Here is a 55,678-nt window from a genome sequence, read left to right on the forward strand (position 1 = left end):
CAATTGAGCTGGACAACGTATTGGTGAATACTCGGCAGCACTTCTTCATGCATTATCTAGTTTTGAAGGAATGAATTTTCTTCAAACCAAATAGTCTGGTGGCGATCGCGAAAAGGTCACACCCGTTCCCATACCGAACACGGAAGTTAAGCTTCTCAGCGCCGATGGTAGTTAGGGGCTGTCCCCTTGTGAGAGTAGGACGCTGCCGGGCATATGAAAGAGCACCTGAATGGGTGTTCTTTTTGTTATAGTTTGTTTTAAGTAATTTCATCTTATTAAAAAGATGGTTGTGATGAATTAAATAAGGCTATGTATGTACCTATCTTACCTTTTATGGCTGACTTTTTTGAAATATGCACTACTTTTAACATATATGAACCGATTTTTTTCATATTAGGAAACTTAAAACAGCAGCTTATATGCCTCAACCCCGAAGTAAATACCAAAACCAATCAATGAAAAGCCTGACAGGATAGAAATAAAAGCTAGAATCTTTCCTGTTAAAAACCTTCTAAAGCTACTGGCAACTCCGGCCATTGTTAAATCCCAAAGCAGCAGGCCGATAAATATGGCCCCGCTGTATAAGATGACATGGGCTTTATCGTATTCTGCAGCTGTTTTTGCAAGCACAGAACCATAAATCCCTAGCCAGAATAAAATAGTCAATGGGTTGGATAAGGATATGAGAAACCCTGACATAAAAGACTTTATCGAGGATTCACCTTTTCCCCTATAGCTTGAAATAACCTTTCCAGCACTTAGAAGGCTTTTAATACCCGTATATATAAGTACAAAAAAACCAAAGCACCACAAAAAAGCTTTCATAAATGGAATTTCCAGAAAGTTAACTACTCCAAGGTAAACGGCAAGCATGTAAACTGCATCAGCCGTCATGGCGCCAAGGCCGACGAGCCAAGCATGAAAGAAACCATTTTTAATCCCTTTATCGAGCTGTGCTGCATTGATTGGGCCAATTGGTGCTGCCAAAGAAATGCCTAAGAATATATACCCTAGAAAAATGCTCATTTTTACAACTCCTAATTTCAAGCATTGTTTGTACAAATTCTATTCATCTATCAAGGAGTATAGGACAACTTTTAACCTATTTATTAAACCTTGCTGTTTTATTGTTCAGGAGTTTCGGGAATAACAAGAGAGATAAAATTAGATTCAATGTGATTCCGGAGGGAAGTATATGGCGATAAATATATCTGAAAATCAGTTAACACTTGAAATAATTAAATCATTAAAAGATACAAAGAAAGTTAACTTTCAGAAAATTATTACTGAGCTTCAGCCTTATGATATCGCACGAATCTTTGAAGGAATGCCCGTAAAGCACCATCCACGCTTCCTCCTGTTCATGAAACCTGATCAGATAGCGGAATTAATTCAGGAACTTGAGAAGGAAAACCAGGCAAGAGTGCTGTCACTTTTAGGAATTGAAAAGTCCGGTGCAATTCTTGACTTGATGGATAATGCCGATATTGCCGCTTTATTGGAAGGGATGTCGCCTGAAAGGATGGAAGAGCTCCTGTCAGGAATGAAGCTGGAAGAATCCCGAGTTGTCAAGTACATTATGAAATATCCACCTGAAACAGCAGGACGGCTGATGACAAACCGATTTGTCTGGATTCCGCAGCATTATACGGTCAGGGATACTGTAGAAAAAATGAAGTCTTTTGCCGAGTATTCGGAAACCATCAATTACTTATATGTAATTGATGACGACAAAAAATTGGTTGGTGTTGTTTCTTATCGGGATTTAATTCTTGCAAATGAAAATGAAAAAATTCAGGACATCATGTATAGCAGAGTAATTGCTGTATCAGCGGATACTGATCAGGAAGAGGTTGCAAGGCTGATCGAGAGGTACGATTTCCTGGCTATTCCCGTTGTAGAAGAAGATCAGCTGGTGGGGATCGTAACATTCGATGATATTATTGATGTTGTTATTAGTGAAGCAAACGAAGATATTGAGAAACTATCCGCTTCAGGAAGAGCGATTGACTTTGATACAAAGCCCCTCGTTGCTGCTTATAGGAGGCTTCCTTGGCTCATCCTGCTGTTATTCATCGGAATCGTATCCGGCACTATTATAAGTGGTTTTGAAGAAACATTGTCTCAAGCAGTAGCGCTGGCTTTTTTTATGCCCATGATTGCTGGGATGACGGGCAATACAGGAACCCAGTCTTTGGCGGTTGTTGTGCGTGGGCTTATAAACAGAGATTTGGATAAAAAGCTGGTTACTAAATTGGTTTTTCGAGAGTTTAGTGTCGGCATCATCATAGGCCTTACATGCGGAATTCTTATTGCAGTAATTGCGTATGTATGGCAGGGCAGCTTAGCTCTTGGGATGGTTGTAGGAACCTCGTTAATTCTCACACTCATTATAGGGACCCTGGCAGGAACGGTCATTCCATTAATTTTATACAGATTTAACATTGACCCTGCTGTTGCATCCGGACCATTGATAACGACACTGAATGATATTTTATCATTGTTCATTTATTTCGGGCTGGCAACCATTTTTATAACAAAATTGACTTAATTTGTGTTTTAAATAGCATACATAAAAATATTTCCCATGCAAAAAATAAAATGAAAAAATGCAGGGGAGTGTTTAATATGGATGCTAAACGTGTGAACCAAATCCTTTCATCTTCAGCTGATATCGAAGTAAAATATAATGGAGCTTCGGTTTGGATCGATAAGTTAAATGAAGATGGAAGAACAGCTACTGTTCATCTGCGCGGTCCGCTCGAGGAGAGATCTGAAGTGGAAATTGCAGAGCTAAAAGAACTGTAACATTAGAAAGGCCGCCTAAATGGCGGCTTTGTTTAGTATCTCTCCTTTCTGGATTCTTTTTCAGATCGTTCATTTATATATTGATTTTCAGCTGCAGCAAAGTTTACCGATTGCAGGCTGACTTCTTTATCAATGCCATATAGGTCCTTGCTGGGGTCCTCCCTAAAAGTTTGTTCCCTTTCCATATAAATTCGCCTCCTTTGAAAGTTATGTTTCCCGTTAGTATGAACATGGATTGGAAAATCATAATAGGGAAAAATGAGCAAATGCCATTTAGATTATAAGCATATGACTTTACATAGGATACCGGGGTATATTAAGATATTCTTAAAGGAGGCTGATCAAATGGCTTTTGAAAATAATGATGAATTACTGGGTGAGGGCTGCTGTTCGATTGACTCCGATCGTAAAAGTCACCATTCTGAAAAAGTTAAAAAGAATTTAACCACTCGCTTAAATCGAATTGAAGGGCAGATTCGCGGAATCAAAGGTCTAATCGCGAAAGATACTTACTGCGATGATGTCATTACACAGATTTCAGCAACTCAATCTGCCTTAAACAGTGTTGCAAAGCTTTTGCTTGAAGGCCATTTAAAAAGCTGTGTAGTAGAAAGAATCCATGAAGGCGATGATGAAGTGCTGGATGAATTTCTGGTCACTATTCAAAAACTAATGAAAAAATAAGGAGTTGTTCAATATGCAAAATGTTACATTAAAAGTCAGCGGCATGTCTTGCGGTCATTGTGTAAAGGCAGTAGAGGGCAGCGTTGGAAACTTAAACGGTGTAGAAAATGTATCAGTTGATCTAGATAACGGCCAAGTACAAGTGAAATATGATTCTTCAGCGGTTACACTTGAGCAAATCAAGGAAACAATTGATGATCAGGGGTACGATGTCGAATAAATTTACAAGCAGGAACGTGTGATTAAATACACGTTCTCTTTTTTTAAAAAAAATGTAGAATTATATTCAGTTGACATATAGGGTAGATGGGTATAGTATATGAGTAGAAATAATTTACTTCACTTAAAGTAAGGAGTGGTATATATGAGCGATGCAGCATTAAAAGAAGTACAGCTGCCTATCTCAGGCATGACATGTGCAGCTTGTTCTACACGCATTGAGAAAGGGCTCAATAAGCTCAAAGGTGTCCAGGAAGCAAATGTCAATCTTGCACTGGAAAAAGCATCAGTCAAATATAATCCCAATGTAATTACAGTTGAGGCATTTGAAAAGAAAATAGAGGATCTCGGTTATGCCGTTGTTACTGAGAAAGCTGAACTTGATCTTATCGGCATGACATGTGCTGTATGCTCAGGCCGTATTGAAAAAGGGCTGAATAAGCTTCCGGGAATCAAAAATGCTGTAGTAAATCTTGCTCTTGAAACAGCCTCTGTTGAATACAATCCAGAACAAACATCTATCCAGGATATGATTAAGAAAGTGGAGGACTTGGGATATCAGGCGAAAGTTAAACAGGATGAAAATCATGATCGTGCTGATTATCGGGTAAAGGAAATTGAAAAGCAGAAGGGAAAATTTATTTTTTCTTTAATCCTTTCGATTCCATTGTTCTGGTCGATGGTGGGCCATTTTGAATTTACACAGTTTATTTATGTTCCTGAAATGTTTATGAATCCTTGGGTACAGCTTGCACTTGCAACACCTGTTCAATTTTTCATCGGAAGCCAATTTTACGTTGGTGCGTACAAAGCAATTAAAAATAAAAGTGCTAATATGGATGTTTTAGTGGCCCTGGGCACTTCAGCTGCTTATTTTTACAGTTTATATCAGTCGATTTTGTCCATTGGTACAAATGCACATATGGTAGAACTTTATTATGAGACGAGTGCCATCCTAATCACCTTGATCATTTTGGGTAAATTATTTGAAGCTCGTGCGAAAGGCCGCTCTTCAGAGGCAATTAAAAAGCTGATGGGACTCCAGGCTAAAACAGCTACTGTGCTGAGAAACGGGGAAGAGATTGAAGTTCCTCTTGAAGATGTTCAGGCAGGGGATAACATTTATGTTAAGCCGGGCGAAAAGGTTCCTGTAGATGGTGAAATACTGGAAGGGCAATCCGCACTGGATGAGTCCATGCTCACAGGTGAAAGCGTGCCAGTTGATAAAACAGCAGGTGACCTCGTCATTGGATCAACTATAAATAAAAATGGCTTCCTAAAGATTAAAGCAACAAAAGTCGGGAAAGATACAGCATTATCCCAAATCATTAAAGTGGTTGAAGAAGCTCAAGGTTCAAAAGCGCCTATCCAGCGGCTTGCAGACAGAATATCAGGAATTTTTGTGCCTATAGTGGTCTCAATTGCCGTAATTACATTCTTTGTTTGGTATTTATGGGTAAGCCCGGGAGAGTTTGCGGAGGCGCTAGAAAAGCTAATTGCTGTCCTTGTCATTGCATGTCCATGTGCGCTTGGTTTGGCAACGCCAACGTCTATTATGGCAGGGTCAGGACGTGCTGCAGAATATGGCGTTCTTTTCAAAGGCGGAGAGCATTTGGAATTAACACATGAAATCACTACGGTTGTTCTTGATAAAACTGGAACGGTCACACATGGGAAACCGGTTTTAACAGATGTAGTAGTGGAAGGAAACATGGATGAAAATACTTTCCTTCAGCTTGTGGGCTCAGCTGAAAGACAGTCAGAGCATCCTCTGGCAGAAGCCATTGTAAAGGGAATAAAGGAAAAAGGAATCGGCCTATTGAATGCTGAAGATTTCAAAGCAATTCCTGGTTATGGGATTTCGGCAAAAGCAGAGGGAAAAGAGCTGCTAATCGGTACCAGAAGATTAATGCAAAAGTATGACATAAACATTGAGCCAGCAGAAACTAAAATGGTGTCGCTTGAGGATAATGGTAAGACAGCAATGCTTGTCGCGGTTGATGGACAATACATGGGTATCGTAGCTGTAGCTGATACGGTAAAGGAAACATCCAAACAAGCGATCAAGCGTCTAAAGGATTTGGGACTTGAAGTGGTTATGTTTACAGGTGATAACAAAAGGACAGCTCAGGCAATTGCCGGTGAAGTCGCCATAGATGTTGCTATTGCTGAAGTTCTTCCAGAAGGAAAAGCGGACGAAGTTAAGAAGCTGCAAGAACAAGGCAAGAAAGTCGCAATGGTCGGTGATGGCATTAATGATGCTCCTGCACTGGCTGTTGCGGATATTGGTATGGCTATTGGCACAGGTACAGATGTCGCAATGGAAGCAGCAGATATAACCTTAATGAGAGGCGATTTGAATAGTATTGCAGATGCTATTCTAATGAGTAAAAAGACGATTAGGAATATAAGGCAAAACCTATTCTGGGCCTTCGCATACAATACCCTTGGAATTCCTGTGGCAGCTTTAGGATTGCTTGCTCCTTGGCTTGCTGGGGCTGCAATGGCATTCAGCTCAGTATCAGTCGTATTGAATGCTTTGCGCCTGCAAAGAGTAAAATTGAGTGAAAAGAACGGATAAACAAAAACAATAAGGAAGGAGCTGGCTATCAAGAAAAAATGGGCAGGAGCTGCAATAGCATACCTGGTTTTGGTGATGGCGGGGTATACGGTGTATGACACTGTTCTGGCTGAGCCGGAACAAGAACGGTATAATATGGAAATGGAGAACCATGAGAGTAAGAAGGAAACAGAATAACAACAATAAAACTGGTATTCGAAAGGAATGCTGTTCGAATGAAATTAAACCTCAAGCTTTATATGAGGCCAACCTGACAGGATTGCCAGGCAGCGAAGGATTTCCTTTCGCAGAACAATGTAACTTTTACTGAAATCGACCTCACAAAAGACCCCCAAAGGGAACAGGAATTAATGAATGCTACAGGCAGCCGTATTGTTCCTGCCTTTCTGTTTGAAAAGAAGAAATGGTACGGTGGGACTAAGAAAAAGCATCTGATATGGTTTGAAATGAATCAGGATGAAATAAAAAGGAGTATTGCTGATGATCTATTTTAATAAAGCAGAAGGAGGTTAAGCCTCCTTCTGCCTTTTTAGTAGGTCATGTTATCCATTTGATTAAAGTCGCTCGGTTTTGCCCCGTTTGTTCCATGGCAGTTTTCATACATAGCTTTTAGTTCCTGTCCGGAAAGGTTGGGGTGCATTTCCTGCATATGCGGCTTCAGCTTCCCGAAGTTAAAAAGTCCCTCAGGTGATTCGTCCCCAGCTGCTAGTATGGCAGTGCCTGAACCAAGAATAAGGGAAACAGAGAATATTCCGGCAATGAATTTTTCCATTTTGAATCACTCCTTTATGTTCTGGACCCTTATGTTACATCGTAATTGTCGAGAAAATATCGAGGAAGATTGAACTAAATGTGAAATGTTTCCTCCAAAATAATTGTAATCTGATTTTCTGTATGATAGAATTACCTACAATATATTGTGTTATTTAAGTGATTGAAAACTACATATGGATCGTGATTGGCGTCCTTAAAGGACTTAATAGGGAATCCGGTGAAAATCCGGAGCTGTCCCCGCAACTGTAAGAGCAGACGAACAAAGCATGCCACTGTACAAGACGCTTTAAGGCGCTTGTATGGGAAGGGCTTTTAGTAGATTGAAGCACAAGCCAGGAGACCTGCCAAGGCGATCGATAGTTTCTAATCTCCGGGGACTGAGGTGATGAAACGATGGCGTAATGGTGTTTTCTATAGGACTAAGTTATGAAAAACTCATGATTGATTTTGGCACATCGTACTTTATCTGGTGGAGTAAAAATCAACAGTAGAGCTCAGGTAAAATAACTTTTGTTCCTGCTATTATTCTTTCGTTTGATCCGCTCATTTTCCGGGCGGATTTTTATTTTGCCAAGGAGGAAGCAAAATGGTACAAACCATACAAATGAATGCAATATTAGAGGAACTGCGAACGGATTTTCCGAACCTTGACTTCGAATTGCTGCTGGAGAGGATCGAAGAGATGAATCATCTCCAGGAAAACTCAATATATGATCAGCTAATTTTGGAATGTTTATCCTGGATCAGCATGGATGAGCCTGATTGGACCTTTGCGGCCGCACGTTTGCTATTAAAAAAGCTATATAAGGAAGCTGGCAAAAACAGAGAGTGCTGGCCTGAGGATTGCTATGGAAACTTTTATCATTTAATTAAGCGGCTGACGTCTTTGGGAATTTATGAGACCGACTTATTGGAAACTTATTCGAAGGATGAAATCGCAGATTTGGAAAAGGCCATTAGGAAAGAAAACGATTATTTATTTACATATTTGGGGCTAAAAATGCTGACAGACCGCTATCTTGCCAGAGACAGGAAGAAAAATTTGTTTGAGCTGCCGCAAGAACGTTTTATGGTCATTAGCATGGTCTTAATGAAAAAGGAGAGCCAGGAAAAGCGGCTTGAGCTTGTGAAAGAAGCTTATTGGGCGATGAGCGGTTTATACATGACAGTTGCCACGCCTACTTTAGCCAACGCGGGTAAAAATTGGGGGCAGCTTTCAAGCTGTTTTGTCGAAACGGTTGATGATAGTCTTGAGGGCATTTATGACAGCAATACGGATATCGCCTCTCTGTCCAAGAATGGCGGAGGAATTGGTGTCTACCTAGGGAAAATCCGCAGCAGAGGTAGTGAAATTAAAGGTTTTAAAGGCGCATCATCCGGGGTGATCCCATGGATGAAGCAGCTGAATAATACAGCCGTCAGCGTGGACCAGCTTGGCCAAAGGCAGGGAGCAATCAGCGTTTTTCTGGATGTCTGGCATAAAGACATTTTCTCTTTCCTGGATGCGAAGCTAAACAATGGAGATGAAAGGCAGCGCACGCATGATTTATTTACAGGTGTCTGCATTCCGGATCTGTTTATGGAAAAGGTCGAAAGCAGGGGCTATTGGTATCTGTTTGATCCACATGAAGTCCGTTCAGTTATGGGGTTTTCGCTGGAGGATTTTTATGATGAAGGGAATGCAGAAGGTTCATTCCGTCAACAGTATAAAGAATGCATTGACAGTCCGATTCTGTCAAGAGAAAAGGTACCTGCAATCGAGATCATGAAATCCATTATGAGAAGCCAGCTTGAGACAGGTACACCCTTTATGTTTTATCGGGATGAAGTCAATCGGAAAAATGCAAATTCACATTCCGGAATGATTTATTGTACGAACCTTTGTACAGAAATCGTTCAAAACCAAGGTGTGACTAAGAGGGCTGAAGAATATACGAAAGATGGAAGAATTATAATTGAAAAAATCCCCGGGGATTTTGTAGTTTGCAACCTATCATCTATTAATCTGGCGAAAGCTTGTCATCATAATGTGCTTGATAGGCTTATACCAATCCAGGTACGGATGTTGGATAATGTAATTGATATTAATAATATTCCTGTGCATCAGGGACAGATCACCAGCAAAAAATATCGGGCCATTGGGCTGGGAACCTTTGGCTGGCATCATCTGCTCGCGTTAAAAAAGATTCCATGGGAGAGCGAGGAAGCAGTAGACTTTGCAGATAGTCTATATGAAAGCATCGCTTATTTAACGATAACAAGTTCTATGAAACTTTCAAAAGAAAAGGGGAAATATTCAGCGTTTAAAGGCTCTGATTGGGAGAGTGGTGCTTACTTTGAAAAACGGGGCTATTTGGATGCAGAGTCACGCTTCGATTGGACGGCATTGAAAGAAGAAGTTAGGGAATTTGGTATTCGAAATGGCTATCTGCTGGCAGTAGCTCCTAATGCATCTACTGCATTGATTGCAGGAAGCACGCCAAGTATTGATCCGATTTTTAACAAACAGTATTCCGAGGAAAAAAAAGACTATCGGATCCCTGTAACAGCTCCGGATTTAAACAGTGAAACGACTTGGTATTATAAATCAGCCTACCATATTGGACAGGAATGGAGCATTCAGCAGAATGTAAAACGGCAAAAGCATATTGATCAATCCATTTCGTTTAATTTTTATATTCCTAACAATATTAAAGCAATCGATTTATTGAATTTGCACCTTTTGGCCTGGAAGAAGAAATTAAAAACAACTTATTATATTCGCTCAACTTCGTCCGAAATTGAAGACTGCGAATCTTGCTCTAGTTAAGGAGGAACTTATGGTTACGATAAAAAAACGCTTATTAATCAATCAATCAGCTCCGAATAAAGCAACTTCCATTATAAACGGTGAATGCTCCAATATCCTTAACTGGGATGATGTGCGTTATGCATGGGCATATCCGAAATATAAAAAAATGCTAGCGAATTTCTGGACTCCTTTTGAAATCAATATGTCCCAGGATATAAAGCAATTTCCTGAACTTAAAGCTGACGAACAAGAAACGTTTCTGAAAATCATCGGTTTGCTTGCACTTCTGGACAGCATCCAGACAGATTATGCCGGTAAGGTGGCGGATTACTTAACGGATTCAAGCCTCTCAGCACTTATGATTATGCTGGCGCAGCAGGAGGTGATTCATAATCACTCCTATTCCTATGTACTTTCGAGTCTTGTACCAAAACAAAAACAGGATGAAGTGTTTGGATTCTGGCGTACTGAGCCTAATTTAGCAGAAAGAAATGACTTCGTTGTAAATGGATATAGAGATTTTGCAGAGGATCCTAGCCCTGAGAATTTATTGAAATCTACAGTCTTTGATGTCGTTCTCGAAGGTTTATTTTTCTATTCAGGTTTTGCATTTTTTTATCATTTGGCCAGGAATCAAAAAATGGTAGCCACCTCTACAATGATCAATTATATAAATAGGGATGAACAAATTCATGTTGATTTGTTTGTAAAAATATTTAAAGAAATACTTCAGGAATATCCAGGATTGAAGACGAAAGAGCTAGAGGAATTTGTCCTGGATACTTTTAAACGGGCTGCAGAATTGGAAATCGAGTGGGCACGCTATGTGATAGGAGAAAAAACAAAAGGCATCCTGCTGTCTGATGTGGAAGCTTATATCAAGTTTTATGCCAATGTGCGCTGCAATCAGCTGGGCTATGAACGTCCATTTGATGGCTATCGCAAAAATCCGCTCCGCTGGATCGTTGCTTATGAAGAAGTAGACCATGGCAAATCGGATTTCTTCGAACAAAAATCAAGGCAATATACAAAGGTGCAAGTTGATAATGGATTTGATGAATTGTAAGTGTTTACAGAAATAAACATAGTAAAAATAGATCCTGCTTTTTATAGCAGGATCTATTTTTATTTAAGGATAAACAGGTGCTTCAGAAACAAAATCGATTTCAAAGCCGAGATCTTTCAGCATTTGATGGTCAGCAGTGCTTTCCTGGCCGGCAGTGGTCAAGTAATCGCCGACAAAAATGGAATTGGCCGGATACAGACCAAGCGGCTGCAGGCTGCGGAGATTCACTTCCCGTCCGCCGGATATTCTTATTTCCTTTGTTGGATTGATAAAACGCATCAGACAGAGAACCTTTAGGCAATAACGCGGATTCAGCTCATCTGTTCCTTCAAGAGGGGTACCGTCAATCGCATGCAAAAAGTTAACCGGAATTGAATCTGCGTCAAGTGCTTTTAGGCTTTTGGCCATTGCAATGACATCCCCTTTGGTTTCTTTCATGCCGATAATGACACCGGAGCAGGGTGAAATTCCGGCTTTCTTGATTAATTGGACAGTATTTATTCTATCGTGATATGTGTGGGAAGTCGTGATGCTTTCATGATGATTTTCTGAAGTATTGATATTATGATTGTATCGATCCACTCCAGCTTCCTTCAGTTTTTCAGCCTGTTCAGGTTTTAGAAGTCCAAGGCAGGCACAAACCTTCATATTATAGTTTTCCTTTATTTCTTTTACAGCTGAAACAACTTCATCTAGTTCCTTTTTGCTTGGACCTCTACCGCTTGCAACAATGCAATAGGTACCGACATTTAAATGATGTGCTTGTGACGCTCCTTTTATGATAGATTTTCTGTCCATCATTCGATATTTTTCAATAGGTGCGTTCGAAATGCTCGATTGGGAGCAATAACCGCAGTTTTCAGGGCAAAGGCCTGATTTGGTATTAATTATCATATTTAATTTAACTTGATTGCCATAATAATAATGTCGAATTTTAAAGGCACTATGCAATAAATCCAGCAGTTCTTCATCTGGACAATTCAAGATTCCCATTGCCTCCGAATCTGTCAGTTCAGAACCTTCCAGCACGCTTTTTGCTAAATCTCGATAATTCATGTAATCACTCCTAAATTTCTGTTATTATGCTGCCCGATTTATCTTTCTGAATTGGCTTCGTGCAATAACTCTATGTTCAAGCCGGTGGGCCATTAATCCAGCAAAAACGGCTAGAAGAATATCTTTTGGAAGAGGGACGGCCATCCACAGCCATGCCATTTGATAAGTAAATCCTTCAGGTGCTGTAAACCAAAGTTTGTAGGCCAGATACATCCAATTTGTACCGAAAACATAGTTGATTACCATTCCTAGTATAGCTGCAGCAATATAGACAGGAATTGATCTTTTCTTTTCAACAATTTTTCCTGTTACATAGGCTGTAATAATAAAAGATAGGATGAATCCAAAAGTGGGATTTAATAATGAAGCAAAGCCTCCGCCAAATTTAGCGAAAATGGGAGCACCAGCTAGTCCGGCAAAAGCATAAACGCACAATGTAATGGCGCCTAATCGGCTTCCCAGGACTGCGCCTGCCAAAATAGCAAAAAAGGTTTGCAGTGTGATCGGTACACCGCCAATAATCATAAATGGAACAAAGGAAGTGATGTTTGCTCCAACTGCCATAAGGGCAACAAACATGCTTGCCAAAGTTAAATCAATCGTTCTCAAGCCTCTTTTCATATGATTCCTCCTGGTAGAATAATATTTATACAATTTAGAATAATAGGAGTAAACCATAATTGTCAACCTGTTTTTTTTATAGTTAACAAATGTTCAGTTTTGCTTATTTATAATGGAAATTTATTACTTAAATAAAAATAGACGTCCAAACCGAACGGGCCTTATCCCCGGCATTCCTGGTTTTCTTTCATTCTAAAAGGGTAAAGTGATATTGCTCATCACTTGATGGCCTAAGGCAAACTAGAAGCAGGAGGTATAATCATGGGAAAAAATAAAGATAACATCCATAGTGAAGAACAGGAACAGTATTTTAAAGACCGTGCTGATACAGACGAAGCAAGATTCCATGTAGTACCGCATGATGAAGAAGGGTGGGCAGTCAAAAAAGAAGGGCAGGATAATCCTGAATATACTTCTGAATCCAAATCAGATGCTGTAGTTGAAGCCAAGCGTATGGCGGGAGAAGCGAGAACAATGGCTATCCTCCATGCTGAAGATGGGAAAATAGAGGACCTGGTAAATTATGAAGAATATTGATAGATAACTTGCGCTTAGAGCATTGCTATTTGATTAGTAGTGCTCTTTTTTTGTTTAGAAATTGCTACTTATACAATGTATTGCTGAAAATAAGAAAAGCGCACGGCGCCTTGTCCACGAGGGAATGGCTTATAACCCCAAGTCCCTAGGAGCCGCAACTAGACAAGCTTGTGATCTCGAGGGGAGTAGGCTGCTTGCGCTAGACAGTTCTCTAAATTCAAAGGGATATAAATTCTGATATCACAAAAAAATTCCGCTTTCAAAAGAAAGCGGACAAAAAAGAGACCTTGGAACGAGTAAAATCAATAATAAAAAACAATATATAGTGTTGTAGTTGGAATAATAAAACTATATATTGTTATTTATGATTTTAGCATAATAATACTTATAGAGCAAACTGTTATTTTGATCTATTTAAAATATTCTTTTTTTTTAAAGTGAAAAAGAAAAATTTTCAAAAAACTTTCAAAAACATTCACTATATGATTGTTTTTGAATTTTTTTGAAAGAAAATGATTGATTTCTGCAATCGTTTTCAGTATGATGATATCAAGGCAGGAAACAGAAATAAGGGGGTGATGTTTTGTTGACACCAGAGCGCCATAAATTGATTCTGCAGCTTTTAAAAGCGAAAGGTGTAGTGAAAATTCAGGATCTCGTTGACATTACAGAGACATCAGAATCAACGATCAGAAGGGACCTGACTCAGTTAGAGGAAGGAAAACATCTAAAAAGGATTCACGGAGGGGCAGCTAGGCTTCAAGGAAAGCTGGAGGAACCAAGCATGTCTGAAAAATCCTCCAAAAACCTTCAGCAAAAACGCCAAATCGCCCAATATGCCGCAAGCCTTGTTGAAGAAGGAGACTCCATCTATCTGGATGCAGGTTCGACTGTGACAGAAATGATCCCGTATTTGCCTGCAAAAGAAATTGTTGTTGTGACGAATGGCTTAATGCATATCAACGCATTGCTTGAACGAAATATAAAAACATATGTGATTGGCGGGTTTGCAAAGGAGCAGACAAAAGCCATCATCGGCAGAGGAGCGCTGGCAAGCCTAGAGCACTATCGCTTTGACAAGTGTTTTATGGGCGTTAACGGAATCCATCCTCAATTCGGATATACAACACCGGACCAGGATGAGGCAATGATAAAACAAATGGCCATATCGCTATCAAGGGAGGCTTTTGTGCTTTCTGACGATACTAAGTTTTCAGAAATAGCCTTTGCCAAAATAGCCGATTTGCACACAGCAGCAATTATTACTAATGAGCTGGATGAGGAGCAGCAGGAGCCTTATATCAGCAAAACGACAATAAAGGTTGTGACATCATGATACACACATTGACGTTAAATCCATCCGTGGATTACATTGTAGAACTGGATGAAATTATAATTGGCGGCCTTAACCGCATGCAAAGTGATACAAAATTCCCTGGCGGAAAAGGTATAAATGTTTCAAGAGTGCTGAACAGAATGGAAGTTAAAAGCAAAGCGCTTGGGTTTGTCGGCGGTTTTACAGGAAACTATATTGCTGATTATTTAAAAAATGAAAATATAGAGACTGACTTTGTCCCCGTGACGGAGGATACCAGAATAAATGTAAAAGTAAAAGCCGGGAAAGAAACAGAAATCAATGCCAAAGGGCCTGCTATTTCTGAAGAAAATCTCGAAGATCTTAAAAAGAAGGTCTCAAATCTTTCAAATAAGGATTTACTCGTATTAGCAGGCAGTATTCCTGCTACATTGCCAGAAACAACCTATGAGGACCTTGTAAAAGTCTGTTCAGAAAATGGGGCGGCCTTTGTGGTTGATGCCGAGGGAGAGCTGCTGAAAAAGGTGCTTCCTTATAAGCCGTTTTTAATTAAGCCAAATCATCATGAATTAGGAGAAATCTTTAATGCTGAATTTGCTTCAGCTGAAGAAGTTATTCCATACGGCAAAAAACTTGCAGACATGGGCGCACAAAATGTCATTGTTTCATTAGCAGGAAAAGGGGCTGTTTTGATTACTGATGAATCCGCCTATATCGCGAGTGTTCCTAAAGGACAAGTGAGAAGTTCAGTAGGCGCTGGTGACTCGATGGTAGCTGGTTTTCTGGCAGCTTATGAGAAATATAGAGATATAGAAAAAGCTTTTCAATACAGTGTTGCTTCCGGAAGTGCCACCGCATTTTCAATAGGGCTTTGCACGAAGGAAAAAGCAGAGGAATTACTTTCTCAGGTTTCGATTACAAAGGTCAACCTAAAAGGGGAGAATTAGGATGAAAATAACTCAATTGCTGACAAAGGATACAATCCTGCTCTCTATGAGCGGAACTGGAAAAATGGATGCTATAGATGGATTGGTCGACCAGCTTGACAGAGCAGGAAAACTAAATGACCGCTCAAGCTTTAAAGAAGCGATTCTAAAAAGGGAAGAGCAAAGCACAACAGGCATTGGTGATGGAATTGCCATCCCGCATGCAAAAACAGGTGCAGTAAAAGAACCTGCCATTGCGTTTGGAAAATCTGCTGCAGGGGTGGATTATGATTCACTTGATGGGCAGCCAGCACATTTATTCTTTATGATTGCAGCCCCAGAAGGTGCCAATAATACACATTTAGAAGCTTTATCAAGGCTTTCCTCCATTTTGATGAACGAGGAAGCGCGCAAAAAGCTGCAAAATGCTGCGTCAGCAGATGAAGTGGTTGAAATTATTGACAGCTATGATGAAGCAGGAGAAGAGGAAGACCAAAATATGGAGGGCAGCAAACGATTTATTGTTGCTGTAACAGCATGCCCTACAGGTATTGCCCATACTTATATGGCAGCTGATTCGCTAAAAGCAAAAGCAGCTGAGATGGGTGTTGATATTAAAGTTGAAACCAATGGTTCAAGCGGCGCAAAAAATGTTTTGACACCTGAAGAAATTGCAAATGCAACCGCTGTCATTGTTGCTGCTGATACGAAGGTTGAAATGAATCGGTTCAGCGGAAAGCATGTCCTGGAAACGGCTGTGGCAGAGGGCATACGCAAGCCAAAAGAGTTAATAGAAAAAGCACTAAAACAGGATGTTCCAGTATACCAAGGCGGAAGCAAAACGGATTCCTCTGAAGGCAAAAAGGAACAAAAGGCCGGAATCTATAAGCACCTGATGAACGGTGTTTCAAATATGCTTCCATTTGTTGTAGGAGGCGGTATTTTAATAGCAATTTCCTTTATGTTCGGATATAAAGCTGCAGACCCGAACGATCCTTCTTATCATCCTATTGCCGAAGCGCTCATGACAATTGGCGGCGGTAATGCATTTGGGTTAATCGTACCGATTTTGGCAGCATTTATTGCAATGAGCATTGCTGACCGCCCTGGTTTTGCTGCTGGTGCAGTTGGAGGCATGCTGGCAGCTTCCGGCGGTGCAGGCTTTCTTGGCGGCATTATTGCCGGTTTCCTTGCTGGATATGTCGTAGTTGGCTTGAAAAAGGTCTTCGCAGGGTTGCCTGCTTCCCTTGAAGGAATTAAAACCATTTTGCTTTATCCGCTATTTGGAATTGCGATCACTGGATTATTGATGCTTTATGTAGTTAACCAGCCTGTGGGAGCTTTAAATACAGCCATTACGGAGTGGCTCTCAGATCTGGGAACTGGAAATGCTGTGCTTCTTGGAGCCGTCCTTGGATTAATGATGGCGTTTGATATGGGCGGCCCGGTGAATAAGTCGGCCTACGTATTTGGGACTGGATTGCTGGCAAACGGCGTTTACGAACCAATGGCTGCCATAATGGCTGCTGGTATGGTTCCTCCTCTTGCCATAGCACTTGCAACAACATTGTTTAAAAATAAATTCACAAAACAGGAACAAGATGCAGGAAAAGCAAATTACATTATGGGATTCTCATTTATCACTGAGGGGGCAATTCCATTTGCTGCTTCAGACCCATTGCGTGTTATTCCATCGATCATGGCAGGCTCTGCTATAGCGGGTGTCATTTCCATGATAGCTGAAATTGGATTAAGAGCGCCTCATGGCGGAGTATTTGTTGTGCCGCTTGTTGACGGCCCTTGGGCTGTCTATCTTGCTGGGATTATCGCAGGGGCTTTTGTTTCAGCTATCCTGATTGGTTTCCTGAAAAAACCGATAAGTAAATAAAATTATTTCGCCGGTACATTTAGTACCGGTTTTTTCTTATTGCGAAGAAATCAGATAAAAGGATTTTTTGATGGCTTTCCTGAGGGAATAATGATTTTTAAAAGAAGTAAAAACTTTTATTTTTTTCACAGTGTTGATTGGGAAGGTTGTCCTCAAATGATTGAAAAAGGTCAGCTGGAGGAAATGGAGTATTTACTAAATAAAGAAATGAGGCTACTAGATGGTTATGTGAGACGGAAATCCTCAGCAGAATCTAACAGCAGGAATGTAAATAATTGAAAAAAATAGGAAGGAAGACTCAATTTCCGTATAACAGAACACTTGTTCGTCTAAAAAGATAAGGATGTGTTATACTAGAGAGGCAATGGGAGTTTCTCAAGGGTGGTCGGCTAGCCCCATGTGAAAGGGGGTGATGCCTTTGACAGTTTTCGAATCGATCATGATGATGATTTCTTTTTCTAGTCTGATCATTGCTGTCATGACTTTTAACCATAAAAAATAGACCTCCCTTGATCTGATAATTGAGGGAGAGGTCTATGTCTTTGACAGGCCGATCCCCTAAGGGAACGACTATTGCGAATGACCGTGGGTGCGGCAACACCTGCGGTCGTTTTTTCATAATCTTAATTAAAGGATACCATATAAGGCTCAGGAAGTCACGGAGCATTACTCTTATTGTTAATAGTATATGCCTGAATGCCTTTTAAAATTCACTAATGATAAAAAGCACCTCGTGCCATACTATGTTTGCAAGCTCTAAAAAAGGAGGAACTGCCATGACAAAGCGCAATATAAAAACCAAATCAGGATTGCAAAGCACAAAGAAAAGCATAAATGATATGGAATTTTCGAAGGATCTAAATCCTGAAAGCAAGAAGGCTGAGAAGTCACGGCCAAACTGATGTTGGCATAAAAGTATTTGACCAAATGGGGCAGACTAAAACTGTCCCATTTTTTTGTGTGAATGGGACCTGCTAGAAGAAAGTGAAATGGAAAGGACGATTGATGTGCCTGCATTTCTTCATGGGGACACCAAAATTTTTTATGACATTAAAGGGGACGGAGTGCCGATTATCTTTATTCACCCTCCTGCTATGGGAAGGAAAGTATTTTACTATCAAAAAGAATTGTCTAAACATTTTCATGTAATATTCCCTGACTTAAGCGGGAACGGTGATACCAGCGGACCTGAAAAAGAGGTATCTATTCGGGGATATGCCAACGAAATTAAGGCCTTGATGGATCATTTACAAATAGAAAAGGCAGTCGTTTTGGGATATTCCTCAGGAGGAATCGTTGCCCAGGAGTTTGCACTTTCTTATCCTGAAAGGACTTTAAGTGTTATACTTTCTGGTGGTTTTCCAGAAGTATTATCTGAAACGTTTAGGTATGAACATATACTGGGCATGTATTTTGTGAAACACTTTCCAGGCTTTCTCCGCTATGTAATTGCGACAAGCCATACAAACGATAAACAGGTAAGAAACCTAATACTGAGCCATATGAAAAAAGCGAACCATACGATGTGGTTTCAATTTTACGAGAGATCCCTTCATTATTCTTGTACTGACCGCCTAGGGGGCTTAGACATGCCTCTTCTCCTCATATATGGCTCAAGGGATTTTGTTAATCAGCATATCCGGAGCTACAGCCGATATGTCAATTTCCAGTCTGCCATAATCAAAGGGGTTTCGCATCAGGTGCCTACAAAGAAGTGGCAGCTGTTTAATCAGGTTATAACCGGTTTTGTTCAGCAGCAATGTAATTAGCAAAAAAGTCCGTATCGTCAAATATACGATACGGATTTTTTTATGCTTCGTTTTCAGGCTTAATTGCTATAAAAGTTGCTAAGGCTGCAAGAATGGTTAAGCCGCATAAAATATAGAAGAGCGCCTTATCAGAATGCTTCATAAGAATTGCAATGGCAGGAGGTCCGCAAGCAACCCCAATGAATCTCATAGAGCTGTATATTGAAGTAATGGTTCCTCTTTCCTGTTTTTCAATACCTTCTGTAATAAGAGCATCCAATGATGGGAGTGCGACTCCTATCCCAATTCCAGCAAGCAGAAACATGCTGATTAAGAACCACATATTGTTTGAGAAACTTAGGATTGCTGTTGAGGAAGCAACCAGTACTGACCCTAGAAAGATTATCCATTTCATCAGTATTTTGTTTTCCTTGATTTTTTTTCCGGTAACATATGATGAAATGCAAAGCGCTCCGAGAGGTACTGCAAGGAGCAGCCCTTTTTTAACATCCTTAATACCATAGGTTTTTTCCAGGACATCAGATAAATAAAAAAGGATGCCAAAAAGGACAAACATGAGAATCGCACCGATAAAAAAGATTGCATATAGCCATTTCCCATTGCTATTAAAGGTCTCCTTAATATTACTCCTAAACTTTTTCAGTGGCAGCGGTTCCTCACGCTTGTTTGGTGTTTTTACAAGGAAGAAGACCAGCAATATGGAAATGGTGCAAAATACCGGAAATGAAAAAAATGGAAAAAACCAAATAAATCCAGCCAAAAATGCTCCAAGTATTGGGGATAGAACTTTTCCGAAAGTATTGGAAGTTTCTATTAGTCCAAGGGAGCTGCTTACATCATCATCATTTTTAAACATATCTCCGACCAAAGGGATAACAATAGGCGCAGCACCGGCAGCACCGACTCCCTGTAATGCGCGTCCTGCTAATATAATCCAGTATGCGTCCTCCATCTTCCAAGCCGCCCATCCAGAAATCAGGCCCCCAATTCCTGCAATAAGCAGGCTGGGTATGATAACTTTTTTACGACCGATATGGTCCGACAAAAAACCCGCGATTGGAATTAGTATGATGGCTACAATACTGTATACAGTAATAATCATACTTGATTGAAATGCTGAAATATTCAGCTTATTTTCCATTTCCGGCAAAACCGGAATTAACATGGAATTCCCAAGGGTCATAACTAGAGGAATTGAAGAAAGAGAAAGAATGGCCCATTTTTGGTTATGAACATCATCACCGGACTTCTTTTTTGCTTTAGAATTTACAGATTGTAAATTTTCAACATGCTCCATATTTCTTACCATCCTTTTCGTTAATCAAACTAATCTTAATATGGGCTTATTAATGAAAAACTAATAATATAAAGCGCTGACTTTTTATGGGAAAATCAAATCCTGGAAATAAATGTTTCGATTTGCTATTAAGAAAAAGTTAAAATATAAGAAAAGTGAACTGGTGAGGGGAATTAAATGGAGTTAGTCAGGAAATTCATATCGTTAAGTGTAGGAAAGCCAAAAGAACACAAATGGAAAAATAAGCTGGAATTATCAGGAATCAGCAAAGAGAAAATAGAAAATGCATTTTTAACGAAGGAAGGCTTCATAGGGGACGGTGTAGCAAATACGGAATTTCATGGAGGTCCCGACAGGGCTGTCTGCCTATATCCTTATGAGCATTATCAAATGTGGGGGAAAGAATTCAACAAGAGTTTCACTCCGCCATCTTTTGGCGAGAATATTTGTGTAAGCAATATGCTTGAAAAAGAAGTTTTTATTGGTGATATTTTTTCGCTGGGGGAGTCTCTTGTACAAATAACACAGGGAAGAATTCCATGTTCAACAATATCAAAGCATAATGGGGAAGATACTCTATTAGGGAGAATCGTTGTAACAGGATATACCGGTTATTTTTTCAGGGTACTTGAAGAAGGAAGAGTGGCATTTGATTCCGAATTGAAGCTTGTGGAAAGGAAACAGAAAAGGGTTTCGGTTCTCCAGGCGAATTACATACTGTTCCATGGCCGCAAAAATCGGAAAGCTGTGGAGGAATTGCTGGAGGTACAGGAGCTTGCAGGTATTTGGAAAAAAAAGCTTAAAAAAATTTTATAAAAATTTGCAAGAATCCTTGACATTTTTTATTTATCGGAATATTATAATAAGCAATATATCGATCGGCAATGACAAAGAGTAGTAACTGCTGTTGAAGCTAAAGAGAGCTGATGGTTGGTGCAAATCAGTGCGGATGCAGAAGTGAATGGACTTTCGAGCCTCCAAACCGAACCTTTTTTAAAGCTGTAGGCTTTGGCGAACAGTCTCATCGTTACAAGGGACAGATATTTAAGCGGTTATCCGTTTTGATATCTGTTAAAGTGAGCTGAATTTCAGCTAATGAAGGTGGCACCACGGGTTTCTCGTCCTTTTTAAGACGGGAAGCCCTTTTTGTTTTAAAAAACTTTATCACTTTAAATCGTTAAACAAGAGGAGTAGATTGATTTTTATCCGTTCCAGAGAGCCGGGGCAGGTGGAAACCCGGTACGGAAAATCAATCGAATGGACTTGCGAGAGGCTTCTTGAATCCAGTAGGGAAGCACGGATTTCCGCCGTTAAAAGGATAGGGTATCGACTTTATTCTGTACCCGAAAGAGGGAGCAGCTTTATGCTCTAAAAAGAGGTGGCACCACGGTCATGAGATACGTCCTCTATACACACAATTTCTGTGTTGTATAGGGGACTTTTTTATTTTCCACATAAGAACTGGAGGAATTAGAACGTGAAAACGAAAACGAATGAGCCATATATAATCGAACAGCTTGAGGGTGATACTCTAACGCCTATTTTGATTTATCAGAGAATGATCGGGAAAAAGAAGTTCCTTTTCGAAAGCTCGTTAAAGCATGAAAAATCAGGAAGATATTCATTCATTGGCGCAGATCCAGTGATGGAGCTTAAAGGCGAGGGCAGCCTTACAACAGTCATAACAAATGAAAGTAAAAAAGTTTACACAGAAAAACCTCTTGATGTCCTAAAAAAGCTTATGCCGGAAGATAAAAGATCCGGGCTTGAGCGATTTCCATTTTGCGGAGGGGCTGTTGGCTATGCAGGCTATGATGTTATTCGAGAGTACGAAGATATCGGAAATATTCCCAAAGATGAATTAAATGTTCCGGATGTCCACCTGATGTTTTTTGAAGAGGTAGCTGTATTTGATCATCTGGAGCAAAAAGTTTACCTTGTCGCAATGCCTCTTACAGAAAAAACGGATTTATTCCATCTCCGTGAAAAAGTAGCGAAAAGGAAAACAGAAATCCAAAGCGGAAAACGCCAATTGAAATCAACTCAGGCACACCTAACCGCTTTTAAAGCCTCTATTTCAAAAGAAGGCTTTGTTGAAAAAGTTAAAAAAGCGAAAGCATATATCGAAGAAGGCGACATTTTTCAAGTAGTGCTGTCACAGAGGCTGAAAGCTGAAATGACAGGTGATCCTTTCTCCTTCTATCGGAAATTAAGAGTGCAAAACCCTTCACCATATATGTACTATCTTGATTTTGAAGATTATGCTGTAGCGGGGGCTTCACCTGAAAGCCTGATAAAATCAACAGGAGATAAGGTGATTACGAATCCAATTGCAGGTACAAGGCCAAGAGGGAAAACAGAAGAGGAAGATCGCAAACTTGAAAAAAGCCTGACTGAAGATGAAAAGGAGTTGGCTGAACACCGCATGCTTTTGGATCTTGGACGAAATGACCTCGGACGTGTATGCGAGTTCGGTTCAGTCAAAATTGAAAAAAACATGGCAATCGAAAGATATAAGCATGTCATGCACCTCGTTTCAGAAGTTGGAGGCAAGCTTAAACAGCCAAACTCAGCGGTTGATGCATTAATCGCCTGCTTACCTGCCGGAACGGTTTCCGGAGCACCGAAAATCAGGGCGATGGAAATCATCAATGAACTCGAAACAGTGAAAAGAGGGATCTATTCAGGAGCAGTCGGCTATTTTTCCGGCAATGGCAATATGGATTTTGCCCTTGCCATCAGAACCATGATGATAAAAGATGGCAATGCCTACATTCAGGCTGGTGCAGGCATTGTTCATGACTCAGTGCCTGAAAAAGAATATGAAGAAACAATTCATAAACTAAAAGCATTTTTGGAGGTTAAACATGATTCTGCTGATTGATAATTATGATTCCTTTACTTATAACCTGTATCAATATTTAGGAGAGCTTGGAGAAGACATTGAAGTTGTACGCAATGACCGGATTACTGTGGGACAAATAGAAAAATTGAACCCAGAAGCCATTGTCCTCTCCCCTGGTCCAGGCAGGCCGGAGCAAGCAGGTGTCATTGTAGAAGTTATTCGTCATTTCTATCAAAAGCTGCCAATCCTCGGAATTTGCCTTGGCCATCAGGCAATTGGCTATGCTTTTGGAGCCAAAATTGAAAAAGCAAGAAAAATTATGCATGGGAAGATTTCAAAGCTGAAGCATAATGGCTCGGAATTGTTTCAATATATGCCTCAGCCGATCAGCACCATGCGATATCATTCTTTAATCATTCAATCCGGTACCTTGCCGGGCAGTTTTAAAGTTTTAGCCAGGTCAATGGATGACAATGAAATCATGGCCATCAAGCATGAAAAATTTCCGCTATATGGCCTGCAATTCCACCCGGAGTCTGTAGGCACAGATCTCGGCAAGGAAATATTGGAAAATTTTTTACAAACAATCGGGAGGGAATCGAAACATGAAAACAATACTTCAGCGGTTATCTGATAGAGAATCATTAACAGAGGCGGAAATGAAGGAAGCTATGGACAATTTATTCAGAAGTGATGTAACGGACAGTGAAATTGCCGCTTTTATGGTCAGTTTGAAAACGAAAGGGGAAACAGTCGAGGAGATTGCAGGAATTGTTAGGGCGATGCGAGATAAATCCCTTACGTTTAGCAAGAAGATTCCTAATGTTTTGGATAATTGCGGTACTGGTGGAGATGGCTCAAGCAGTTTTAATATTAGCTCCACCTCCGCATTTGTGATTGCGGGAGCGGGAATTCCGGTTGCAAAGCACGGCAATAGAAGTATCTCCAGCAAAACAGGAAGTGCTGATGTCCTAGAGCATTTGGGCATTAATCTAAATCATCCGCCTGAACGTACAGAAGAAATTCTCGGGGAAATCGGAATAGCTTTCCTGTTTGCCCCCCACGTTCACCCGAATATCAAGAGAATCCTGAAGGTACGCAAGGATTTACGGATTCCTACAACATTTAATTTAATTGGACCATTAACCAATCCAGTAGAGCTTGAAAATCAGCTGTTGGGTATATACCGCAGAGACTACACGATGATGTTTGCAGAAGTATTGAAAACTTTGGGCAGAAAAAGGGCCGTCGTGTTGAATGGAGCTGGATATATGGATGAAGCTTCCCTGCAGGGAGAAAATCACCTTGCTATTCTGAATAATGGGGAGATCATTGAAAAAATTCTTCACCCCGAAGAGGTCGGTCTCCCGGTATACAGCAATGATGCGATCAGAGGCGGAGATTCCGGGGAAAATGCAGAAATACTTTTGAATGTTCTTAAAGGAGAAAAAGGGGCAAAGAGAGATACGGTACTGCTCAATGCGGGAATTGGAATCTTTGCTGGCGGCAAAGCTGACACCATCCAAATTGGAATTGACCTGGCTAGGGAAAGCATTGACTCGGGAGCTGCTTTAGATAAGCTCCAGCAATTAATTAAAACAAGCAAAAGCTTACAAAAAGAGGTGATTTAAATGGGGACCATTTTAGATAAGATTTTAGCTGAAAAAAGGAACGATATAAGGAATTTGAAGAAGGAAAATGAAGCTTGGAATTTACATGCAAAATATGAAAAACGATCATTTATCGCTAGGCTTGAGTCTGGACATGAACTTGCTGTCATTGCTGAATTCAAACGGGCTTCACCCTCAAAAGGTGATATAAATATTTTACGGAAACCTGAGGAACAGGCACTGTATTATAAAACCTTTGGTGCTGATGCGATTTCAGTTTTAACTGACAACGCTTTTTTCAAGGGGAGCTTTTCAGACTTAACCATGGTCAGAAATACTGTCGATTTGCCTATTCTTTGCAAGGATTTTATTCTTGATGAAATCCAAATTATGAAAGCAAAGGCAGCAGGTGCGAATCTTATTTTGCTGATTGTTGCTGCTATGGATGCAGGAAGACTGAAAGAACTTTATCACTTTGCTCTGCAACAGGGTCTCGAAGTGCTAATGGAGATCCATGATGAACAAGAATTGGAAATTGCACTGGAAGTCGGAGCAAAAATCATCGGAGTAAATAATCGAAATCTAAAAACCTTTGAAGTGAATTTAGAGGTAACGGAAAAATTAGCGCCGGCCATTAAAAAGGCGGGCAGGTACCTGATCAGCGAAAGCGGAATCAAGACAGGGGAAGATGTACAGCGCGTTATTGCGTCAGGGGCTAACGGTATACTTGTCGGAGAAGCATTTATGACATCAGATAATTTAGAAGGTCTGCTAACGGCCATGAAGCTTCCCTTGGAAGGGGCTGTGAAACAATGAAAGTGAAAATATGCGGAATTAAGGACATCACAACAGCTTTGTCGGCAATTGAAAGCGGAGCCGATGCTTTAGGTTTTGTTTTCGCAGAAAGTAAACGAAAAATAGATCCTGAAACAGCTGGAGAAATTATCAGACAGCTTCCCGCAGATATCTTAAAAGTTGGTGTATTTGTAAATGAAACAAAAGAGAAAATAGAGAAAATTGCTGAAGTTTCAGGAATAAATACGATCCAGCTGCATGGGGATGAACCAACTGAATTTTGCAGCAGCTTTTCAATTCCTGTTATTAAAGCTTTGAGTGTCAGCTCAGCAGAAGATTTATTCAGGATGGATGAATACTCTTGTGATTTTTTCCTGCTTGATAGCCCAAAGGGAAAGTATCGTGGCGGAAATGGCATTTCATTCGATTGGAGTGTTCTTGCCGATAGTCAATTTTTAGATAAAAAAATCATCCTCGCTGGAGGGCTGAATCCCGAAAATGTGGCTGAAGGGATTAAAGCGGCTAATCCATATATGGTAGATGTGAGCAGCGGGGTAGAAACTGAAGGAAAAAAAGACCTTGGTAAAATAAAAAGATTTATAGAGAAAGCAAAAAGCACGGAGAAGGAGGAAGTAAAATGACAGCGACTTATACACTGCCCGATGAACGGGGCCACTTTGGAGATTATGGTGGCAGATATGTACCCGAAACCTTAATGCAGGCCATTCTTGAATTGGAAAAGGAATATAAAAAGGCACGGGAAGATGAGATCTTCCAGGCGGAACTTCAAGCTTTATTAAGGGATTATGTCGGCCGCCAAACACCTTTATATTATGCTGATAACCTCACAAAATACGCAGGCGGTGCGAAAATCTATCTTAAGAGGGAAGATTTAAACCATACGGGTGCGCATAAAATCAACAACTCATTGGGCCAGGCCCTTTTAGCGGCTAGAATGGGCAAAAAGAAAATTGTGGCTGAAACAGGTGCAGGGCAGCATGGAGTGGCTACGGCAACGGCTTGTGCTCTTCTGAATCTCGAATGTACCATTTTCATGGGCGAAGAGGATATCCGGAGGCAGCAGCTGAATGTATTCAGAATGGAGCTCTTGGGAGCCAAAGTAGTAGGAGTTAAATCGGGAAGCGCTACTTTAAAAGATGCAGTAAACGAAGCTCTACGCTACTGGGTTACAAACGTGGAGGATACCCATTATATTCTTGGGTCTGTCATGGGTCCGCATCCTTTTCCAATGCTTGTCCGCGATTTCCAAAGTGTGATCGGAAATGAAACGAGGCAGCAGTATCTTGAGAAGGAAGGGAAGCTGCCAGATACCGTAGTGGCGTGCATTGGCGGAGGGAGCAATTCGATGGGAATGTTTTATCCTTTTATAAAAGATGAAAGTGTCCGCCTAATTGGTGTGGAAGCAGCGGGCTTGGGAACGGATACAGACAAACATGCCGCATCATTAACAAAGGGATCTCCAGGTGTTCTTCATGGAGCGCTTATGTATTTGCTGCAGAATGAGCATGGTCAGATTCAGGAAGCTCATTCCATTTCTGCTGGGCTTGATTATCCAGGCGTAGGTCCTGAACATAGCTACTTAAAAGATAGCGGAAGAGCGCAATATGAATCGATAACGGATGATGAAGCGATGGAAGCATTAATGCTATTATGCAAACTTGAAGGCATTATACCTGCACTGGAAAGCTCTCATGCAGTTGCATATGCTTTAAAGCTGGCACCTCAAATGAAAAAAAGCGAGGGACTTGTAATCTGCTTGTCTGGCAGAGGAGACAAAGATGTAGAGACAGTAAGAACTAGATTAGGAGGGGAAGGGAAATGAACCGGATTGAAAAAGTATTCCAAAATCTAAAAGAAAGCAATGAAAAAGCATTTGTACCCTATATTATGGCTGGTGATGGCGGATTGGACACGCTGGCTGAAAAAATTACATTCCTGGAAAATGCGGGGGCAACGGCGATCGAGATTGGAATTCCATTTTCCGATCCGGTCGCCGATGGCCCAGTTATTCAGCAAGCAGGGATTAGGGCTCTGCAATCTGGCACAACACTTAGAGAAGTATTGGCAAAAATAAGGGAAATTCGCCCCATCGTCCACATTCCGCTGATTTTCATGACATATATGAATCCGATAATGGCTTATGGGATTGGGAATTTTATTGCTGATGCTTCAAAATCGGGTGTGGATGGCTTGATTCTGCCGGATCTTCCTGCTGAGGAAGAAGGTATCATAGCGACAATTGCAGAGAGGGCCGGCATTGAGATTGTCCGGCTAGTTACTTTAACAAGTCCGCTAGAACGAATCCAGGAAATTGCTAATAAAGGAAAAGGCTTTTTATATGCAGTGACGGTTAATGGGATTACAGGTGCCAGAAAAGGATTTAATGAAGAGCTAGGCAAGCACTTGCAAAATGTTAAGAATGTCAGCCCAATACCTGTTCTGGCTGGATTCGGCATTTCAGAACCTTCTCATGTTGAAGAAATGATTCAGCACTGTGATGGGGTAATAGTCGGAAGCAAAATCATCGAACTGTTTGAAAGCGGAAAGCTGGATGAAATTGAGACTTTAATAGCTGCATCAAAACCTGAAAGTATTAAACTGTAAAGTGAAAAGCTTTCTCCTTGATGGAGGGAGCTTTTTATTTTAATATCAGAATTTATATCTTATTGAACTTAGATAACGTTCTAGTGTAAGCAGCCTGCCGGACCGCATGCGGAAATCAGTGCCTGGCAACATAGACTTTATTTGAAAGAAGCCCATTTTTAAAAAAATTCACAGGAAAGGTTGACATGCATAGTGAATACATTATAATTACAAGTAATCCGAGTAAATTAATAAGGTTTATAGGAATAGGTGATTTTTTATGTTCATTCAGATAAATGAAGTTAATAAACAGTATAACGATAAAGAAAATCAGCCTGTAGACGTGCTTAAAGAAATTAACCTATCAATTGATAAAGGGCAATTTGTATCAATATTAGGTCCATCTGGATGCGGTAAGTCCACGCTTCTTTCAATTGTTGCAGGACTGACCAAGACAACTTCAGGCCAGATTCTTATCGATGGGAAAACCATAAGCAAACCTGGAAAAGACAGGGGAATGGTTTTCCAGCAGGCAGCCTTATTCCCTTGGTTAACCGTAATGGAAAATGTTACATTTCCTCTGAAAAAAGAGATGAAAAAGAAGGTTGCAGAAACATCCGCACTGAAGTACTTGCAAATGGTTCAGCTAGGAAAATACTTATCTCACTATCCGCATGAACTTTCTGGGGGAATGCAGCAGCGTGTGGCAATTGCAAGAGCCCTGGCGATGAATCCCGAGACCCTTTTAATGGATGAACCATTTGGAGCACTGGATGAGCAGACTCGTTCCCGTTTGCATCTGCAGCTCGAAAATATCTGGATGGAGACAAAGAAAACGATTTTGTTCGTTACTCATAGTATTTCTGAATCTATTAAGCTATCAGACAGGATCATTGTAATGGGAACCAAACCAGGCACCATCCTGCAGGATATCACCGTAGATATACCACGACCGCGGGAAGAGTACAAGAAGGAAATCCTTGAGATTGAAGATCATATCATGAGCTATCTTAAAAAGGAGATCGACAAAGTCGTAAGTGAGGAGCTCGAATATGCAAACAGCCATTAAACGAATGATCTTCTTTGCAGCCATTATTGCTTTTTGGGAATTAGGTTCCCGAATGGAGCTTTGGCATCCGCTTATTTTTCCTTCATTATCGAGTGTTTTCAGTGCATTGGCTGAAGGACTTCAGGATAAAACGCTCATTTATGATTTAATTGCGAGCTTTAAGCGGCTTGCAGTCGGATTAGCCATCAGCCTAGTGATTGGAACTTTAATCGGCATCCTGCTCGGGAAGTCAAAAACAGCTGATGATACACTCGGTGCTGTCATCCTTGCGCTCCAAAGCGTACCTAGCATTGTTTGGCTTCCAATCGCCATTATGTGGTTTGGGTTAAATGAAAAAGCCGTTATCTTCGTAACCATTCTTGGCGGGACATTTGTAATGGCACTGAACATGCGTACAGGAATTAAGAATGTTTCTCCATTATATATAAAGGCAGCACAAACGATGGGGGCAAATGGAATTGATCTTTTCATTAGGGTAATTTTCCCCGCGTCTATCCCGTATGTTGTTACGGGATCACGTCTGGCATGGGCCTTTGCCTGGCGTGCGTTAATGGCCGGAGAACTTTTAAGCACAGGCCCAGGCCTTGGATACACATTAAGATATGCTTCAGATTTCGGAAGAATGGATATCGTAATCGGTGTCATGATTATCATTGGTGCAATCGGCATGATAGTCGATCAATTGATTTTCCAGCGTATTGAAAAATCAGTCATTAAAAAATGGGGACTTGAGTCTTAATTCAGGAGGGTTAAATATGAAAAAGGCATTGGTATGGATTGCATTATTCATTACATTTGCAGGGCTGCTTGCAGGCTGCGGTACATCTGAAAAAAGCAGCGGAGGCGAAGATAAGATTGTCATTGGCTATTTTCCGAATATCAACCATGTTCCAGCGATGATTGCGAAAGACCAAGGATATTTTGAAAAACAGCTTGGCGATGGAAGTAAAGTGGAATACAAGACGTTCGCAGAAGGTGGTTCATTCATGACTGCCCTGAAAACAGGCGACATTGATGCAGGTCTTGTGGGACCTGGTCCAGCGATGAATAACTTCTCAACAGGAGCAGATGTAAAAATCATTGCAGGTGCTTCTACTGGCGGTACCGTTGTCCTTGCCAGAGAGGGAGTTGACATCAACTCTCTTAAGGATTTTGAAGGGAAAACTTTTATTACCCCTGGTGTGGGCTGCACACATGACGTTCAATATGAAACATATTTAGAAGAAGCAGGCGTAACTTCTGCACGCATTGGCGGTACGATGAAGCACTTAACAGGCAATCCTGCGCAGTATGCAAGCATGCTAAAGACTGGAAAAGTTGATATTGCAGTTGCACCAGAACCATGGGCTGCAGTTATTGAACAGGAAACAAATGCTGAAGTTGTAATTGGCTGGGATGAAGTATCGTTCGGTGAAACGCTCCCGGCATCAGTGCTTGTAGCAACGGGCGATGCTGTGAAAAATAGTCCGGAAAAAGTTCAAAAAATTGTTGATGCCCATAAGGATGCAGTGAAATTCATCGAAGAAAACCCGGAAGAAGCAAAAGCGATCACCATTAAAGATATTAAGGAAGTAACCGGCCAAGAGCTTGAGAAAGAAGTAGTAGACCGGGCGTGGGATAGAATCGGATTCACATATGATGTTGATTCTGAAACAATCCAGGCATTTGCGGATTCCTCCTACACTTTAAAATTCCTAAAGGATAAACCTGAATTCAGCGAGCTTATTGCGAAGAACTTTATACAGTAAGATATTTTGACCGGAGCCTGGTTGGGTTCCGGTTTTATGTTTGTTAGCTGGGAAATGGTTCTTTCGGAGGTGGAGGAGCGAGCCGCGGCTGTAGAGCACTATAATAAAAGCATGGGAATTTTATTATCCCCACGCTTTTTTGTTTATTTTATTCCTGTTACACAAACAGTTAATACTGGCCGAGCCGTTTTGTAAGAAACAGAAATGGAATGGAATCCGGCTGCTTCCATATCTGCTTTAATGACCTGCCCGAGATTTTTGCTGATGGTATCATTTGCTCCCTTTTCCCGCGGTTGAACAGTTATTACAATTCTGCCGTTGTTATCAAGCATTCCATATAAATACTGAAGCGATTCCCTCGGTTTGGTCCAGAGAGGGTAGTTATTGACGGAAAAGATTTTATTATATTTTTTTTCAGGGAAGAAATCAAAAATATCTTTCACGAATAATCTGACTTTCCCTTGCTGGATGCAATCGCCGTTCAACTTTGCGGCTGCAGTTCTCATATCTTCAGAAACGTCCACTCCATCAGCTTCAACTTGGCGGTAATTGTCCATGATGTACCGGATGCTGTATCCTGGACCGAATCCAACTTCTAAAATAGTGTCTCTGCGTTTGATTTTCAGTTTACCTACAGTCCATCTATTGATCTTACGGTTCTTAAAATACATGATTTTTCCCGCTAGCTTTCCTAGTATTCCTTCAGGCTTTTCAAATTGTTTTGCAAATATATCTAACATGTCTCTCACCTCGTTGCATAATACTAATATTTAGTCATTTTTGCCGGCTTTTAAACCTCTTTTTGAAAAGTAGGTTTGCGGATAAATTTTTTATGAACAGGAGAAGGTACTAATATGAAAAAGGATTGGAGGAAGTCCGGTGATTTATGGTGAGGAACAATACCGCAATGATTTAAACCGATATATTAGCAGCATAGATGAGCAGCTTCATTCACTTTCCAAAACGCTTGAGGACTTCAACTGCTGTATTTTATCCGACTTTGAAAAATTGCAAAAAATGGTAACTGAAGCGCAAAATATTGCTTCAACCTATTATTTGCAGTCTTATTTATCTCCCTATACAAAGGTATATTCAAGCTTATCGCTGGCTGCACAGCATTTGTCCGAAAAAAGGCATGGAGGCCTCGTTGTCGTAGAAAGAAGGCAGCCGCTTGAAGACTATTTGCATAATGGAACGCCAATCGGTGCCAAAGTCAGCCATACCTTGCTGGAAACTATCTTTTATCCAGGAAACCCTCTCCATGATGGCGGAACTCTTATAAAAGAAGATATGATTATCTCAGCAGGCAATATATTGCCTCTTGCAAGGAAAAGCATAGAAGGGAAAAAGCTTGGAACCAGGCATAGAGCAGCATTGGGAATCACAGAAAAATCGGACGCAGTTGTCATTGTAGTATCTGAGGAAACAGGCCGAATTTCATTTGCGGTTGAAGGGCAGCTGTATACAGTGAGAACTTAAAAATCCCCCACGAACGGGGGATTTCATTTTTTAATTTATTTTTTATTAACTTGTCTTCCGCTCTTCTTCTGGCTTTGTGATTTATTATTGCCAATCTGAAATTCGCTTCCTAGTTCAATATCATTCCTTTTATCCTGTTTTTCAATCTGTTCTCTTGTTTGGTTAGAATTTTGTCTGCCTTGTTTTGTCATATAAGTTCCTCCTTAAATAAAGTACACAACAGTTTTAATATGCTCCAGTCTGTAAAATAGATTTATGTTATTACAAAATTGTAAAACGATAAAAATTTAACTTGCATGAAATCAATTTTTGAATTATCGTTATGGTATTTCAAACCTAAAACTAAAATGAAATCGGTGAGGCAAATGAAATGGATTAAGGAGAAAATTAATTCCTTAACACCAACACAGCTAATCGTATCCTTTTATATTGTTGCAGTTACAGTATCTGTTATTTTATTAAGTTTGCCCGTTGCGCATAAACCGGGCACACCGTGGTCCTTTACAGATGCGCTCTTTACTGCAGTCAGTGCTATAAGCGTAACCGGGTTATCAGTTGTATCAACTGTCGATACATTTAGTACAACAGGCATTTTCTTTTTGATGTTTATCCTCCAATTTGGGGGAATTGGGATTATGACACTGGGTACTTTCTTATGGCTTGTCGCCAGAAAAAGAATCGGCCTTAAGGAAAGGCGCCTGATCATGATTGACCAGAACCAGACAACCTTTGCCGGACTTGTTGTCCTTGTAAAGCACATTTTGCTTTTAATCCTTACCATTGAATTGATAGGTGCTATCATTCTGGGGTTTTACTTCTTGAACTATTACCCAACTTGGCAGGAAGCTTTTCTGCAAGGTGCCTTTGCGTCAGTTAGTGCGACAACCAATGCAGGCTTTGATATAACCGGCTCTTCACTAGTTCCGTTTGCCAATGACTATTATGTGCAATTGATTAATATCTTATTGCTGACACTTGGTGCGATTGGGTTTCCTGTGCTAATTGAAGTTAAGGATTTCTTGTTTAAAAGAGAGCCGTTTTTCCGTTTTACACTTTATACAAAGTTAACGACACTTACATTTTTCTTTTTAATGGGTCTTGGCACGATCTTAATCCTTTTATTGGAGTTTAACCGCTTTTTTATGGGCAAAGAATGGCATGAGGCTTTTTTCTATGCATTTTTCCAGTCTTCTACAACGCGTAATGGCGGTTTGGCTACAATGGATGTTTCGCTGTTTTCAGAGCCCACTTTACTGGTGATCAGCTTTCTAATGTTTATCGGCGCTTCACCAAGCTCCGTTGGCGGGGGAGTCAGGACCACTACCTTTGCTTTGAATATGCTTAAAATTTATCATTTTGCAAAGGGGAAGAAGACAATTAAAATTTTCAAAAGGGAGATACATGAAGAGGACGTAAATAAATCTGTTGTTGTAACAATGATGGCAGTAGGCCTGTGTTTTGCTGCAGTTATTCTCTTATCCATCTCTGAAAAATTTTCGCTTATGGAAATCATCTTTGAAGTTTGTTCTGCCTTTGGCACCACAGGGTTGTCGATGGGAATTACACCGGAATTAAGTACTTTCGGAAAGTATGTTATTATCGCTCTGATGTTTATTGGGAGAATCGGAATTCTGTCGTTCTTGTTTATTATTAATAAGAATGAACAATACGACGATAAGTATCATTATCCAAAAGAAAGGATTATCGTTGGTTAAAGAGAAAGGTGATGAATATGTGCGGGCGATTTACCCTGACTGAAACAATTAATAACCTGCAGAGGGTGTTTGAATTTGAATATTTTGGAGGGGAAATTGTACCAAGATATAATATTGCACCGAGCCAGAATATATTGACAGTTATGAACAACGGCAAACAGCGTATTGGCAGGCAGATGAAGTGGGGGCTAGTCCCTTTTTGGGCCAAGGATGAAAAAATTGGCTATAAAATGATCAATGCCAGAGCAGAAGGCATTGATTCCAAACCTAGTTTTAAAACACCTTTTAAAAGAAAGAGGTGCCTAATCCTGGCTGACGGTTTTTATGAATGGAAGAAGACAGAAGAAGGGAAGCAGCCTTACAGATTTATACTGAAGAATGAAAAGCCATTTGCCTTTGCAGGCGTATGGGATACTTGGAATAATGGTGATCATTCTTTAATGAGCTGCACGATTATAACAACTGAGCCTAACGAAGTTACAGAGGAAGTCCATGATCGGATGCCGGTTATACTAAATGAAGGTGATTATAATGATTGGCTTAACCCCAATTTCACGGATGTCGAATACCTGAAATCATTGCTCGTACCATTTTCTGCTGATAAAATGGATATGTATCCAGTCTCAATCAAGGTCAACTCTCCCAAAAACGAGTTGGCTGAATTAATCTCTCCGCTTAATAGTTTTTAAAGGAAAAGTACGTCCCAAGCGTCCTTTTTCTTATCCTCTGTTCACAAACATCGGTAAATCTGTGTGTCCCATTTCACGGACATAAACAAATAGATTCCCTTTATGATGAATTTCATGATCCATGGCAATCTGAAGAAGCTGGCTTCCTGTAAGCTCCATTCCGAATATCCGGATCATATCAATCCTATTTTCCAATTCTTCATTTGTCAGGAAAGAAATCAGTTCTTTAGTCTTATCTGTGTAAATAGCTGCAGCCTCCGAAAGATTCTGCGGAATATATTCAGCCTTTTCTCCAAATACAGCTGCGTTGCCGTCTTTTACTGTCTTTGCAAACATATAAAAAGAAGTAAGCATATGTGTAACAAGCTTGCCTACAGGCATACTTGTTTCAGTAGGTTTGTAATCAAAGTTTTTCCTTTCAATTTTACTGATAAGGTCGTTGGTTACGCTTCGGTGCGATAAAAAATAATTTAAGAACTTTTGTGTTCTTTCCATTATAATCCCTCCTAAAATGAATACTTCGTTTACTCTTTTCCATATCATTCCCGGAAAATCCTGCCACAGTTTTTTTCTATGTGAAATTTTTCTCTTTGCCAAGTCAAGTCTTAAGAATAATTTTATTCAGCACATTATTTGGCAGGAAATTTACAATGTCTGTGGAATAAATTAACAAGGATATTAATTAAAAGAATCTCTGCAAAAACAGACACAGCGTTCAAAAAAGGGGGGAGATTCAAACATGGGAAAAAAGAAAAAGAAAAGCCATTTGCCATTTAGGGTGAATTTATTATTTTTTACAGTTTTTATTCTTTTTTCATTGCTTATTTTAAGGCTTGGGGTCGTTCAAATCGTCAATGGAGAGACATATAAAAAGGAGGTTGAACGAACGGAGGACGTTATCATCGCCAATCCAGTTCCAAGGGGGAGAATGCTGGACAGAGATCATCAAGTGATTGTCGATAATTTCCCAAAGAGTGCAATAACATACACGAACCGGAATGCTAAGCAAGAAGAAATGCTGGAGGTGGCAGAGCTGCTGGCTTTGCTGATTCAAAAAAATGATGACAAAGTAAGGGAACGCGATAAAAAGGATTTTTGGATTATGAAAAATCCTGAAACAGTAAAACAAAAAATCACCGAAAAGGAATGGGATCTTTTTAATAATAAAAAACTCATAGATAAAGAAATCTATGAGATGCAGCTTGAGAGAATTACAGAAGAAGATCTTAATCGCTTGAGTGAGCACGATCTTGAAGTACTCGCAATCTATAGGGAGTTTACAAGCGGCTATGCCATGACTCCGCAAATAGTTAAAAATGAAAAGGTAACTCCAGAAGAATATGCAGCGGTAAGCGAAAACCTTCAATATTTGCCAGGAGTCAATACGACAACTGACTGGGACCGCACCTATGCGTTTGGCAATACACTTCAGACTGTTCTCGGGAAAATTACAGATTCTAACGAAGGACTGCCGAGTGAAAAGCTGGATTACTTTCTGACTAGAGATTACAGCAGAAATGAACGGGTTGGAAAAAGTTATCTTGAAATGCAATATGAGGATGTCCTTCATGGACAAAAGTCAAAAGAAAGGCTAATTACGCAAAAAGGTGAAATACTTGGAAGCGAAATGATATCGGAAGGCCAAAGGGGTAAAGATCTTATACTTACCATTGATATGGATCTCCAGCAGGCAGTGGAAAAAGTATTAGAGGAAGAAATTTGGGCAGCAAAACGGACTGGCGGAACCTACCTAATGGATCGAGCCTTTGTCGTGCTGATGGATCCCCACACAGGCGAAGTCCTTACGATGGCAGGAAAGATGATCGGTAAAGATCGTGGAGGCAAAACGGTTCTTCAGGATTATGCGCTTGGAACAATTGCTTCCTCTTATAATGTTGGCTCCTCCGTAAAGGGAGCAACGGTACTAACGGGCTATAAAACAGGTGCCATTACACCAGGAACCACTTTTTTGGATGCCCCTATGAAAATCGCAGGAACTCCGCAGGTAAAGAAATCCTGGTTTAATTTTCAGGCTATAATGAATGATACAAGAGCTTTGCGTATTTCTTCCAATGTTTATATGTTTAAAACAGCTGTGGAAATTGCGGATGCAAGATATGCTTATGACCAGCCGCTAGGATTTAAAAATCCTAGAGCCTTTGAAGATATGAGAGAGTCATTTGGCCAATTCGGGTTAGGAGTCAGAACAGGAATTGACCTGCCAAATGAATCAATCGGCTATGAGGGGCCGCTGCGCTTGCCGGGTTTTTTATTGGACCTTGCAATTGGCCAGTATGATACCTATACGCCGATGCAAATGGCACAATATATTTCTACTATTGCTAATGGCGGGTACCGAATCCAGCCGCGGCTTGTAAAAGAAATTCGGGAGCCTTCCATAGAACAAAATGAGCTGGGGCCAGTTTGGAAAGATATTCAGCCTAAGGTTCTAAATACAATCGGCGTATCGGAAAGAGAGCTTAACACTGTGAAAGAAGGATTAAGGCAGGTTATGCAGCATCCGGAAGGAACTGCTTATCGAAGATTTGCAGATGCACCTTATTCTCCTGCTGGCAAAACGGGCACAGCGGAGGCTTTTTATGATGGCCCGCTTAGGAAAACAGGTGATCCTTTGATTGATGTCATGAATTTAAGCCTGGTTGCCTATGCACCGCATAACAATCCTGAAATTGCCATGTCAGTCATCGTTCCATGGGCATATCAGGGAAGAAGCGGGCACACAGCAAACTATGAAATTGGCAGAAGGGTTTTGGACATCTATTTTGAATTAAAAAAGCAGCGTTTGTCCGGTGAAGAAAACGAGCAGCAAGCAGATGAATCAGAAGAAAATGATGAAGCAGATGAGTCCTAGTTACAGAGATATCCTATATTGCAGGATGTCTCTGTAATGGAATAAAAGGAAAAACCATGGAAATGAATGAAGTTAGAGAAAAATGGACGGTCAAATAAATTTTGTATAAATAGAATAAACTGGATACAATTTGATTCCCTGCCTATACAGGTTCTATCATTTCTGAAAAAGCAGACTATCCATCAATTGCGCTGCCAGCAGGTCATCCACGCAGCCATCGCTTTATTTACACAAAAAAAAGCCCTTCCTTATTGGGAGTGGCTTTTCTTATACTTGAATTTATTCTTTGCATCCCTTAGTTTCTCTTTAATTGAAAACTGTCTTTCACTCGTTTCAAAAACTTTTCGGTTAACAAGGAATTGAATCGTTTCTTCTAAAATAGCCAAAATAATAATAGGGATGGAGATTACCAGAATCCAAAACCACATACTTCTGCTCCTTTCTTCCGTCAGCATACTATACATGTATATTCATAACTTCAAAAGGAATGAGCCGATTAAAAAATTCGGCCTTCACTGGAGTTGAACAGTTTAATAAAGTGCCTCTCCGATTAACTGGATATCTGCAAGGAGAATTAGTCTTATCTTCTCATCCCTGCATTTATAATAGTCATTGAACAGACGTCCAATTTCCTTAATAAATGTCAAATACTCTGTTTCCTTAATCATTTATCAAGCTCCCGTTCTAGTTGTTATTTTACATTTAACCTATTTTTAGCAACATAAACAACTTATTGGGAAAAAATTATGAACTTGGGTTTTTTATGGAAAAAAGGGATATGACCACTTTGGATAAAATTTACAAAAGGGAAACTTAAGCGGGAGGGATTCGTGAATGAGGCAACGACTTCTTAGAGTTGGAACAGCCTACATACCTGTAACAGATGTAAATAACTCATTAGCATGGTATCTAGAAAAACTCGGAGTGTTGAAAGCTATAAAGATGACAAGGGGAAAATGGCTATTATCAATATGGCAAGCCAAAGTTTCTTTATGGTTAAGTGTGCAAAAAATCAAAGCATGAACTTTTTGATTCAGACGGGATAAAACGTTTTTCACTTACTTTTGAAGTTGATGGATTAAGGGAGTTGGAGGCACTTCATGAAGAGCTTATCAATAAAGGTGTAAAAGCGGGGGATATTGAGGATCGAGGACACCCTGGCCGCAATTTTCTTTTTTCTGATCCGGACGGAAATCTCTTTGATGTGTGGAGTGAATTAAGCCCCAGCTTTAAAAAGAGACAATTAACAAATAAAGTGGCAGAGCAGGCTGAATCTGGGCCTGCTCTTTCCATTTAATTAATTCATTAGCAATTATCAGTTTTATGAAGATGAAGCGGTGGAGGAATCACCCAGCCCTTTTCTTTGTTCATACGGAGAATTTTAACTCCCAATGCTGCTTTTTGAATATGGAATTGACCAAACATTCCTGCGATATCTTCCCGGATGCATTGTCCTATGATGGTACTGCACCCAACTAATCCTGCAGCAATGTCCCCTGATAATTTGGCTGCTACTTCTGGATCCATGAATCTGGCTCCAGGAGGGATATCATTTACACACGCTTCAGGACGATCCGGCGGTGCTGGAGGCAGACCGATTCCATTCTCCTTTAACAGTGCCTCGATTTGTTCTTCTTCCTGCTTGGATAGGCGAATTGCTTCTTCAAGCAGCTTTTTCAAGTCTTCGTCTCCGGAATGGCTTAGCATGGTTTGATATGCGGATGCCATGCCTTTGCCGGCCAATAAGTAAGACCAAGTGCTGAAAACTTCGCCATAATGCATTGGTTCGTCTTTTGGATTACCACTTAGAATACCCATAGTATACCTCCTTAAAAAATTCATAATTGTGCCACCTTTCTTATATTGCACAGCTATATCATGCCCCTCAAACGTTTTTAAAATGCTTTTAGATTAAAAAAGGAATGATTAAACTTCATTCATCTGTGGTAAATATGCTATAAAAGAATGAGGAGATGAAAATAATGGAACAAATAAAAAAAACATATTATATTGATATTGAAAATACACAGGTTTACTCAGAGCCTGTAGAAGATGCTGACTGGCAGTTTAAAATTTTTGCCACAGATGAAGAGTTAGCCCAGTTAAATCATTGTATTAACGAAAATTATGACTCAGATCTTAAAACGTTCACCCGTGCTCATGTACCTTTTCTTGAGTATCATAAAGAATCAAAAAATGATGAATACGATGAAACAATGGCTGGCATATATAGATTGATTTATGATCTGGGTGATGAGGAAGCTCGCAGACATATAGAAGGGATGGGGATATTATAGCGGGAAAATGTGGCTGGACATTATATGGTATTGCTAAATTTACAGTTGAAAGAAATTTCTTCAAAAAAAGAACCGACTATTCTGCTTTTATCAGAGTAACGGTTCTTATATTTGTTTCTGTATAAATAATCTTTTTTGGTTTTTGTTATCCTTGGAAGCTGTCTGTTAATGCAAATGGACTACGATCGCATTCAGGATTTCTTTTTCCCTCACGGACTGCTTTATCCCGTGCTTTCTTGGCAACTGATTTAGCTATTTTTAACCAATTATACCATATTTTCCTGCACCGGAATAATTCCACAAGTTTACAGTAACTAAATTCCTCCCTTTTTGTTAAGAAAACGAGTGGTGCTAGAAGTACAATCCATGAACCTCATCAGCATTCTTCAGATTCCTGAGAACCATTTGATTAGTATTTTATATACCTTCTGCAAAAAATATGATTTCAATGAAATGAAATGATAAGGCAAACAAAACGATCCGGGTTCTTAGCGTTTCTGCAGTGAATGCATTAAACAGTATAAGTTTATCTTTTTAATCCCGCGACCTATCGATTAGTGGATAATTTTTTGAAAATAAATTTTTGAAAATAATTTTTTCTCAAAAGGCCATTGAATGGTCTTTTTTTTGATATCAGAATATATATCCCTTTGAACTTAGAGAACTGTCTAACTCCAGGCGCCTTGCGCTTTTCTTAAGTGCTTGCTGTAGTTTCCCTGCACACACAGTAAATCTGATCCTTTTTTTAAAGATAGGGGAATTTCCCCCGCCGAATGGGGAAGTTCCCCGATATGGAAAATCTCTTCCCGCTATTACAATAAGAGTAAGGTAATTGTTTGGGAATAAGGAGGAGTTAATATGCAGGCAAAAGCTTCAGTCAATCAGAAAACAGGAAACACATTAAATAACGCGTTTGCATCACATTTCGCAAAGTCAATGTTTTTATCGGTTACAGCACTTGCAATCTTATCTTTTATCGGAACAAGAATGTTTACACACGTCGATTTGAATCTTTATGGATATATGGTTGGAACAATTGTTTTCCTCGGAGGATTTTTCTACAGGTTCATCGCCTGGGGTGAAAGGCCGCCAACAAAGATTATCCTAAAAAAAGGCCTTAAATTGCTATTTAGAAAGTCAACGCCCAAAACTTCTGTCGAACATCTTGCTACTTACAATTTCATCTGGAATAGGGGAATTTACCGATGGACCCAGCACGTGTTAATAGGATGGGGATGTATTCTTTCCTGTTTCGTTACTTTTCCTCTCGTTTTCGGATGGATGTATTTTACGATGGATGACAATGGCCACTACAACATCATTGCATTGGGAATGCAGGTGATGACAGTCCCTGCGGACGGAATCATCGCAAACCTTTCATATAACGCTTTGAATATTACAGCTGTAATGGTAATCGCTGGAGTTTGCATGGCTCTTTACCGCCGCCTTAAAAATATGCAGGCAAGGGCGGAACAGAAATTCCTTTATGATTTTATGCCATTATACATGTTGCTTTTAGTAAGCATCACTGGATTGGCTTTAACCTTTATGAACATCTTTTTACACGGTGCAGGACAGCCGGCAATGTCACTGATCCATCAGTGGTCAGTCATCATTACACTGATATACCTGCCATTTGGAAAGCTTGCACACATTCCTTTCCGCCCGATGAGTGTTCTGGCAAGAAACTATAGAGAACACTATGCCGAGCAAGCCATGAAGGAATGCAAAGTGTGCGGAGATCAATATGTTTCATCAGAACAATCACAAGATGTCGTCGATGTGCTCGGAGTGAATGATATTCAATTTAAAACAAAGGAAGGCCACCATCTTGCAGAAATGTGCCTTCCTTGCCGAAGAAAATACCGGATCGCACAATTTTCCGGATTCCCTACTCATGAAGTGAAGGTCAAGGAGGCAAACCAGAATGCAAAGGGATAAGTTTTTTAAAGAAATCGAGAATTTAAATCATCCAAATGAAAAATTAATTAAAACGCATTGCAGCTATTGCGGCATGCAGTGCGGTATGAACTTAAGGGTTAATACTCAGACAAATAAAATCATCGGGGTTGAACCTCGTTATGACTGGCCGGTTACAGTTGGAAAAATGTGTCCGAAAGGTGTTACAGCTTATCAGCAAACAAACCATAAAGACCGTCTTTTAAAACCGCTAATCAGGGATGATGCTTCATTAAAAGGAACAACTGAAGGATTCCGCGAAGCAAGCTGGGATGAAGCGTACGATCTGATTGTAAAGAAATTCAAAGAGCTTCAATCGAAATATGGAAAAGATTCACTATCCGTATTCAGCGGCGTTTCTATGACAAATGAAAAATGTTATCTGACTGGAAAGTTTGCACGTGTTGCGCTTGGAACTCGCTATATTGACTATAATGGACGCTTCTGTATGTCAAGCGCAGCCGGCGGCTTCCTCCGTTCTTTCGGAGTGGATAGAGGTTCTACGCTGCCATGGACAGATATCCATGAAACCGATTGCTTATTTATTGCAGGAAGCAATACAGCCGAATGCCACCCAACTTCCATGTTCCGCATCTGGAATGTACAGGAAAGAGGCGGTTATATCATCGTGGTGGATCCACGCGAAACCCCGATTGCAAGAAGGGCAGATCTGCATCTGGATCTGCAGCCGGGAACTGACTTGGCTCTTGCGAATGGAATCGTTAATCAACTAATTGAATTAGGCTATCTAGATGATGAATTTATTAATAAGCATACAAATGGTTTTGAAGAAACAAGAGAGCTCGTGAAAGAATTCACACCTGAATACACTAGCATGCTCACAGGTGTTGCGCCTGAAAAAATCGTCCGTGCAGCCGAGCTTTACGGCAAGGCTCCAAATGCAATTGTGATGTTTGCGCGTGGGGTAGAACAGCAGCATAAGGGTGTTGACAATGTGTCAGCTTACACAAATATGGCGCTTATAACAGGGAAAATTGGCCGTCCAAAGTCAGGGGTAGCTACTTTTACCGGCCAGGGAAATGGCCAGGGAGGAAGGGAACATGGGCAAAAGTCCGACTTGCTGCCAGGCTACCGCAAGATAACAAACCCTGAACATGTTAAAGAGGTTTGCCAGGTGTGGAATATCACACCGGATGAGATGCCGAAACCGGGTGTATCAGCATACGAAATGTTTGAACTAATGGAAGAAAAAACAATCCGCGGATTGTATCTGCTTTGCTCAAATCCTGCAGTATCCGCACCAAATCAAAACTTTGTAAGGAAAGCACTAAAGAACTTGGATTTCATGATTTGCTCTGATTTCTACCTTTCCGAATCAGCGGAATTTGCAGATGTTATCCTTCCGGCAGTAACTTGGTCAGAAGATGAAGGAACAGTAACAAATATTGAAGGACGTATCATCAAAATCAATAAAGCACAGGAGCCAGTAGGAGAATCCAAGCCAGACTGGCAGATTCAAGTGCAATTGGCTGAGCGGCTGGGCAGAGGAAAGCAATTCTCTCATCTGAAAACGGCAAGAGATGTTGCAGATGAATTCAGATTGGCAAGTAAAGGCGGATATGCAGATTACTATGGTGCCACATGGGATAAGATCGAGAAGCAGGACGGTGTTTTCTGGCCTTGTAAGGATGAAAATGACAAAGGGACTCCTCATATGTTCCTTGATAAGAAATTCTACCATCCGGATGGAAAGGCGAAAATTTGTGCATTGCCATATCGTCCACCGGCTGAAGAGCCATGCGAAAAGTATCCTCTCCGATTAACAACCGGGCGTGTAGTATACCATTATTTATCAGGCAACCAAACTAGAAGAATTCCCTTCCTGCATGACATGTGTCCTGAACCCTACGTTGAGGTACATCCTGAAACAGCGGCGAAATACTATATGGAACACGAAGAAAGAGTCCGCCTGTATACCAGAAGAGGCGAAGCAGTCTATAAGGTGAAAATCACGGAAGCGATCCGAAAGGATACAGTCTTTGTTCCTTACCATTTCGGACACGAAGATTCTATTAATCTATTAACTATCGCAGCACTTGACCCAATCTCCCGTATGCCGGAATTTAAGGCATGTGCTGCACAGCTGGAAAAAGTCGAAATAAAGAAGGTGCAATAAATGAAAAAGAGGCTGTACTTGGAACTTGAAAACTGTATAGGATGCCGTTCATGCCTGGCAGCATGTACGCAATGCGGAGGACATGAGGAGCGCAACAGGAATTATGTTTACGACGTAAATCCTCTCGTCAACCGGCAGACAATGCCTCTAATGTGCCTTCACTGTGAAAATCCGGCATGTGCTCGAAGCTGCCCAGCTCAGGCAATCCAGATTCATGAATCAGGGGCTGTTTTATCAGCCCTCGTTGAAAAGTGCATTGGGTGCCAAAACTGTACGATCGCCTGCCCTTATGGCATACCGAAGTTTGATACTGAACAGAACTTAATGTATAAATGCGACTTATGCATCGACCGGACAAAGGATGGCATTCCGCCAATGTGTGCGAGTGTTTGCCCATCCAATACATTGCAGTGGCTAACTGATGAGGAAATTGAAAACAAAAAGAAGCAATTTAATCTTGATAACGGCAAATGGGTAACAAGCATGCCGTACCTTGAAGGCGAAACAAACGTTAAAGTAAATCTGCCGGGAATCCTGCAGGGCATAACAAAGCTGTATTAGGAGGGATTAGGGATGTCAGATAAAAATAAGAAAATTCCCTTTAATGAAGATAATTATACCCATAATATCGAACGGAATAATGAACGAAGGCTGGATAGACGGGGATTTATGAAGACTTTGGTAGGAGCTGCGGGTGTATTTGCTGTATCTTCCCTTCCATGGGGTGCGGTTGCTGCAAAAGAATTAATGGGGCTGGCTGAAAAAGAATATCCCCACAAGAAAATTACAGATGTAAGCCGATTGCCGGTTGGGGATGCAGTTGAATTTAAATTTCCTGGAGAACATGATGATGCCATTTTGATTCGGTTGTCTGAAAACAAATATGCAGCTTACCAAAACGCCTGTACTCATTTGCGCTGTCCGGTGTTCTGGGTTAAGGATCAAGGAGAAATGATTTGCCCTTGCCACCATGGGAAATTCGATGTGGAAACAGGCGCACCTACTGCAGGACCGCCTAGAAGGCCGCTTCCGGAAATTCAGGTGAAAGTGGAAAATGGGGCAATTTATGCAGTGAGGGTGAAGCGTTATGAAGCGTAGCTATATCGGCGTCATCATACTAGCCGCAATATTAATGATGAATCTTGTATTTACTCAGTATATGGTCCATCAATACTATTACGAAAACTATGTGAATGTATTAATTTTTGGCGGGTTAAATATTGTATTATTTCCCTTGGCTGTATTCGCTTATAAAAAGACGATTAACATGAGGGCGTGATTTTAATGAACAGTGAGACTTATCTTGATTTTTGTTTTGTCAGAGAGGCATCTGGAAACTTTGCATCAGAGGTTGATCAAATGCTTTCCGAGTTATTTAAAGGGGTTCGCTTGAACTGGTACCTTGATGAAAAGAATGAGGGCGGCATGGATATTGTTATAGCTGAAGTAAAAGGCATGAGCAAATGGAAGTCAGAAGAGGAAACCATGAATTTTATTGAAGACCATGCCGGCGGCTCTTTCTGGAAATATTTGCAGGGCTACCAAATGTATATCTATCCTGCAAAGAGAGGGTGCGGCAGCTGTGGAACTCATTAAAAAAGGAGATTTGGATGCATTTGTTATGCAGAATGTTCAGGTAGCGATTTTAGATGAAGAGGGGAATGACAAAGCTCCCTTTGTTTCTAAAATCATACAAAAAACCGGGCTATGCCCTGATGGAACACACTTGCGCATTTATTTTGACCATATGAATTTCTTTGCGGTTCCTTTAACCTCCGCTGTGGAAGCATCGGAGAAGGAATGGGCCGCATTTGATCAGGATGCTGGTTTAAAATATGTAATTAAGAAGAGAGCGTGAAAACAATGATAAGAAAAATACAGCTTCCTCTGCAGACAATGAATTTAATAGCCGGTTTTATGGTATGGGTATTAATATCATCACTTATGCCATTTATCAAGGAAGATATTAATATTCCAGCCGATAAGCTGGCGCTTGTAACAGCAGTTCCGGTAATCCTCGGATCCCTGCTTCGCATTCCGCTTGGCTACTATGCCAATCAATTCGGCGCAAGAAAGATTTTTATGTTCAGCTTTATCCTGCTATTATTTCCTGTTTACTATATCAGTATAGCGGATTCTATTACAGATCTATTGATTGGCGGGTTATTCCTAGGACTCGGAGGAGCCGTTTTCTCAGTTGGGGTGACATCGCTTCCAAAGTATTACCCTAAAGAACGCCACGGCTTTGTAAATGGGATTTACGGTGCTGGTAACCTGGGAACAGCTGTTACTGCATTTGCTGCTCCGGTTGTAGCAACTAAATTTGGATGGTCTCTAACGGTGCAAATTTACCTTATCATTCTTGGAATCTTTGTTGCCGCAAACTTCTTTCTTGGTGATAAAAAAGAGGTTAAGGTTAATACGCCACTCCTTGAACAAATCAAAGGGGTCTATAAAAATGAAAAACTTTGGCTTCTAAGCTTGTTTTATTTTATTACTTTTGGCTCCTTTGTTGCTTTTACCATTTATCTACCAAGCTTCCTTGTTGCGCATTTTGAACTGGATAAGGTGGATGCAGGATTAAGAACGGCAGGGTTTATTGTCCTTGCAACGGCGATGAGGCCGATTGGTGGATGGCTTGCTGACCGTTTTCACTCTTTGATTCTGTTAATGTTCGTCTTTGGAATTTATACAGTTTCCGCAGTCATTCTTTCATTATCTCCATCTATCACATGGTATACATTCGGCTGCTTAAGCATTGCTTTCTCTGCGGGAATAGGGAATGGTGTCATCTTTAAGCTAGTGCCAATGTATTTTCAAAAACAGGCTGGGATTGTTAACGGAATTGTCTCTGCCATGGGCGGGCTTGGCGGATTTTTCCCGCCGTTGATCTTGACGCTTCTGTTTAATTTAACAGGCCACTATGCAATTGGTTTTATGGCGTTGTCTGAAGTGGCGCTTGCAAGCCTTATACTTGTGATTTGGATGTACTTCCAAGGAAAAATGGAAATTGCCAGCCAGGTGATTGACCACACTGTTGAAGGGATTCTGGTAACAGACAGAAGCGGGAAAATTATTTCTGTCAACCCTGCCTTTACAGAAATCACTGGTTATGAAAAAGAAGAGGTTATCGGAAAGAACCCTAATATACTAAAATCAGGCAGACAGTCCAAAGGCTTCTACCAGGAACTATGGAAGTCAATTGAAACGAACGGTTTTTGGCAAGGAGAAATATGGAATAGCCGCAAAGATGGCGAAGAATATCTGCAATGGCTGACGATAAGTGCAATTAAGAACGATGCTGGAGATGTTGTTCAGTTTGCAGGTATGTTTAGCGATATTTCAAGCCATCGTGTGAAACAGGCAAAATAAATGAATAATCCAGAAGGAGGAGGGGTGAAATGGAAACTCAGCCAGTGAAGAAAAATATTAGTTCTTATATAATCCAATCTCAGGAAGATGAGATTAAGCGCATAGCTCTGGAGCTTCATGAAGGGGTAGGGCAAACGCTTTATAGCCTATACACTGGTATGGAGTTTATTGAAAGTGCTGTAGAACAGCAGGAAATGAAAGGCTATGTAGCTGATATGGCGCAGATGCTCGAAAGAACGATACAGGAAATCAGGCTGCTGGCTGTGGAGTTGCATCCCCCTACTCTTGGAACCCTTGGCCTGCTTCCAGCCATGAAGAGTTACCTGAAATTATATACTTCCACTTATGGAATTGTTATTGATTTGCATAATCAGGGGATAGAAGCGGCAATCAGCGAGAGGGAGAGCATTACACTATTTCGCGTCTGCCAGGAAGCACTTGCGAACATTGCCAGATTTGCTGATACGATGAGTGCGAGTATAACTTTTCAGTGGAAGCCGAACCAGCTTTCAATCAACATAAAAGATCAGGGCAAAGGGTTTGATGTAAGTGAGGCAATGAAAAAATCAACAGGCATTGCTGCAATGATTGAGCGCATGTGCTTAATAAATGGAGAATGTAAGATAACCTCTAAAATTAGTGAAGGGACTTCAATAGATATTACCCTTCCGTTATACTAAGAATATATTTATCAAGGGATTGCGCAAAGCGGATCCCTTGTTTGCCTATTGGGATGGCATTTTTTTAACGCAATTATTGGGGGAGGATAACCTCCTACTGATTGAAGTTTCACTTTATACGAACAATGGTTAGGGGGAGCAGGCTTGATAAAAATTTTACTGTGCGATGACCATGCAGTGGTTAGAATGGGTTTAAAAATGCTTTTAAATAATCATAAGGATATGCAGGTGGTCGGTGAAGCTTCGGAAGGCAATGAGGGGATCCAGCAGTCACTTGACTTAAAGCCTGATGTGGTTGTAATGGATTTGAGCATGCCGCATGGAAAGGACGGCTTGTCCGCAACTTCAGAATTAAAAAAATTGATGCCTGATGTTGAAATTCTAATCTTAACTATGCATGATGATGAAGAATATTTATTCAGAGCTATTCAGGCCGGAGCGTCAGGATGCATTTTAAAAAGTGCGCCGCATGATGAGCTGCTTGCAGCAATCCGTTCGGTTGCCGGCGGAAATGCTTATTTGCATCCATCAGCTACAAAAAGGCTTATGGAAGAATATATCGGAAGCGTCAAACAAGGCAACACTGACACATTCAATCTTTTGTCTGACCGTGAAAAAGAAGTTTTGACCCTAATAGCCAAAGGCTTTTCCAATAAGGAGATTGCTGTACAGCTTGTCATTAGTGTGAAAACAGTTGAAACACATAAAGGAAATTTAATGGAAAAGCTTCAAATGAGAACAAGACCCGAGCTGGTTGCCTATGCTTTAAAGAAGGGGCTGCTGGGTTATGGTATATAATGGGTGTGGGCAGACTGGGTCTGGCCGGATTAATCAAGCCTGTGAAGTGGTTCTATCGGAATTGAAATGTGATTTTGTTGGTCTAGCCCTGCAGAATACGGATGGCCCGGATGTTAAGTGGCATTATGCTGCTGGCAATATCAATGAAAAATTTAAGCGGATCACGGTCAGGTATGGAAAAGGAATTGCCGGAAAAGTTATTTCAACCGGCAGAGCGATGTCTGTGGAAAACTTTCCTGAGAATATTTCTGGAAAGGCTTTGGAATATCCAATCATGCTCGCTGAAGGCCTTAAGTTTGCATATGCAGTCCCAATCCATTTTAAGGGTATTCCTAAAGGGGTGCTGCTGATTGGAAGCCGGACGGGACAGTCTATCAATGAAAATCAAAAAAGCTTTGTAAGGGAAGCCGCCAGAAGGCTCGAGCAGAAATTGAATGGATAAATCTAAATGCAACTGGAGGAAAGAAAATGGATGGGAATGATCAATTACATACTAAAAGAAAGATTGCTCCTGATTCCAGTGAAGCTACCATTCTCGTTAATGAGGCAGGGAACATTGCCTACGCGAACCAGCAGGCCCAAGAGCATTTTGGATATAAAGAAATCGATTTGCTAGGGAAGAATATAAAGGAATTAATGCCTGAGATCACTCCGCTTGCAGCGGAAGAAGGAAAAGTGGTTCACGAATTTGGCCGGCATAGGAATGGACAGACGTTTTCAATTTTTCACCGAATAAATTCTTTTGTACTTAGCGGAGAGAGCTTTTTTTTAATTGTCTTTCACTCAGTAAAAGACCGTTCCCGCTTAAAGAAACAGCAATCATATCCACTAAATGAATTGGTTGACCTCCAATTTGCTCTTGATGAATCGACGATTGTTGCCTTTACAGACCAAAAAGGCAAAATCAAATACGTTAATGAAAAGTTTTGTGAGGTATCCAAATATTCACCAGAAGAGCTAATTGGAAAAGACCATAGGATTATAAACTCCGGCTATCATTCCAAAGAATTTATGCAGGATTTATGGGAGACGATATCAAGCGGAAATGTATGGCGGGGAGAGATTAAAAACAAAGCAAAGGATGGCGCCTTTTATTGGGTTGACACGACAATTGTCCCTTTTATTGATGAGAAAGGAAATCCTTATAAATATTTGGCCATCCGCAAAGAAATTACCGAATATAAACGTGTTGTGGAAGAACTGAAAAAATCCGTCAATGAACTGATTGATTTAAAGTTTGCCCTTGATGCTTCCTCCATCGTGGCAATTACAGACCAAAGAGGCACCATTAAATATGTGAATGATCAGTTCTGCAACATCTCAAAATATGCAAGAGAAGAATTGCTTGGTCAGGATCATAGAATCATCAACTCCGGTTACCACTCAAAAGAGTTTTTCAGCGAATTATGGGAAACGATTTCTTCCGGGAAGGTGTGGAAAGGTGAAATTAAAAACAAGGCAAAAGATGGAACGTTTTACTGGGTAGATACCACTATTGTTCCATTCCTTGACGAACAAGGAAAGCCATATCAGCATCTTGCCATTCGCCATGAAGTCACACAAAGGAAGAATGCAGAAGAAGAACTGCAAAAAATGATGACGCGAATTATTGATATTCAGGAAGATGAGAGGAAACGGCTGTCACGGGAGCTTCATGATGGGATAGGGCAGAACCTTTATAGCCATCTGATAACAATAAACCGGCTTCAAGCGGAAATGAGCCATCCGCTTCTTGACCAAATGCAGGATGAAGCCACTGAAATCATTGAAGAGCTTCGAGATATTTCCTGGGAGCTTCGTCCTTCTGTTCTGGACGATCTTGGACTGATCCCGGCGATCCGTTCTTATTTGGTCCGGTTTTCAGAACACCATAATATTAATGTGCATTTTAACTGCTATCTGACATCCCGTCTTAACTCAAATAAAGAGCTTACGATTTACAGGATCATACAAGAAGCTCTGACGAATGTAAGAAAGTATGCTAATACAGATGAAGCAGAAGTCACAATCAGACAAATGGATGAGGAGATTCGGGTAGTCATCGAAGATAAGGGCAGGGGCTTTAATGTTCAAGAAGTCGCAAGAGGGGTCGGCTTGTTTAGTATGGAAGAGAGAGCTAAAGCTGCAGAAGGATCTATTAAGGTACATTCAGAAGAAAATAAAGGAACAAGAGTGGTGCTTGAAATCCCTTTATAGAATAACTCTCTGTCGAAGTATCTGGTGATACTGGCACCCTATTGATGTAATTATTGGGAATGAACTCAATGCTTAGTTCGAAAATCATTAGGTAATATTAGCATTGCTAAAAAAGCTGCAGGAGCTTCGGCAGCTTTTATTCTTGTAATTAAAAGATAGACCCAAGGACAATCCCGCCAATAGCACCAGTGACAACTATAACCCAAGGCGGCAGCTTCCAATAAACGAGCATGCTGAATAAAGCAGCAGCAAAAGCGAAATCAACTGGTTCGAGTATGCTGCTTGTCCAAATCGGATTGTAAAAGGCAGCTATTAAGATTCCGACCACAGCGCCATTCACCCCCATTAAAGCTCCTTTAATCTTAGGATTGCGGCGAAGAGTGTTCCAAAAAGGCAGTGTACCTAAGATCAAAAGAAGGGCAGGGAGGAAAATGGCTGCTGTTGCTAGCAAGCCCCCTTGCCATCCATTTATAACAGCTCCAATATAAGCGGCAAATGTAAATAATGGTCCCGGTACAGCCTGCGCGGCACCATAACCTGCCAGAAAAGCTTCCTCACTAAGCCATCCGGCAGGAACAAATTCACGCTCAAGTAATGGAAGGACAACATGGCCCCCGCCAAAAACAAGAGAGCCTGAACGATAAAAACTATCGAATAAGGCTATCCAGTTCAGAGCAGTTAATTCTCTTAAGATTGGAAGTGCTATTAAAAGGCCAAAAAAGAGTAGTAAGCATCCAATAGCAAAGCCCTTTGATATAGGAAAATGAATTTTTGCTTCATCTTGCTCAGTATGATTTTTATAAATTAAGAAACCAATGAAACCCGAAACAAGTATGATTGCGACTTGAGTAAAGGCTGTTTGCCACAATAACGTTGCAATGATGGCAAGTAAAGCCAGTGTTTTTCTCGGGAGGTCAGGTACAAGCTTTTGTGCCATGCCTAGGATCGCATGTGCAACGACAGCAACAGCAACAATTTTTAGTCCATGAATCCAGCTTTCATCACCTACATCTATTCCTTGAAGCAGGATAGAAAAAATAATCAAAGCGATAACCGATGGCAATGTAAATCCAAGAAAGGTCATGATGCCACCGGCAACTCCAGCTCTCATAACTCCGATGCCTATGCCAACCTGGCTGCTAGCCGGACCCGGAAGGAACTGGCATAACGCAACCAAATCAGCATAGCTTTTTTCATCCAGCCATTTTCTTCTTCGTACATATTCCTCATGGAAATAGCCAAGATGTGCAATTGGGCCACCGAAAGAGGTGAATCCCAGTCTGGTTGACACGATTAATATTTCAAGTAACGATTTAAAACTTGGTTTGGTATTGCTCATCATGCATCCCCTTTTAATCCTTAATTTCTTTAAATAGCTCGTAGGCTTTCTTTCTGGCTTCCTCTAAAACAGTAACTCCCTTTTCAGTAGCTGTATAATACTTGCGAATCTTGCCATCTACATTTTTTTGCTCCTGATGAAGAAGGCCATCTGATTCCATTGAATGAAGAATTGGGTACAAGGTTCCTGAGCTTATGCTATAGCCGTGCTCCTTCAGTTCCTCACGCATCCACATTCCAAAAATGGGGTGCTCTTTAGCGTGATGCAGAATGTGTATCTGAATAAATCCCAAAAACAGTTTCCGCAATATTTTATCTTCCAAACTAAAACCTCCCTTAATCAATTTCGTAAGCCGATATCGGAAATCGATAATGAAATGGTAACAAATTAATTACAGGCTGAAAAGGGGAAAGAATTCCCTATCGCATAAAAAGAACGCTTTTATCAAGCGTTCCATGCTAATTATTCTGTACATTTCTTAAAATTTCATAAGCCTCATCCCCGTCCGCTGCAGCAAAGCTTTCCCGCATTTGGTCATGCAATAAATCCAGTTCAATTATTTTTTTCGCAAGGTCAATTGCATCTTTCGATTTCATCCATCCCCATCTACTTTTCAAAACCGATTCATGTTCTTATGTTTCTTAAAAATACTTTCGAGCTCTGTTAAAGTCAGTTTTTGCAGCACTGGTTCTGAGTGCTGGTATTCACCGCCGGATTTCATCAGTAAATCAATCAAATAGTGGCGTTTTTTTCTATAGCCTTCCTTAAATATCGCATATGAATCTCCTCTTTTCTTTAGGTTTCTGTCATTCTATAAAAAAATTATGCAACCGTCATTCATTATGTTAGATTTTCTCACGCAGTATTTGAAATTATGTTAGATTTTCTTATACGATAGATGAGAAATGCTTTATGATTAGTATAATAAAAGAAAACATTTTTAAAATTGAGGTGACAATTATTGGAGAATGAAGCTTCCTATAAAAGCAGAAAAGTTATTTCGATTGGTACGGTCAGTGAGCTGACAGGTCTAAGTGAGCGGCAGATACGCTATTATGAAGAAAGGAAATTAGTCTTTCCGGAAAGGTCAGACCACGGAAGCCGAAAATATTCTTTTTCAGATGTTGAGAGGCTCATTGATATTGCAAACAAAAGGGAAGAGGGAGTCAGAACAGAAGAAATACGGACAGAATTAAAAAGGAAAAAGAAGAAGGACGATCAACAGGCGCGCAATAAAATGATCCAAGGGCAGCTAAATGCACGATTTGGGCTTCGAAAAAAGTAATCTAGATTAAAGCTGAACATTTGCAGTGCTGGGATGATTGATAACAAGATCAGCATATCAGTCGAGAGCCAGATAAATAATTAGAGACGCGGCTATCAAAATGAATAGCTGATTTTTATGTAATTGTTATAAGTTTTTCTCTCAAAGGTCTTCCTTTTGGCTTTTATTTCCTTTAAGATGTAACCTTATAAAAGTGAATTTTAAAAAATTTGGAAATGAAAAGCAGGTGAGAGAATGGAAAATGAATATTCGCCAACTATAGAAGTCATTGAATTATGCTTACTTGCGGGTAAAATCATGCTGCAAGGGGGTGCAGAAACATATCGCGTGGAGGACACGATGACGAGGATTGCTGCCTCTTTGGGAATTCCTGATTCCCACAGCTATGTTACCCCAACAGGTATCATCTTTTCAACTGATGGTATTGAACCTGCCAAACTTATCCGAATTTCAGAGCGTTCAACGGACTTGTACAAAGTAACTTTGGTTAATGGGATATCGCGAAAAATCGGCAGCGGTGAGCTCGATGGGAAAAGGGCACTTGCCAGGCTGAAGGAAATAGAAACTGCAGACTACACCTTCCCTGTTTATCAGCAGGTCTTGGCGGCTTCGATTGCCAGCGGCTGTTTCCTGATCATGTTTCTGGGACAGTGGATGGATTTTATTCCTGCCATGATTGCAGGGGGATTGGGTTTTGCTACTTTTATTTATGTGCATCGGGTGGTTCAGATCAAGTTCTTTTCCGAGTTCATTGCCTCGCTATTCATTGGAATATTAGCTTATGTGTTTGTAAAAGCTGGAATAGGGACTGAACTTGATAAAATCATTATCGGTTCGGTGATGCCCTTGGTTCCGGGGCTGCTCATTACTAATGCGATCAGAGATTTAATGGCTGGCCATCTTGTTTCCGGTTTGTCCAAGGGTGCTGAAGCTTTTCTCACAGCCTTCGCCATAGGGGCAGGCATAGCTCTAGTGTTTACTTTTTAAACGCTATGATTCCGGATTAACAGATAAAGCAGTAAAACCCTCTGCTTATTAATCCTAAGTGGGGGATAGACTAACCATCAGTTACTCACTGTTGGAAGTTTTTATTATGCGGAGGAAGTTTGTATGTTCATACACTTAATTACAAGTTTTATTGCATCAGCGGGATTTGGTGTCTTATTCAACGCACCAAAAAAGTCATTGCTGAAATGCGGATTTGTCGGGATGGTTGGCTGGTTCATTTATATATGGCTGGTAACCCTGGATTACGATGCGGTCATATCTTCACTGATTGCAGCTTTTACAATTGCCGTGATCAGTCAGATCTTTGCCAGAATGTATAAAACGCCCATCATCATTTTTAGCGTTGCTGGCATCATACCGCTTGTACCAGGCGGACTGGCTTATGATGCCATGCGTAACTTTGTTGAGAACGATTATAATACCGCCATTCAGCTTGCTGCCAAAGCATTTATGATTTCTGGAGCAATCGCGGTTGGGCTGGTGATATCCGAGGTGATTAATCAAATCATCCGCAAGGTTCAATTTAAATCGAAAAGAAGTTATTGATTACTGAAAATTCATCCTCTATAAATTGAACAGCATAAATTCCGTATTGCTAAATATAATAGAGGAGTTAAGTGCTGGCGATGCAAACAAGTATAGAAGAGATTTATAGAGAAATACATACACACATACCGGAAAAGGGAGAAGAGTGATGATCAGCCGTTTCTTAATTTATTATAAGCCACACCACACTTGTAATTGCCCACAGGCACGGCAGCCAATCGAAACGATGACCGGATACGGAAGAAGGTATAATGTTCAATTTCGAAAATAAAGTGGAATCTGAATAGGGTTCCGCTTTTTTGA

At 40.5% G+C, this 55,678-nt stretch carries 62 protein-coding genes, 1 rRNA gene, 2 pseudogenes, 1 riboswitch and 2 other annotated features; of the genes and pseudogenes, 49 read left to right on the forward strand and 16 right to left on the reverse strand.

Annotation, left to right across the window (positions count from 1 at the left end):
• The first annotated feature begins 94 nt into the window (after positions 1–94).
• Positions 95–211, forward strand: a 5S ribosomal RNA gene (rrf, locus tag NCCP133_RS08010).
• A 191-nt stretch (positions 212–402) separates the two neighbouring features.
• On the opposite strand, the gene NCCP133_RS08015 is transcribed toward rrf, so the two are convergent.
• The gene (locus tag NCCP133_RS08015) at positions 403–1,026 is read right to left on the reverse strand and encodes a LysE family translocator (RefSeq protein ID WP_264804411.1); all 624 of its coding nucleotides are present in this window, start codon (positions 1,024–1,026) and stop codon (positions 403–405) included.
• 169 nt (positions 1,027–1,195) lie between these two features.
• On the opposite strand from NCCP133_RS08015, the gene mgtE reads away from it, so the two are divergent.
• Together mgtE and NCCP133_RS08025 are read left to right on the forward strand one after the other, a co-directional pair.
• Entirely contained in the window at positions 1,196–2,551 is a 1,356-nt protein-coding gene (mgtE, locus tag NCCP133_RS08020; RefSeq protein ID WP_264804412.1) for a magnesium transporter, read from the forward strand.
• Between the two features lie 77 nt (positions 2,552–2,628).
• Complete coding sequence (locus NCCP133_RS08025) at positions 2,629–2,808, forward strand: H-type small acid-soluble spore protein (RefSeq protein WP_264804413.1); 180 nt, start codon at positions 2,629–2,631, stop codon at positions 2,806–2,808.
• A gap of 32 nt (positions 2,809–2,840) precedes the next feature.
• On the opposite strand, the gene NCCP133_RS08030 is transcribed toward NCCP133_RS08025, so the two are convergent.
• Positions 2,841–2,993 (reverse strand): hypothetical protein, encoded by a 153-nt coding sequence (locus tag NCCP133_RS08030; RefSeq protein ID WP_264804414.1) that lies wholly within the window; start codon positions 2,991–2,993, stop codon positions 2,841–2,843.
• 160 nt (positions 2,994–3,153) lie between these two features.
• On the opposite strand from NCCP133_RS08030, the gene NCCP133_RS08035 reads away from it, so the two are divergent.
• From NCCP133_RS08035 to NCCP133_RS08050, 4 genes and pseudogenes are all read left to right on the forward strand, one after another.
• The gene (locus tag NCCP133_RS08035) at positions 3,154–3,492 is read left to right on the forward strand and encodes a metal-sensitive transcriptional regulator (RefSeq protein ID WP_264804415.1); all 339 of its coding nucleotides are present in this window, start codon (positions 3,154–3,156) and stop codon (positions 3,490–3,492) included.
• 13 nt (positions 3,493–3,505) lie between these two features.
• Positions 3,506–3,712 (forward strand): copper chaperone CopZ, encoded by a 207-nt coding sequence (gene copZ / locus NCCP133_RS08040; RefSeq protein WP_264804416.1) that lies wholly within the window; start codon positions 3,506–3,508, stop codon positions 3,710–3,712.
• Between the two features lie 144 nt (positions 3,713–3,856).
• Complete coding sequence (locus NCCP133_RS08045) at positions 3,857–6,292, forward strand: heavy metal translocating P-type ATPase (RefSeq protein ID WP_264804417.1); 2,436 nt, start codon at positions 3,857–3,859, stop codon at positions 6,290–6,292.
• Positions 6,293–6,561: 269 nt separating this feature from the next.
• Positions 6,562–6,786, forward strand: a pseudogene (locus NCCP133_RS08050) (glutaredoxin family protein); the annotation flags it as partial.
• Between the two features lie 35 nt (positions 6,787–6,821).
• Here NCCP133_RS08050 and NCCP133_RS08055 read toward each other — a convergent pair.
• Positions 6,822–7,064 carry a hypothetical protein gene (locus NCCP133_RS08055; RefSeq protein WP_264804418.1) on the reverse strand — a complete coding sequence of 81 codons (243 nt, stop codon included), beginning with the start codon at positions 7,062–7,064 and terminating at the stop codon, positions 6,822–6,824.
• 170 nt (positions 7,065–7,234) lie between these two features.
• Positions 7,235–7,428: riboswitch (cobalamin riboswitch) on the forward strand.
• 224 nt (positions 7,429–7,652) lie between these two features.
• Here NCCP133_RS08055 and NCCP133_RS08060 point away from each other — a divergent pair.
• Together NCCP133_RS08060 and NCCP133_RS08065 are read left to right on the forward strand one after the other, a co-directional pair.
• The gene (locus NCCP133_RS08060) at positions 7,653–9,875 is read left to right on the forward strand and encodes a ribonucleoside-diphosphate reductase subunit alpha (RefSeq protein ID WP_442874246.1); all 2,223 of its coding nucleotides are present in this window, start codon (positions 7,653–7,655) and stop codon (positions 9,873–9,875) included.
• A 10-nt stretch (positions 9,876–9,885) separates the two neighbouring features.
• Complete coding sequence (locus tag NCCP133_RS08065; protein WP_264804419.1) at positions 9,886–10,923, forward strand: ribonucleotide-diphosphate reductase subunit beta; 1,038 nt, start codon at positions 9,886–9,888, stop codon at positions 10,921–10,923.
• Positions 10,924–10,986: 63 nt separating this feature from the next.
• On the opposite strand, the gene bioB is transcribed toward NCCP133_RS08065, so the two are convergent.
• A complete protein-coding gene (bioB, locus tag NCCP133_RS08070) occupies positions 10,987–11,979 on the reverse strand; it encodes a biotin synthase BioB (RefSeq protein ID WP_264804420.1) in 993 nt (330 codons plus the stop codon).
• Positions 11,980–12,003: 24 nt separating this feature from the next.
• Positions 12,004–12,600: a biotin transporter BioY gene (locus tag NCCP133_RS08075; protein ID WP_264804421.1), complete on the reverse strand. Its 597-nt coding sequence runs from the start codon at positions 12,598–12,600 to the stop codon at positions 12,004–12,006.
• Between the two features lie 261 nt (positions 12,601–12,861).
• Between NCCP133_RS08075 and NCCP133_RS08080 the strand changes: the two genes are divergently transcribed.
• From NCCP133_RS08080 to NCCP133_RS08110, 8 genes are all read left to right on the forward strand, one after another.
• Complete coding sequence (locus NCCP133_RS08080; protein WP_264804422.1) at positions 12,862–13,137, forward strand: DUF2188 domain-containing protein; 276 nt, start codon at positions 12,862–12,864, stop codon at positions 13,135–13,137.
• Positions 13,138–13,720: 583 nt separating this feature from the next.
• On the forward strand, positions 13,721–14,473 hold the full coding sequence (locus NCCP133_RS08085) for a DeoR/GlpR family DNA-binding transcription regulator (RefSeq protein WP_264804423.1): 753 nt from the start codon (positions 13,721–13,723) through the stop codon (positions 14,471–14,473).
• Positions 14,470–15,399 (forward strand): 1-phosphofructokinase, encoded by a 930-nt coding sequence (pfkB, locus tag NCCP133_RS08090; RefSeq protein WP_264804424.1) that lies wholly within the window; start codon positions 14,470–14,472, stop codon positions 15,397–15,399. The genes NCCP133_RS08085 and pfkB overlap by 4 nt, the downstream gene beginning before the upstream one ends.
• 1 nt (position 15,400) lies before the next feature.
• Positions 15,401–17,266 carry a PTS fructose transporter subunit IIABC gene (locus tag NCCP133_RS08095; protein ID WP_264804425.1) on the forward strand — a complete coding sequence of 622 codons (1,866 nt, stop codon included), beginning with the start codon at positions 15,401–15,403 and terminating at the stop codon, positions 17,264–17,266.
• 156 nt (positions 17,267–17,422) lie between these two features.
• Positions 17,423–17,545, forward strand: coding sequence for a hypothetical protein (locus tag NCCP133_RS08100; RefSeq protein ID WP_264804426.1), 123 nt, complete (start codon positions 17,423–17,425; stop codon positions 17,543–17,545).
• A 133-nt stretch (positions 17,546–17,678) separates the two neighbouring features.
• On the forward strand, positions 17,679–17,768 hold the full coding sequence (locus tag NCCP133_RS21960; protein ID WP_219993454.1) for a putative holin-like toxin: 90 nt from the start codon (positions 17,679–17,681) through the stop codon (positions 17,766–17,768).
• Positions 17,769–18,042: 274 nt separating this feature from the next.
• On the forward strand, positions 18,043–18,168 hold the full coding sequence (locus NCCP133_RS08105) for a hypothetical protein (RefSeq protein WP_264804427.1): 126 nt from the start codon (positions 18,043–18,045) through the stop codon (positions 18,166–18,168).
• Between the two features lie 87 nt (positions 18,169–18,255).
• Complete coding sequence (locus tag NCCP133_RS08110; protein ID WP_264804428.1) at positions 18,256–19,035, forward strand: alpha/beta fold hydrolase; 780 nt, start codon at positions 18,256–18,258, stop codon at positions 19,033–19,035.
• A 40-nt stretch (positions 19,036–19,075) separates the two neighbouring features.
• Here NCCP133_RS08110 and NCCP133_RS08115 read toward each other — a convergent pair whose 3' ends face one another.
• Positions 19,076–20,332: an MFS transporter gene (locus NCCP133_RS08115; protein ID WP_264804429.1), complete on the reverse strand. Its 1,257-nt coding sequence runs from the start codon at positions 20,330–20,332 to the stop codon at positions 19,076–19,078.
• 177 nt (positions 20,333–20,509) lie between these two features.
• On the opposite strand from NCCP133_RS08115, the gene NCCP133_RS08120 reads away from it, so the two are divergent.
• The 11 genes from NCCP133_RS08120 to NCCP133_RS08170 all read left to right on the forward strand — a co-directional run bounded on the left by NCCP133_RS08120 (position 20,510) and on the right by NCCP133_RS08170 (position 31,003).
• Positions 20,510–21,148 carry an MOSC domain-containing protein gene (locus NCCP133_RS08120; RefSeq protein ID WP_264804430.1) on the forward strand — a complete coding sequence of 213 codons (639 nt, stop codon included), beginning with the start codon at positions 20,510–20,512 and terminating at the stop codon, positions 21,146–21,148.
• Between the two features lie 59 nt (positions 21,149–21,207).
• Positions 21,208–21,461: a binding site (T-box leader), on the forward strand.
• A gap of 39 nt (positions 21,462–21,500) precedes the next feature.
• Positions 21,501–21,742: a binding site (T-box leader), on the forward strand.
• 67 nt (positions 21,743–21,809) lie between these two features.
• Positions 21,810–23,216 carry an anthranilate synthase component I gene (trpE, locus tag NCCP133_RS08125; RefSeq protein ID WP_264804431.1) on the forward strand — a complete coding sequence of 469 codons (1,407 nt, stop codon included), beginning with the start codon at positions 21,810–21,812 and terminating at the stop codon, positions 23,214–23,216.
• Positions 23,200–23,811 (forward strand): anthranilate synthase component II, encoded by a 612-nt coding sequence (locus tag NCCP133_RS08130; protein ID WP_264804432.1) that lies wholly within the window; start codon positions 23,200–23,202, stop codon positions 23,809–23,811. Before trpE ends, NCCP133_RS08130 begins: the two co-directional genes overlap by 17 nt.
• Positions 23,783–24,808: an anthranilate phosphoribosyltransferase gene (gene trpD / locus NCCP133_RS08135; protein WP_264804433.1), complete on the forward strand. Its 1,026-nt coding sequence runs from the start codon at positions 23,783–23,785 to the stop codon at positions 24,806–24,808. Before NCCP133_RS08130 ends, trpD begins: the two co-directional genes overlap by 29 nt.
• On the forward strand, positions 24,809–25,603 hold the full coding sequence (gene trpC / locus NCCP133_RS08140) for an indole-3-glycerol phosphate synthase TrpC (protein ID WP_264804434.1): 795 nt from the start codon (positions 24,809–24,811) through the stop codon (positions 25,601–25,603).
• Positions 25,600–26,223: a phosphoribosylanthranilate isomerase gene (locus NCCP133_RS08145; protein WP_264804435.1), complete on the forward strand. Its 624-nt coding sequence runs from the start codon at positions 25,600–25,602 to the stop codon at positions 26,221–26,223. Before trpC ends, NCCP133_RS08145 begins: the two co-directional genes overlap by 4 nt.
• Positions 26,220–27,425, forward strand: coding sequence for a tryptophan synthase subunit beta (gene trpB / locus NCCP133_RS08150; protein WP_264804436.1), 1,206 nt, complete (start codon positions 26,220–26,222; stop codon positions 27,423–27,425). The genes NCCP133_RS08145 and trpB overlap by 4 nt, the downstream gene beginning before the upstream one ends.
• Complete coding sequence (gene trpA / locus NCCP133_RS08155; RefSeq protein ID WP_264804437.1) at positions 27,422–28,207, forward strand: tryptophan synthase subunit alpha; 786 nt, start codon at positions 27,422–27,424, stop codon at positions 28,205–28,207. The genes trpB and trpA overlap by 4 nt, the downstream gene beginning before the upstream one ends.
• Before the next feature lie 259 nt (positions 28,208–28,466).
• Positions 28,467–29,255, forward strand: a complete 789-nt coding sequence (locus tag NCCP133_RS08160) for an ABC transporter ATP-binding protein (protein ID WP_264804438.1) — start codon at positions 28,467–28,469, stop codon at positions 29,253–29,255.
• Positions 29,239–29,994: an ABC transporter permease gene (locus NCCP133_RS08165; RefSeq protein ID WP_264804439.1), complete on the forward strand. Its 756-nt coding sequence runs from the start codon at positions 29,239–29,241 to the stop codon at positions 29,992–29,994. The genes NCCP133_RS08160 and NCCP133_RS08165 overlap by 17 nt, the downstream gene beginning before the upstream one ends.
• A 16-nt stretch (positions 29,995–30,010) precedes the next feature.
• Positions 30,011–31,003: an aliphatic sulfonate ABC transporter substrate-binding protein gene (locus NCCP133_RS08170; protein ID WP_264804440.1), complete on the forward strand. Its 993-nt coding sequence runs from the start codon at positions 30,011–30,013 to the stop codon at positions 31,001–31,003.
• Between the two features lie 143 nt (positions 31,004–31,146).
• Here the strand turns inward: NCCP133_RS08170 and NCCP133_RS08175 are convergent, their stop codons facing one another.
• Complete coding sequence (locus NCCP133_RS08175) at positions 31,147–31,743, reverse strand: class I SAM-dependent methyltransferase (protein ID WP_264804441.1); 597 nt, start codon at positions 31,741–31,743, stop codon at positions 31,147–31,149.
• A 139-nt stretch (positions 31,744–31,882) separates the two neighbouring features.
• Here NCCP133_RS08175 and cdaS point away from each other — a divergent pair, with 139 nt between their 5' ends.
• Positions 31,883–32,482: a sporulation-specific diadenylate cyclase CdaS gene (gene cdaS / locus NCCP133_RS08180; protein WP_264804442.1), complete on the forward strand. Its 600-nt coding sequence runs from the start codon at positions 31,883–31,885 to the stop codon at positions 32,480–32,482.
• Between the two features lie 35 nt (positions 32,483–32,517).
• On the opposite strand, the gene NCCP133_RS08185 is transcribed toward cdaS, so the two are convergent.
• Positions 32,518–32,673 (reverse strand): hypothetical protein, encoded by a 156-nt coding sequence (locus NCCP133_RS08185; protein WP_264804443.1) that lies wholly within the window; start codon positions 32,671–32,673, stop codon positions 32,518–32,520.
• 174 nt (positions 32,674–32,847) lie between these two features.
• On the opposite strand from NCCP133_RS08185, the gene NCCP133_RS08190 reads away from it, so the two are divergent.
• Both NCCP133_RS08190 and NCCP133_RS08195 read left to right on the forward strand, forming a co-directional pair.
• A complete protein-coding gene (locus tag NCCP133_RS08190; RefSeq protein ID WP_264804444.1) occupies positions 32,848–34,197 on the forward strand; it encodes a TrkH family potassium uptake protein in 1,350 nt (449 codons plus the stop codon).
• A 17-nt stretch (positions 34,198–34,214) separates the two neighbouring features.
• Positions 34,215–34,886, forward strand: a complete 672-nt coding sequence (locus NCCP133_RS08195) for an SOS response-associated peptidase (RefSeq protein WP_264804600.1) — start codon at positions 34,215–34,217, stop codon at positions 34,884–34,886.
• A gap of 30 nt (positions 34,887–34,916) precedes the next feature.
• Here NCCP133_RS08195 and NCCP133_RS08200 read toward each other — a convergent pair whose 3' ends face one another.
• Positions 34,917–35,381, reverse strand: a complete 465-nt coding sequence (locus tag NCCP133_RS08200; protein ID WP_264804445.1) for a DinB family protein — start codon at positions 35,379–35,381, stop codon at positions 34,917–34,919.
• A gap of 244 nt (positions 35,382–35,625) precedes the next feature.
• Between NCCP133_RS08200 and NCCP133_RS08205 the strand changes: the two genes are divergently transcribed.
• Complete coding sequence (locus NCCP133_RS08205) at positions 35,626–37,758, forward strand: peptidoglycan D,D-transpeptidase FtsI family protein (protein WP_264804446.1); 2,133 nt, start codon at positions 35,626–35,628, stop codon at positions 37,756–37,758.
• 248 nt (positions 37,759–38,006) lie between these two features.
• On the opposite strand, the gene NCCP133_RS08210 is transcribed toward NCCP133_RS08205, so the two are convergent.
• Together NCCP133_RS08210 and NCCP133_RS08215 are read right to left on the reverse strand one after the other, a co-directional pair.
• Positions 38,007–38,186: a hypothetical protein gene (locus NCCP133_RS08210; RefSeq protein WP_264804447.1), complete on the reverse strand. Its 180-nt coding sequence runs from the start codon at positions 38,184–38,186 to the stop codon at positions 38,007–38,009.
• Between the two features lie 102 nt (positions 38,187–38,288).
• Complete coding sequence (locus NCCP133_RS08215) at positions 38,289–38,426, reverse strand: hypothetical protein (RefSeq protein ID WP_264804448.1); 138 nt, start codon at positions 38,424–38,426, stop codon at positions 38,289–38,291.
• 166 nt (positions 38,427–38,592) lie between these two features.
• On the opposite strand from NCCP133_RS08215, the pseudogene NCCP133_RS08220 reads away from it, so the two are divergent.
• A pseudogene (locus NCCP133_RS08220) lies at positions 38,593–39,055 on the forward strand (VOC family protein).
• Positions 39,056–39,063: 8 nt separating this feature from the next.
• On the opposite strand, the gene NCCP133_RS08225 reads toward NCCP133_RS08220, so the two are convergent.
• Positions 39,064–39,576 carry a DUF3231 family protein gene (locus NCCP133_RS08225; RefSeq protein WP_264804449.1) on the reverse strand — a complete coding sequence of 171 codons (513 nt, stop codon included), beginning with the start codon at positions 39,574–39,576 and terminating at the stop codon, positions 39,064–39,066.
• A 164-nt stretch (positions 39,577–39,740) separates the two neighbouring features.
• On the opposite strand from NCCP133_RS08225, the gene NCCP133_RS08230 reads away from it, so the two are divergent.
• The 13 genes from NCCP133_RS08230 to NCCP133_RS08295 all read left to right on the forward strand — a co-directional run bounded on the left by NCCP133_RS08230 (position 39,741) and on the right by NCCP133_RS08295 (position 51,197).
• Entirely contained in the window at positions 39,741–40,055 is a 315-nt protein-coding gene (locus NCCP133_RS08230) for a hydrolase (RefSeq protein WP_264804450.1), read from the forward strand.
• A gap of 858 nt (positions 40,056–40,913) precedes the next feature.
• The gene (locus NCCP133_RS08240; RefSeq protein WP_264804451.1) at positions 40,914–41,996 is read left to right on the forward strand and encodes a hypothetical protein; all 1,083 of its coding nucleotides are present in this window, start codon (positions 40,914–40,916) and stop codon (positions 41,994–41,996) included.
• Positions 41,983–44,151: a molybdopterin oxidoreductase family protein gene (locus tag NCCP133_RS08245; protein ID WP_264804452.1), complete on the forward strand. Its 2,169-nt coding sequence runs from the start codon at positions 41,983–41,985 to the stop codon at positions 44,149–44,151. Before NCCP133_RS08240 ends, NCCP133_RS08245 begins: the two co-directional genes overlap by 14 nt.
• On the forward strand, positions 44,152–44,712 hold the full coding sequence (locus NCCP133_RS08250; protein WP_264804453.1) for a 4Fe-4S dicluster domain-containing protein: 561 nt from the start codon (positions 44,152–44,154) through the stop codon (positions 44,710–44,712).
• 12 nt (positions 44,713–44,724) lie between these two features.
• Positions 44,725–45,249, forward strand: coding sequence for a Rieske (2Fe-2S) protein (locus NCCP133_RS08255; protein WP_264804454.1), 525 nt, complete (start codon positions 44,725–44,727; stop codon positions 45,247–45,249).
• On the forward strand, positions 45,239–45,430 hold the full coding sequence (locus NCCP133_RS08260) for a hypothetical protein (protein WP_264804455.1): 192 nt from the start codon (positions 45,239–45,241) through the stop codon (positions 45,428–45,430). The genes NCCP133_RS08255 and NCCP133_RS08260 overlap by 11 nt, the downstream gene beginning before the upstream one ends.
• A gap of 5 nt (positions 45,431–45,435) precedes the next feature.
• Positions 45,436–45,747, forward strand: coding sequence for a hypothetical protein (locus NCCP133_RS08265; protein ID WP_264804456.1), 312 nt, complete (start codon positions 45,436–45,438; stop codon positions 45,745–45,747).
• Entirely contained in the window at positions 45,734–46,009 is a 276-nt protein-coding gene (locus NCCP133_RS08270) for a hypothetical protein (protein ID WP_264804457.1), read from the forward strand. Before NCCP133_RS08265 ends, NCCP133_RS08270 begins: the two co-directional genes overlap by 14 nt.
• Positions 46,010–46,014: 5 nt before the next feature.
• Positions 46,015–47,523: a nitrate/nitrite transporter gene (locus NCCP133_RS08275; protein WP_264804458.1), complete on the forward strand. Its 1,509-nt coding sequence runs from the start codon at positions 46,015–46,017 to the stop codon at positions 47,521–47,523.
• A 29-nt stretch (positions 47,524–47,552) separates the two neighbouring features.
• Complete coding sequence (locus tag NCCP133_RS08280; protein ID WP_264804459.1) at positions 47,553–48,203, forward strand: sensor histidine kinase; 651 nt, start codon at positions 47,553–47,555, stop codon at positions 48,201–48,203.
• A gap of 144 nt (positions 48,204–48,347) precedes the next feature.
• Positions 48,348–49,001, forward strand: a complete 654-nt coding sequence (locus NCCP133_RS08285) for a response regulator (protein WP_309298047.1) — start codon at positions 48,348–48,350, stop codon at positions 48,999–49,001.
• Entirely contained in the window at positions 48,991–49,443 is a 453-nt protein-coding gene (locus tag NCCP133_RS08290) for a GAF domain-containing protein (RefSeq protein WP_264804460.1), read from the forward strand. The genes NCCP133_RS08285 and NCCP133_RS08290 overlap by 11 nt, the downstream gene beginning before the upstream one ends.
• A gap of 26 nt (positions 49,444–49,469) precedes the next feature.
• Complete coding sequence (locus NCCP133_RS08295) at positions 49,470–51,197, forward strand: PAS domain-containing sensor histidine kinase (RefSeq protein ID WP_264804461.1); 1,728 nt, start codon at positions 49,470–49,472, stop codon at positions 51,195–51,197.
• 148 nt (positions 51,198–51,345) lie between these two features.
• Here NCCP133_RS08295 and NCCP133_RS08300 read toward each other — a convergent pair whose 3' ends face one another.
• From NCCP133_RS08300 to NCCP133_RS08315, 4 genes are all read right to left on the reverse strand, one after another.
• A complete protein-coding gene (locus NCCP133_RS08300) occupies positions 51,346–52,536 on the reverse strand; it encodes a chromate transporter (RefSeq protein ID WP_442874247.1) in 1,191 nt (396 codons plus the stop codon).
• Between the two features lie 13 nt (positions 52,537–52,549).
• Positions 52,550–52,858 carry a PadR family transcriptional regulator gene (locus NCCP133_RS08305; protein ID WP_264804463.1) on the reverse strand — a complete coding sequence of 103 codons (309 nt, stop codon included), beginning with the start codon at positions 52,856–52,858 and terminating at the stop codon, positions 52,550–52,552.
• A 136-nt stretch (positions 52,859–52,994) separates the two neighbouring features.
• Positions 52,995–53,132: a hypothetical protein gene (locus NCCP133_RS08310; protein WP_264804464.1), complete on the reverse strand. Its 138-nt coding sequence runs from the start codon at positions 53,130–53,132 to the stop codon at positions 52,995–52,997.
• Positions 53,133–53,149: 17 nt separating this feature from the next.
• Complete coding sequence (locus NCCP133_RS08315; protein WP_264804602.1) at positions 53,150–53,257, reverse strand: hypothetical protein; 108 nt, start codon at positions 53,255–53,257, stop codon at positions 53,150–53,152.
• A 240-nt stretch (positions 53,258–53,497) separates the two neighbouring features.
• Here NCCP133_RS08315 and NCCP133_RS08320 point away from each other — a divergent pair, with 240 nt between their 5' ends.
• The 3 genes from NCCP133_RS08320 to NCCP133_RS08330 all read left to right on the forward strand — a co-directional run bounded on the left by NCCP133_RS08320 (position 53,498) and on the right by NCCP133_RS08330 (position 55,375).
• Positions 53,498–53,821 (forward strand): MerR family transcriptional regulator, encoded by a 324-nt coding sequence (locus NCCP133_RS08320; protein WP_264804465.1) that lies wholly within the window; start codon positions 53,498–53,500, stop codon positions 53,819–53,821.
• Positions 53,822–54,055: 234 nt separating this feature from the next.
• Positions 54,056–54,808 carry a threonine/serine exporter family protein gene (locus NCCP133_RS08325; protein WP_264804466.1) on the forward strand — a complete coding sequence of 251 codons (753 nt, stop codon included), beginning with the start codon at positions 54,056–54,058 and terminating at the stop codon, positions 54,806–54,808.
• Positions 54,809–54,931: 123 nt separating this feature from the next.
• Positions 54,932–55,375 (forward strand): threonine/serine exporter family protein, encoded by a 444-nt coding sequence (locus NCCP133_RS08330; RefSeq protein WP_264804467.1) that lies wholly within the window; start codon positions 54,932–54,934, stop codon positions 55,373–55,375.
• Positions 55,376–55,678: the final 303 nt, after the last annotated feature.

Source organism: Cytobacillus sp. NCCP-133 (genome assembly GCF_026011715.1).
Classification (GTDB): domain Bacteria; phylum Bacillota; class Bacilli; order Bacillales; family Cytobacillaceae; genus Cytobacillus.

Excerpts from the sequence above, each read along its gene's own strand:
- NCCP133_RS08015 (WP_264804411.1), bottom strand. The coding sequence starts at position 1,026 with ATGAGCATTTTTCTAGGGTATATATTCTTAGGCATTTCTTTGGCAGCA.
- mgtE (WP_264804412.1), top strand. The coding sequence starts at position 1,196 with ATGGCGATAAATATATCTGAAAATCAGTTAACACTTGAAATAATTAAA.
- NCCP133_RS08025 (WP_264804413.1), top strand. The coding sequence starts at position 2,629 with ATGGATGCTAAACGTGTGAACCAAATCCTTTCATCTTCAGCTGATATC.
- NCCP133_RS08030 (WP_264804414.1), bottom strand. The coding sequence starts at position 2,993 with ATGGAAAGGGAACAAACTTTTAGGGAGGACCCCAGCAAGGACCTATAT.
- NCCP133_RS08035 (WP_264804415.1), top strand. The coding sequence starts at position 3,154 with ATGGCTTTTGAAAATAATGATGAATTACTGGGTGAGGGCTGCTGTTCG.
- copZ (WP_264804416.1), top strand. The coding sequence starts at position 3,506 with ATGCAAAATGTTACATTAAAAGTCAGCGGCATGTCTTGCGGTCATTGT.
- NCCP133_RS08045 (WP_264804417.1), top strand. The coding sequence starts at position 3,857 with ATGAGCGATGCAGCATTAAAAGAAGTACAGCTGCCTATCTCAGGCATG.
- NCCP133_RS08055 (WP_264804418.1), bottom strand. The coding sequence starts at position 7,064 with ATGGAAAAATTCATTGCCGGAATATTCTCTGTTTCCCTTATTCTTGGT.
- NCCP133_RS08060 (WP_442874246.1), top strand. The coding sequence starts at position 7,653 with ATGGTACAAACCATACAAATGAATGCAATATTAGAGGAACTGCGAACG.
- NCCP133_RS08065 (WP_264804419.1), top strand. The coding sequence starts at position 9,886 with ATGGTTACGATAAAAAAACGCTTATTAATCAATCAATCAGCTCCGAAT.
- bioB (WP_264804420.1), bottom strand. The coding sequence starts at position 11,979 with ATGAATTATCGAGATTTAGCAAAAAGCGTGCTGGAAGGTTCTGAACTG.
- NCCP133_RS08075 (WP_264804421.1), bottom strand. The coding sequence starts at position 12,600 with ATGAAAAGAGGCTTGAGAACGATTGATTTAACTTTGGCAAGCATGTTT.
- NCCP133_RS08080 (WP_264804422.1), top strand. The coding sequence starts at position 12,862 with ATGGGAAAAAATAAAGATAACATCCATAGTGAAGAACAGGAACAGTAT.
- pfkB (WP_264804424.1), top strand. The coding sequence starts at position 14,470 with ATGATACACACATTGACGTTAAATCCATCCGTGGATTACATTGTAGAA.
- NCCP133_RS08095 (WP_264804425.1), top strand. The coding sequence starts at position 15,401 with ATGAAAATAACTCAATTGCTGACAAAGGATACAATCCTGCTCTCTATG.
- NCCP133_RS08100 (WP_264804426.1), top strand. The coding sequence starts at position 17,423 with ATGATTGAAAAAGGTCAGCTGGAGGAAATGGAGTATTTACTAAATAAA.
- NCCP133_RS21960 (WP_219993454.1), top strand. The coding sequence starts at position 17,679 with ATGCCTTTGACAGTTTTCGAATCGATCATGATGATGATTTCTTTTTCT.
- NCCP133_RS08105 (WP_264804427.1), top strand. The coding sequence starts at position 18,043 with ATGACAAAGCGCAATATAAAAACCAAATCAGGATTGCAAAGCACAAAG.
- NCCP133_RS08110 (WP_264804428.1), top strand. The coding sequence starts at position 18,256 with ATGGAAAGGACGATTGATGTGCCTGCATTTCTTCATGGGGACACCAAA.
- NCCP133_RS08115 (WP_264804429.1), bottom strand. The coding sequence starts at position 20,332 with ATGGAGCATGTTGAAAATTTACAATCTGTAAATTCTAAAGCAAAAAAG.
- NCCP133_RS08120 (WP_264804430.1), top strand. The coding sequence starts at position 20,510 with ATGGAGTTAGTCAGGAAATTCATATCGTTAAGTGTAGGAAAGCCAAAA.
- NCCP133_RS08130 (WP_264804432.1), top strand. The coding sequence starts at position 23,200 with ATGATTCTGCTGATTGATAATTATGATTCCTTTACTTATAACCTGTAT.
- trpD (WP_264804433.1), top strand. The coding sequence starts at position 23,783 with ATGAAAACAATACTTCAGCGGTTATCTGATAGAGAATCATTAACAGAG.
- trpC (WP_264804434.1), top strand. The coding sequence starts at position 24,809 with ATGGGGACCATTTTAGATAAGATTTTAGCTGAAAAAAGGAACGATATA.
- NCCP133_RS08145 (WP_264804435.1), top strand. The coding sequence starts at position 25,600 with ATGAAAGTGAAAATATGCGGAATTAAGGACATCACAACAGCTTTGTCG.
- trpB (WP_264804436.1), top strand. The coding sequence starts at position 26,220 with ATGACAGCGACTTATACACTGCCCGATGAACGGGGCCACTTTGGAGAT.
- trpA (WP_264804437.1), top strand. The coding sequence starts at position 27,422 with ATGAACCGGATTGAAAAAGTATTCCAAAATCTAAAAGAAAGCAATGAA.
- NCCP133_RS08160 (WP_264804438.1), top strand. The coding sequence starts at position 28,467 with ATGTTCATTCAGATAAATGAAGTTAATAAACAGTATAACGATAAAGAA.
- NCCP133_RS08165 (WP_264804439.1), top strand. The coding sequence starts at position 29,239 with ATGCAAACAGCCATTAAACGAATGATCTTCTTTGCAGCCATTATTGCT.
- NCCP133_RS08170 (WP_264804440.1), top strand. The coding sequence starts at position 30,011 with ATGAAAAAGGCATTGGTATGGATTGCATTATTCATTACATTTGCAGGG.
- NCCP133_RS08175 (WP_264804441.1), bottom strand. The coding sequence starts at position 31,743 with ATGTTAGATATATTTGCAAAACAATTTGAAAAGCCTGAAGGAATACTA.
- NCCP133_RS08185 (WP_264804443.1), bottom strand. The coding sequence starts at position 32,673 with ATGACAAAACAAGGCAGACAAAATTCTAACCAAACAAGAGAACAGATT.
- NCCP133_RS08190 (WP_264804444.1), top strand. The coding sequence starts at position 32,848 with ATGAAATGGATTAAGGAGAAAATTAATTCCTTAACACCAACACAGCTA.
- NCCP133_RS08195 (WP_264804600.1), top strand. The coding sequence starts at position 34,215 with ATGTGCGGGCGATTTACCCTGACTGAAACAATTAATAACCTGCAGAGG.
- NCCP133_RS08200 (WP_264804445.1), bottom strand. The coding sequence starts at position 35,381 with ATGGAAAGAACACAAAAGTTCTTAAATTATTTTTTATCGCACCGAAGC.
- NCCP133_RS08205 (WP_264804446.1), top strand. The coding sequence starts at position 35,626 with ATGGGAAAAAAGAAAAAGAAAAGCCATTTGCCATTTAGGGTGAATTTA.
- NCCP133_RS08210 (WP_264804447.1), bottom strand. The coding sequence starts at position 38,186 with ATGTGGTTTTGGATTCTGGTAATCTCCATCCCTATTATTATTTTGGCT.
- NCCP133_RS08215 (WP_264804448.1), bottom strand. The coding sequence starts at position 38,426 with ATGATTAAGGAAACAGAGTATTTGACATTTATTAAGGAAATTGGACGT.
- NCCP133_RS08225 (WP_264804449.1), bottom strand. The coding sequence starts at position 39,576 with ATGGGTATTCTAAGTGGTAATCCAAAAGACGAACCAATGCATTATGGC.
- NCCP133_RS08230 (WP_264804450.1), top strand. The coding sequence starts at position 39,741 with ATGGAACAAATAAAAAAAACATATTATATTGATATTGAAAATACACAG.
- NCCP133_RS08240 (WP_264804451.1), top strand. The coding sequence starts at position 40,914 with ATGCAGGCAAAAGCTTCAGTCAATCAGAAAACAGGAAACACATTAAAT.
- NCCP133_RS08245 (WP_264804452.1), top strand. The coding sequence starts at position 41,983 with ATGCAAAGGGATAAGTTTTTTAAAGAAATCGAGAATTTAAATCATCCA.
- NCCP133_RS08250 (WP_264804453.1), top strand. The coding sequence starts at position 44,152 with ATGAAAAAGAGGCTGTACTTGGAACTTGAAAACTGTATAGGATGCCGT.
- NCCP133_RS08255 (WP_264804454.1), top strand. The coding sequence starts at position 44,725 with ATGTCAGATAAAAATAAGAAAATTCCCTTTAATGAAGATAATTATACC.
- NCCP133_RS08260 (WP_264804455.1), top strand. The coding sequence starts at position 45,239 with ATGAAGCGTAGCTATATCGGCGTCATCATACTAGCCGCAATATTAATG.
- NCCP133_RS08265 (WP_264804456.1), top strand. The coding sequence starts at position 45,436 with ATGAACAGTGAGACTTATCTTGATTTTTGTTTTGTCAGAGAGGCATCT.
- NCCP133_RS08275 (WP_264804458.1), top strand. The coding sequence starts at position 46,015 with ATGATAAGAAAAATACAGCTTCCTCTGCAGACAATGAATTTAATAGCC.
- NCCP133_RS08280 (WP_264804459.1), top strand. The coding sequence starts at position 47,553 with ATGGAAACTCAGCCAGTGAAGAAAAATATTAGTTCTTATATAATCCAA.
- NCCP133_RS08290 (WP_264804460.1), top strand. The coding sequence starts at position 48,991 with ATGGTATATAATGGGTGTGGGCAGACTGGGTCTGGCCGGATTAATCAA.
- NCCP133_RS08295 (WP_264804461.1), top strand. The coding sequence starts at position 49,470 with ATGGATGGGAATGATCAATTACATACTAAAAGAAAGATTGCTCCTGAT.
- NCCP133_RS08300 (WP_442874247.1), bottom strand. The coding sequence starts at position 52,536 with ATGAGCAATACCAAACCAAGTTTTAAATCGTTACTTGAAATATTAATC.
- NCCP133_RS08310 (WP_264804464.1), bottom strand. The coding sequence starts at position 53,132 with ATGAAATCGAAAGATGCAATTGACCTTGCGAAAAAAATAATTGAACTG.
- NCCP133_RS08315 (WP_264804602.1), bottom strand. The coding sequence starts at position 53,257 with ATGAAATCCGGCGGTGAATACCAGCACTCAGAACCAGTGCTGCAAAAA.
- NCCP133_RS08325 (WP_264804466.1), top strand. The coding sequence starts at position 54,056 with ATGGAAAATGAATATTCGCCAACTATAGAAGTCATTGAATTATGCTTA.
- NCCP133_RS08330 (WP_264804467.1), top strand. The coding sequence starts at position 54,932 with ATGTTCATACACTTAATTACAAGTTTTATTGCATCAGCGGGATTTGGT.